This is a genomic window from Roseateles asaccharophilus, from assembly GCF_031458115.1.
GTDB lineage: Bacteria > Pseudomonadota > Gammaproteobacteria > Burkholderiales > Burkholderiaceae_C > Pelomonas > Pelomonas asaccharophilus_A.
This window is the reverse complement of record NZ_JAVDXV010000010.1, coordinates 56,056-110,930: the sequence shown is the minus strand read 5'-3', so window position 1 is coordinate 110,930 and position 54,875 is coordinate 56,056. Positions and strand designations below refer to the sequence as shown.

53 protein-coding genes (2 of these 53 only partly in view) are annotated in these 54,875 nt (G+C 71.0%); 23 read left to right on the top strand and 30 right to left on the bottom strand.

Translation table 11 applies throughout. The features are described 5' to 3' along the window. The 4 genes in view from J2X21_RS23240 to J2X21_RS23225 are tightly spaced (at most 14 nt apart) and all read right to left on the bottom strand, a layout consistent with a single transcriptional unit that may run on beyond the window. Positions 1-2,276, bottom strand: the 5' portion of a protein-coding gene (locus J2X21_RS23240; RefSeq protein WP_310332506.1) for an efflux RND transporter permease subunit. 808 nt of this gene lie to the left of the window's left edge; the window shows 2,276 of its 3,084 coding nt (coding positions 1-2,276); it begins with the start codon at positions 2,274-2,276; its stop codon lies off the left edge, out of view. 9 nt (positions 2,277-2,285) lie between these two features. Then, positions 2,286-3,401 (bottom strand): efflux RND transporter periplasmic adaptor subunit, encoded by a 1,116-nt coding sequence (locus J2X21_RS23235; RefSeq protein ID WP_310332505.1) that lies wholly within the window; start codon positions 3,399-3,401, stop codon positions 2,286-2,288. Positions 3,402-3,415: 14 nt separating this feature from the next. Continuing rightward, complete coding sequence (locus tag J2X21_RS23230) at positions 3,416-4,783, bottom strand: TolC family protein (RefSeq protein ID WP_310332504.1); 1,368 nt, start codon at positions 4,781-4,783, stop codon at positions 3,416-3,418. Next, the gene (locus J2X21_RS23225) at positions 4,780-5,499 is read right to left on the bottom strand and encodes a TetR/AcrR family transcriptional regulator (RefSeq protein ID WP_310332503.1); all 720 of its coding nucleotides are present in this window, start codon (positions 5,497-5,499) and stop codon (positions 4,780-4,782) included. Before J2X21_RS23225 ends, J2X21_RS23230 begins: the two co-directional genes overlap by 4 nt. A 132-nt stretch (positions 5,500-5,631) precedes the next feature. On the opposite strand from J2X21_RS23225, the gene J2X21_RS23220 reads away from it, so the two are divergent. From J2X21_RS23220 to J2X21_RS23205, 4 genes are all read left to right on the top strand, one after another. Continuing rightward, entirely contained in the window at positions 5,632-6,096 is a 465-nt protein-coding gene (locus J2X21_RS23220; protein ID WP_310332502.1) for a CreA family protein, read from the top strand. Next, positions 6,093-7,253, top strand: a complete 1,161-nt coding sequence (locus tag J2X21_RS23215) for a GGDEF domain-containing protein (protein ID WP_310332501.1) — start codon at positions 6,093-6,095, stop codon at positions 7,251-7,253. The genes J2X21_RS23220 and J2X21_RS23215 overlap by 4 nt, the downstream gene beginning before the upstream one ends. A gap of 1 nt (position 7,254) precedes the next feature. Further along, positions 7,255-8,847 carry an acyl-CoA dehydrogenase family protein gene (locus J2X21_RS23210; RefSeq protein WP_310332500.1) on the top strand — a complete coding sequence of 531 codons (1,593 nt, stop codon included), beginning with the start codon at positions 7,255-7,257 and terminating at the stop codon, positions 8,845-8,847. Between the two features lie 105 nt (positions 8,848-8,952). Next, entirely contained in the window at positions 8,953-9,144 is a 192-nt protein-coding gene (locus J2X21_RS23205; RefSeq protein WP_310332499.1) for a hypothetical protein, read from the top strand. 67 nt (positions 9,145-9,211) lie between these two features. On the opposite strand, the gene J2X21_RS23200 is transcribed toward J2X21_RS23205, so the two are convergent. Further along, positions 9,212-9,862, bottom strand: coding sequence for a response regulator (locus J2X21_RS23200; RefSeq protein WP_310332498.1), 651 nt, complete (start codon positions 9,860-9,862; stop codon positions 9,212-9,214). 190 nt (positions 9,863-10,052) lie between these two features. Between J2X21_RS23200 and J2X21_RS23195 the strand changes: the two genes are divergently transcribed. The 4 genes from J2X21_RS23195 to J2X21_RS23180 all read left to right on the top strand — a co-directional run bounded on the left by J2X21_RS23195 (position 10,053) and on the right by J2X21_RS23180 (position 12,770). Then, positions 10,053-10,376, top strand: coding sequence for a BON domain-containing protein (locus J2X21_RS23195; RefSeq protein ID WP_310332497.1), 324 nt, complete (start codon positions 10,053-10,055; stop codon positions 10,374-10,376). 117 nt (positions 10,377-10,493) lie between these two features. After that, entirely contained in the window at positions 10,494-10,904 is a 411-nt protein-coding gene (locus tag J2X21_RS23190; protein ID WP_310332496.1) for a response regulator, read from the top strand. Between the two features lie 10 nt (positions 10,905-10,914). Continuing rightward, entirely contained in the window at positions 10,915-12,330 is a 1,416-nt protein-coding gene (locus tag J2X21_RS23185; protein ID WP_310332495.1) for a CHASE3 domain-containing protein, read from the top strand. An 83-nt stretch (positions 12,331-12,413) separates the two neighbouring features. Then, a complete protein-coding gene (locus J2X21_RS23180; RefSeq protein ID WP_310332494.1) occupies positions 12,414-12,770 on the top strand; it encodes a hypothetical protein in 357 nt (118 codons plus the stop codon). On the opposite strand, the gene J2X21_RS23175 is transcribed toward J2X21_RS23180, so the two are convergent. Beyond that, positions 12,767-15,319 (bottom strand): EAL domain-containing protein, encoded by a 2,553-nt coding sequence (locus J2X21_RS23175; protein ID WP_310332493.1) that lies wholly within the window; start codon positions 15,317-15,319, stop codon positions 12,767-12,769. The two genes, J2X21_RS23180 and J2X21_RS23175, sit on opposite strands and share 4 nt — an antisense overlap. 165 nt (positions 15,320-15,484) lie before the next feature. Here J2X21_RS23175 and J2X21_RS23170 point away from each other — a divergent pair, with 165 nt between their 5' ends. Continuing rightward, positions 15,485-15,940, top strand: a complete 456-nt coding sequence (locus tag J2X21_RS23170) for a hypothetical protein (protein WP_310332492.1) — start codon at positions 15,485-15,487, stop codon at positions 15,938-15,940. Positions 15,941-15,947: 7 nt separating this feature from the next. Here the strand turns inward: J2X21_RS23170 and J2X21_RS23165 are convergent, their stop codons facing one another. Then, positions 15,948-17,141, bottom strand: a complete 1,194-nt coding sequence (locus J2X21_RS23165) for a PQQ-dependent sugar dehydrogenase (protein ID WP_310332491.1) — start codon at positions 17,139-17,141, stop codon at positions 15,948-15,950. A 73-nt stretch (positions 17,142-17,214) separates the two neighbouring features. Then, positions 17,215-18,699: a M28 family metallopeptidase gene (locus tag J2X21_RS23160; RefSeq protein ID WP_310332490.1), complete on the bottom strand. Its 1,485-nt coding sequence runs from the start codon at positions 18,697-18,699 to the stop codon at positions 17,215-17,217. 68 nt (positions 18,700-18,767) lie between these two features. Here J2X21_RS23160 and fusA point away from each other — a divergent pair, with 68 nt between their 5' ends. Continuing rightward, entirely contained in the window at positions 18,768-20,822 is a 2,055-nt protein-coding gene (gene fusA / locus J2X21_RS23155; protein ID WP_310332489.1) for an elongation factor G, read from the top strand. On the opposite strand, the gene J2X21_RS23150 is transcribed toward fusA, so the two are convergent. Next, complete coding sequence (locus J2X21_RS23150) at positions 20,816-21,259, bottom strand: nuclear transport factor 2 family protein (protein ID WP_310332488.1); 444 nt, start codon at positions 21,257-21,259, stop codon at positions 20,816-20,818. The genes fusA and J2X21_RS23150 overlap by 7 nt on opposite strands. 140 nt (positions 21,260-21,399) lie before the next feature. On the opposite strand from J2X21_RS23150, the gene J2X21_RS23145 reads away from it, so the two are divergent. The 4 genes from J2X21_RS23145 to J2X21_RS23130 all read left to right on the top strand — a co-directional run bounded on the left by J2X21_RS23145 (position 21,400) and on the right by J2X21_RS23130 (position 23,697). Next, positions 21,400-21,987 (top strand): hypothetical protein, encoded by a 588-nt coding sequence (locus J2X21_RS23145; RefSeq protein WP_310332487.1) that lies wholly within the window; start codon positions 21,400-21,402, stop codon positions 21,985-21,987. Between the two features lie 304 nt (positions 21,988-22,291). Next, positions 22,292-22,483, top strand: coding sequence for a hypothetical protein (locus tag J2X21_RS23140; protein ID WP_310332486.1), 192 nt, complete (start codon positions 22,292-22,294; stop codon positions 22,481-22,483). A gap of 75 nt (positions 22,484-22,558) precedes the next feature. Then, positions 22,559-22,798 (top strand): hypothetical protein, encoded by a 240-nt coding sequence (locus J2X21_RS23135; RefSeq protein ID WP_310332485.1) that lies wholly within the window; start codon positions 22,559-22,561, stop codon positions 22,796-22,798. A 65-nt stretch (positions 22,799-22,863) separates the two neighbouring features. Continuing rightward, positions 22,864-23,697, top strand: a complete 834-nt coding sequence (locus J2X21_RS23130; protein WP_310332484.1) for an HDOD domain-containing protein — start codon at positions 22,864-22,866, stop codon at positions 23,695-23,697. A 5-nt stretch (positions 23,698-23,702) separates the two neighbouring features. On the opposite strand, the gene J2X21_RS23125 is transcribed toward J2X21_RS23130, so the two are convergent. After that, positions 23,703-24,185: an Lrp/AsnC family transcriptional regulator gene (locus J2X21_RS23125; protein WP_310332483.1), complete on the bottom strand. Its 483-nt coding sequence runs from the start codon at positions 24,183-24,185 to the stop codon at positions 23,703-23,705. A gap of 50 nt (positions 24,186-24,235) precedes the next feature. Between J2X21_RS23125 and J2X21_RS23120 the strand changes: the two genes are divergently transcribed. Together J2X21_RS23120 and hppD are read left to right on the top strand one after the other, a co-directional pair. Then, positions 24,236-25,006: a substrate-binding periplasmic protein gene (locus tag J2X21_RS23120; RefSeq protein WP_310332482.1), complete on the top strand. Its 771-nt coding sequence runs from the start codon at positions 24,236-24,238 to the stop codon at positions 25,004-25,006. A gap of 117 nt (positions 25,007-25,123) precedes the next feature. Then, the gene (gene hppD, locus J2X21_RS23115) at positions 25,124-26,263 is read left to right on the top strand and encodes a 4-hydroxyphenylpyruvate dioxygenase (protein WP_310332481.1); all 1,140 of its coding nucleotides are present in this window, start codon (positions 25,124-25,126) and stop codon (positions 26,261-26,263) included. Here hppD and J2X21_RS23110 read toward each other — a convergent pair. Further along, positions 26,215-27,078, bottom strand: coding sequence for an esterase/lipase family protein (locus J2X21_RS23110; protein ID WP_310332480.1), 864 nt, complete (start codon positions 27,076-27,078; stop codon positions 26,215-26,217). The two genes, hppD and J2X21_RS23110, sit on opposite strands and share 49 nt — an antisense overlap. 35 nt (positions 27,079-27,113) lie before the next feature. On the opposite strand from J2X21_RS23110, the gene J2X21_RS23105 reads away from it, so the two are divergent. Next, positions 27,114-27,815, top strand: coding sequence for a DUF8198 family protein (locus J2X21_RS23105; protein WP_310332479.1), 702 nt, complete (start codon positions 27,114-27,116; stop codon positions 27,813-27,815). Positions 27,816-27,869: 54 nt separating this feature from the next. Next, complete coding sequence (locus tag J2X21_RS23100; protein ID WP_310332478.1) at positions 27,870-29,600, top strand: long-chain-fatty-acid--CoA ligase; 1,731 nt, start codon at positions 27,870-27,872, stop codon at positions 29,598-29,600. Between the two features lie 113 nt (positions 29,601-29,713). Here J2X21_RS23100 and J2X21_RS23095 read toward each other — a convergent pair whose 3' ends face one another. From J2X21_RS23095 to purE, 4 genes are read right to left on the bottom strand one after another with little or no spacing between them, the layout of a single operon-like run. Continuing rightward, complete coding sequence (locus J2X21_RS23095) at positions 29,714-30,667, bottom strand: esterase (protein WP_310332477.1); 954 nt, start codon at positions 30,665-30,667, stop codon at positions 29,714-29,716. A 28-nt stretch (positions 30,668-30,695) separates the two neighbouring features. Further along, the gene (locus tag J2X21_RS23090; RefSeq protein ID WP_310332476.1) at positions 30,696-31,682 is read right to left on the bottom strand and encodes an L-threonylcarbamoyladenylate synthase; all 987 of its coding nucleotides are present in this window, start codon (positions 31,680-31,682) and stop codon (positions 30,696-30,698) included. Next, on the bottom strand, positions 31,682-32,845 hold the full coding sequence (locus J2X21_RS23085) for a 5-(carboxyamino)imidazole ribonucleotide synthase (RefSeq protein WP_310332475.1): 1,164 nt from the start codon (positions 32,843-32,845) through the stop codon (positions 31,682-31,684). Before J2X21_RS23085 ends, J2X21_RS23090 begins: the two co-directional genes overlap by 1 nt. Next, positions 32,842-33,306 (bottom strand): 5-(carboxyamino)imidazole ribonucleotide mutase, encoded by a 465-nt coding sequence (gene purE, locus J2X21_RS23080; protein ID WP_310332621.1) that lies wholly within the window; start codon positions 33,304-33,306, stop codon positions 32,842-32,844. The genes J2X21_RS23085 and purE overlap by 4 nt, the downstream gene beginning before the upstream one ends. A 112-nt stretch (positions 33,307-33,418) precedes the next feature. Here purE and J2X21_RS23075 point away from each other — a divergent pair, with 112 nt between their 5' ends. Further along, positions 33,419-34,372, top strand: a complete 954-nt coding sequence (locus J2X21_RS23075) for a tetratricopeptide repeat protein (RefSeq protein WP_310332474.1) — start codon at positions 33,419-33,421, stop codon at positions 34,370-34,372. A gap of 228 nt (positions 34,373-34,600) precedes the next feature. Here the strand turns inward: J2X21_RS23075 and J2X21_RS23070 are convergent, their stop codons facing one another. The 7 genes from J2X21_RS23070 to fba all read right to left on the bottom strand — a co-directional run bounded on the left by J2X21_RS23070 (position 34,601) and on the right by fba (position 43,543). Continuing rightward, positions 34,601-36,319, bottom strand: a complete 1,719-nt coding sequence (locus tag J2X21_RS23070) for a serine/threonine protein kinase (RefSeq protein WP_310332473.1) — start codon at positions 36,317-36,319, stop codon at positions 34,601-34,603. A gap of 76 nt (positions 36,320-36,395) precedes the next feature. Continuing rightward, on the bottom strand, positions 36,396-37,523 hold the full coding sequence (locus J2X21_RS23065; protein ID WP_310332472.1) for a hypothetical protein: 1,128 nt from the start codon (positions 37,521-37,523) through the stop codon (positions 36,396-36,398). Positions 37,524-37,527: 4 nt separating this feature from the next. Beyond that, complete coding sequence (locus J2X21_RS23060; protein ID WP_310332471.1) at positions 37,528-38,427, bottom strand: phosphoribosylaminoimidazolesuccinocarboxamide synthase; 900 nt, start codon at positions 38,425-38,427, stop codon at positions 37,528-37,530. A gap of 30 nt (positions 38,428-38,457) precedes the next feature. Next, the gene (locus J2X21_RS23055; protein WP_310332470.1) at positions 38,458-38,829 is read right to left on the bottom strand and encodes a response regulator; all 372 of its coding nucleotides are present in this window, start codon (positions 38,827-38,829) and stop codon (positions 38,458-38,460) included. Between the two features lies 1 nt (position 38,830). Continuing rightward, on the bottom strand, positions 38,831-41,950 hold the full coding sequence (locus J2X21_RS23050; RefSeq protein ID WP_310332469.1) for a PAS domain S-box protein: 3,120 nt from the start codon (positions 41,948-41,950) through the stop codon (positions 38,831-38,833). Between the two features lie 106 nt (positions 41,951-42,056). Next, complete coding sequence (locus J2X21_RS23045; RefSeq protein ID WP_310332468.1) at positions 42,057-42,482, bottom strand: gamma-glutamylcyclotransferase family protein; 426 nt, start codon at positions 42,480-42,482, stop codon at positions 42,057-42,059. Then, complete coding sequence (fba, locus tag J2X21_RS23040) at positions 42,479-43,543, bottom strand: class II fructose-bisphosphate aldolase (RefSeq protein WP_310332467.1); 1,065 nt, start codon at positions 43,541-43,543, stop codon at positions 42,479-42,481. The genes J2X21_RS23045 and fba overlap by 4 nt, the downstream gene beginning before the upstream one ends. Positions 43,544-43,689: 146 nt before the next feature. Between fba and J2X21_RS23035 the strand changes: the two genes are divergently transcribed. Next, entirely contained in the window at positions 43,690-44,709 is a 1,020-nt protein-coding gene (locus tag J2X21_RS23035) for an STAS-like domain-containing protein (protein ID WP_310332466.1), read from the top strand. Here the strand turns inward: J2X21_RS23035 and J2X21_RS23030 are convergent. Together J2X21_RS23030 and J2X21_RS23025 are read right to left on the bottom strand one after the other, a co-directional pair. Beyond that, entirely contained in the window at positions 44,696-45,598 is a 903-nt protein-coding gene (locus J2X21_RS23030) for a pirin family protein (RefSeq protein WP_310332465.1), read from the bottom strand. The genes J2X21_RS23035 and J2X21_RS23030 overlap by 14 nt on opposite strands. Next, positions 45,595-46,152 (bottom strand): NADPH-dependent FMN reductase, encoded by a 558-nt coding sequence (locus J2X21_RS23025; RefSeq protein WP_310332464.1) that lies wholly within the window; start codon positions 46,150-46,152, stop codon positions 45,595-45,597. Before J2X21_RS23025 ends, J2X21_RS23030 begins: the two co-directional genes overlap by 4 nt. 33 nt (positions 46,153-46,185) lie before the next feature. Between J2X21_RS23025 and J2X21_RS23020 the strand changes: the two genes are divergently transcribed. Both J2X21_RS23020 and J2X21_RS23015 read left to right on the top strand, forming a co-directional pair. Continuing rightward, positions 46,186-46,395, top strand: coding sequence for a heavy-metal-associated domain-containing protein (locus J2X21_RS23020; RefSeq protein ID WP_310332463.1), 210 nt, complete (start codon positions 46,186-46,188; stop codon positions 46,393-46,395). Between the two features lie 83 nt (positions 46,396-46,478). After that, complete coding sequence (locus J2X21_RS23015; RefSeq protein WP_310332462.1) at positions 46,479-47,417, top strand: hypothetical protein; 939 nt, start codon at positions 46,479-46,481, stop codon at positions 47,415-47,417. A 62-nt stretch (positions 47,418-47,479) separates the two neighbouring features. Here the strand turns inward: J2X21_RS23015 and J2X21_RS23010 are convergent, their stop codons facing one another. From J2X21_RS23010 to J2X21_RS22995, 4 genes are all read right to left on the bottom strand, one after another. Continuing rightward, a complete protein-coding gene (locus tag J2X21_RS23010; RefSeq protein WP_310332461.1) occupies positions 47,480-49,708 on the bottom strand; it encodes a xanthine dehydrogenase family protein molybdopterin-binding subunit in 2,229 nt (742 codons plus the stop codon). A 10-nt stretch (positions 49,709-49,718) separates the two neighbouring features. After that, on the bottom strand, positions 49,719-50,177 hold the full coding sequence (locus J2X21_RS23005; protein ID WP_310332460.1) for a (2Fe-2S)-binding protein: 459 nt from the start codon (positions 50,175-50,177) through the stop codon (positions 49,719-49,721). A gap of 63 nt (positions 50,178-50,240) precedes the next feature. Beyond that, on the bottom strand, positions 50,241-50,705 hold the full coding sequence (locus tag J2X21_RS23000) for a GNAT family N-acetyltransferase (RefSeq protein WP_310332459.1): 465 nt from the start codon (positions 50,703-50,705) through the stop codon (positions 50,241-50,243). Between the two features lie 9 nt (positions 50,706-50,714). Next, a complete protein-coding gene (locus J2X21_RS22995) occupies positions 50,715-51,674 on the bottom strand; it encodes a helix-turn-helix transcriptional regulator (RefSeq protein ID WP_310332458.1) in 960 nt (319 codons plus the stop codon). 82 nt (positions 51,675-51,756) lie between these two features. Between J2X21_RS22995 and J2X21_RS22990 the strand changes: the two genes are divergently transcribed. Continuing rightward, positions 51,757-52,353: a twin-arginine translocation signal domain-containing protein gene (locus J2X21_RS22990; RefSeq protein ID WP_310332457.1), complete on the top strand. Its 597-nt coding sequence runs from the start codon at positions 51,757-51,759 to the stop codon at positions 52,351-52,353. Positions 52,354-52,513: 160 nt separating this feature from the next. Here J2X21_RS22990 and J2X21_RS22985 read toward each other — a convergent pair whose 3' ends face one another. Together J2X21_RS22985 and J2X21_RS22980 are read right to left on the bottom strand one after the other, a co-directional pair. Then, on the bottom strand, positions 52,514-53,950 hold the full coding sequence (locus J2X21_RS22985) for a C13 family peptidase (RefSeq protein ID WP_310332456.1): 1,437 nt from the start codon (positions 53,948-53,950) through the stop codon (positions 52,514-52,516). A gap of 56 nt (positions 53,951-54,006) precedes the next feature. Continuing rightward, positions 54,007-54,875, bottom strand: the 3' portion of a protein-coding gene (locus J2X21_RS22980) for a winged helix-turn-helix domain-containing protein (RefSeq protein WP_310332455.1). It continues 397 nt past the right edge of the window; 869 of the gene's 1,266 nt are visible here — the last part of the coding sequence; its start codon lies off the right edge, out of view — the gene reads right to left on this strand; it ends in the stop codon at positions 54,007-54,009.

The window sequence follows — 54,875 nt, the reverse complement described above, 5'->3', positions numbered from 1 at the left end:
GTGCGGGCGTTCTCTGGCAGCTTGACGACGATGGGCACCTGGCGCTGCGCGAGGTTGAGCTTGGGCAGCAGCTGGTCGTAGTCGCCGGCGGTCGCGATGCGCAGCGTGTCGGCGATGGCCGCGGTGCTGACGCCCAGGTCGGCGGCGCGCGCCGAGTCGGGTTTCACGATGAGCTCGGGCCGCTGCAACGCCGAGCTGCTGGTGACCTGGCCGATGCCGTTCAACGCGCGCAGCTCACGCTCCACTTTGGCCGCGTGGGCCTGCAGCGCGTCGCCGTCCTCGCCGGCCAGCACCAGCACGTACTTCTCGCTGGAGCCACCGAAGGCCACCGTGAAGCGCGCCCCCGGGATGGGCTCCACCGCCGCGCGCAGCTGGCGCTCGATGTCCTGCTTGCTGAGCCCCGAGCGCTCCTTGCGCGGCGTCAGGTTGATCGTCAGCGTGGCCTTGCGGGCCTCGGGTGCGCCGCCCATCGCGAACGGGTCGGAGCCGGCCGCGCCGCCGCCGATGGCCGTGTAGACCATCTTCACGTGCGGGTTCTTGGCCACCGCGTCGCGCGCGGCCACGGCCACCTTCAGCGTGTCGGCATAGGTGGAGCCGGGCTCCAGCTGGATGGACACCTGCGTCTGGCTGAGGTCGTCCGGCGGGATGAAGGCGCCGGCGATCTTGCCGGCGAACAGCGGCGCGCAGCTGGCCACGGCGAACGCGGCCGTGATTGCCAGCGTCTTGCCGCGGTGCTTCAGACACCAGCGCGTCAGCTGCAGGTAGCGCGCCATCCAGAACGGCTCGCCGTGGTCCTTGGCCGGCTTCTTCAGGATGTAGGCCGCCATCATGGGCGTCAGCAGCCGCGCAACGACGAGGCTGAAGAACACGGCAATGGCTGCCGTCCAGCCGAACTGCACGAAGAACTTGCCCGGCACGCCGGCCATGAAGGCGGTGGGCAGGAACACCGCGATCAGCGTGAACGTCGTCGCGATGACGGCCAGGCCGATCTCGTCGGCGGCCTCGCGCGCCGCGTCGATCGGGCTCTTGCCCGCCGTCAGGTGGCGCATGATGTTCTCGATCTCGACGATGGCGTCGTCCACCAGGATGCCGATGACCAGGGACAGCGACAGCAGCGTGACCACGTTGAGCGTGAAGCCCATCCAGTGCATGACCGCGAAGGTCGGGATCGCCGACAGCGGCAGCGCGACGGCGCTGACGAAGGTGGCGCGCCAGTCGCGCAGGAAGGCCCACACAACCAGCACCGCCAGGAAGGCGCCTTCCATCAGCAGCGACATGCTGCCGTCGAAGTTCTCCACCACCGGGTCCACGAAGTTGAAGGCTTCGGTGACCGTGATGTCGGGATGCGCGGCCTTCAGCTCCTCGACGGCGCGGCGCACGCCCTCGGCCACGTCCACCTCACCCGCGCCGCGGGTGCGCGTGATCTCGAAGCCCACGACCGGCTGGCCGTTCAGCAGCGCGCCGGAGCGCTGCTCGGCGATGGTGTCGCTGACCGTGGCGACCTGGTCCAGCCGCACGCGGCGGCCGTCGGACAGCAGGATCTCCAGCGCCGCCAGCTCCTGCGCATTGGCCACCGTCGCAATGGTGCGCACGCTCTGCTCGGCGCCGCCCAGGTTGGCGCGGCCGCCGGGGGCTTCCTGCTGCGTCTGGCGCAGCTGGCGCGACACGTCGGCCGCGCTGGCGTTCAGCGCCAGCAGGCGCGCCGGGTCCAGTTCCACGCGCACCTCGCGCGTGGCGCCGCCCACGCGCGCCACCGAACCCACGCCGCGCACGGCCAGCATGCGCTTGGTGACCTGGTTGTCGATGAACCACGACAGCGCCTCGGCATCCATGCCGCTGGATGCGACCGTGTAGGTCAGGATGGGCGCGCCGCTGAGGTTCATCTTCGTGATGACCGGGTCGCGCAGGTCGGCGGGCAGGTCCGCACGCACGCCCTGCACGGCGGAGCGCACGTCGTCCAGCGCCTCCTGCACGGGCTTCTCCAGGCGGAACTCGGCCGTGATGGTGGCCGTGCCGTCCTGCACCTTGGTGTAGAGGTTCTTCAGGCCCTGCACGGTCGCGATGGCGTTCTCGACCTTGCGTGCAACCTCGGTCTCCATCTGCGCCGGCGCGGTGCCGGGCAGGTTGGTGGTGACCATGATGGTGGGCAGCTCGATGTCGGGGAACTGCTGCACCTTCATCGCGCGGAAGCCCAGGATGCCCGCCGCCGTCAGCATGACGAACAGCAGGATGGCCGGGATGGGCTGGCGTATCGCCCAGGCGGAAAAATTGAACATGCTGTCCTCTTACTTGGCCGCGACCTTGACCGTGTCGCCGTCGGCCAGGAAGCCCACGCCCTGCTGCACGACCGCCTCGCCGGCCTTCAGGCCCGTGCGGATCTCGACGCGGTCGCCCTGACGCCGGCCGGCCTCGACCTTGGCCTGGCGCACCTTGCTGCCTTCGATGCGGAACACATAGGCAAAGCCGTCGCGCAGCAGCACGGCGCTCTGCGGCAGAGTCAGCACCGGCGCCTCGCCCAGCACGAACTCGCCGCGCGCGAACATGCCCGCGCGCGCCGCGCCGGCCGCCGGCAGGTCCACCAGCACGCGGCCCATGCGCGTGGCCGGGTCCACCGTGGGCGCCACCAGGCGCACCTTGCCGTCCACGGCCGTACCGCCGGCCGGCGTGATGCGCGCCTTCTGGCCCGGCGACAGCGTGGCCAGGTCGGCACCCGGCACGTCGGCGCGCCACTCCAGGCGGCCATCGCGGATCAGCGTGAACAGGTTCTGGCCCGGCTGCGGCAGCGCGCCTTCGACGGCCTCCTTGGTGACGACCACGCCGTCAAACGGCGCCACGACGCGCGTGTGCGACAGGCGCAGCTCGTCCGCCTTCACGCGCGCCTGCAGCGACGCGACGCGGGCTTTCGCGGCCGCATCGGCGGCCTGCGCCTGCTCCACCTGCTGCGCGCTGACAGCCTCGGTGCCGGCCAGGCTCTTCATGCGCGCGGCGGTCGCGGCGGCGTCCTGCGCGCTGGCCTGCGCTTCGAGCAGGCTGGCCTTGGTGGCGGCCAGCTCGGCGCCCAGGCTGGCGGACGCGAGCTGGGCGAGCAACTGGCCCTTCTTGACGCGCTGGCCGATGTCCACGGCCACGCTCTCGATGCGCTGGCCGGTGGCCTCGGTGCCCACCTGCACCTCGCGCCAGGCGGCCAGGCTGCCGTTGGCGGACAGCGTGCGGGGCCAAGTCTCGCTGCGCGGCTGCACGGCGGCCACGGTCAGCGCCGGCTTGGGCGAGGCAGACTTGTCAGGCGCGGCCACCGCATCTGCGGCGTCGGCGGGTTGCAGGGCCAGCAGCAGCGCGGCGGCCAGTGCCGCCAGCAGCGTGGTGCTGGCGACGACGGGGAAGGACGGCTTCTTGATCTTCATGGTGTGGTCGTTCTTCAAATCTTGTTCACAGTCCAGCCGCCGCCGAGGGCGCGGACCAATTGCAGGTAGGCGGCGGTCTGCTCGCGCGCCGCATCCAGGGCGGCGCTGCCGGCGGCCAGCGCATTGCGTTCGTCGCGGGCCAGCGCCTGGCCGCTGATCAAGCCCACGCGGGCCTGGGCGCGGCTGGCGTCGGCGATGCGCTGCCAGTGGCCGCGCGTGGTCTCGGCCTCGCGCCGGTTGGCCGTGGCGGCATGCCAGCGCAGCAGCGCCTGCTCCACCTCGGCGACGGCGCCGCGCCATTGCGCCTCCAGGCCCGCGCGCGCCTCGGCTTCTTGCGCACGGGCGCTGGCCGTCGCGGCCGCGCGGCCACCACCGTCGAAGATCGGGATGGTCAGCGTGGGCGCCAGGTTCCAGATCGTGCCGGTCACGTTGCCGCCATCGACCTCCCAGCGGCCCCGGCCCACCAGCGCACCGAAGCTGAGCTGCGGCGCGCGCTCGGCGATGGCCGTGCCATCCGCGTCCAGTGCGGCGGCCTGCCACTGGCGCAGCGCGGCGGCCAGGTCGGCGCGGCGCTCCAGCAAGGTGGCGGGCAGCTGCTGCACCCCCAGTGCGGCGGGCTGCGGCAGCGGTGCTTGCGTGAGCTGCAACGTGGCAGCGTCATCGGCCACCAGCAGCGCCAGCGTCTGCAGCCAGGCGCCGCGCTGCTCCAGCCAGGCCTGCGTGGCGCTGCGGGCACCGGCGGCCAGCGTCTGGCCCAGCGCGGCCTGCGCGGCGCTGAGCGTGCCGGCGCGCGCGGCATCGGCGTCGGCCTTGGCCAGCCGTTCGGCCAGCGCCTCGTCTCGGCGCGCCAGTTCGAGCTGCGCATCGGCATGGCGCCACGCGAACAGCGCCTGCGCCACCTCGACGGCCAGCGTCTGGCGCGCATGGGCCAGCGTCAGCTCGGCGGCCTCGGCACGCGCGCCCGCGGCATCGCGCGCGGCGCGCGCGCTGCCGAACAGGTCGACCTCCCAGCCGGCCTGCACGGTCCAGGTCGCGCTGGTGCTGGGCGACAGCGGCGGCGCCATCTGGCCGCGGTTGGGCGACACCTGGCTGAAGAAGCGCGGGCCCAAAGCGGCCTGCGCGGCACCGCGCTGCGCCTGAGCCAGCGCGAGACGGGCGCGCGCCTGGGCCAGCGTGGGGCTCTGCGCCCAGGCCTTGTCGACCAGCGCGGGCAGTGCCGGATCGGCCATGCCTTGCCACCAGTCGGCGGCCAGCTCGGCGCCGGCCTGCGGGGTCTGCCAGGCGGCAGGCAGGCGCGGGGGTGACTCGGGAGCCGGCGCGCGCGGCGTGGCGCAGGCGGCCAGCAGCAGCGCCCCGGCCAGGGGCAGTAGAGATCTCGTCATCGGGTGCTTCTCGGGGTCTTCTTCGTCAGGCCGCGGCGGCGGCGCTCGTGCTCCACCAGGGCCAGGCCCCAGTCGACGATGCGCTCGCCCACCTCCTCCAGCGCGCCGGGCGCGTCCAGCATGCCGGGCGTCATCAGGTCCATCAGCGGGCGGCTCAGGCAGTAGTCATGCGCCATGGCCTGCAGGCCGTACAGCAGCTGATGCAGCGCCGGGTCGGGTTTCTCCAGGCCCATGTGCCGGCACAGCACGGCGGCCATGGCCTGGTGCACCGGCGCGATCAGCTCGGTGAACACCTCGGCGAACACCGGGCTGGGCCGCTGCATCTCGTTCAGGTAGAGCTGCATGACGGCGCGCTCGTCGGGGTCGCCGTCGTCGTCCATGAAGGGCAGCAGCACGCGCTGCAGCACCTCGCGCAGCGACAGCGCCGGGTCGTCGAAGCCGGCCAGCTCGGCATTCAGCGCCTCGATGGGCGTCGTCAGCACGGCACGGTACAGGCCGTCCTTGTCGCCGAAGTGGTAGTGGATGGCGCCGGGGTTCAGCCCCGCCGCGCCGCAGATCTCGCGCGTGGTGGTGCGGGCCACGCCCTGCTCGGCGAACAGCCGCGCCGCCGCGCTGAGCAGCATGGCGCGGGCATCGACGGCGTCTTCCTTGGCGCGGCGGCCGGCGCGCGACGGCGGCGGAGCGACGGGCTCGACGGGGTGCTTCCTGGGTGACATGGGCGCGGACTGTAAACGACAATCAAGCGCTTGATTGATTTCGTTTGATGTCGTTTTGTTTCACAAGCCGCATGGCCTGACCCCGGAATCCACCCGGCGCACCATCCATCGAACAAGCCCTAGACTGGCCCGATGAAGCCCGCTGCCCTCTTCCTCGTGCTGCTTGCCGCAACGGCCCGCGCCGAACCCGTCGGTTCCGTGGACACCGCGTTCAAGCTCATAGGCCCCGACCACAAGATCGTCGTGGACGCCTACGACGACCCCAAGGTGCAGGGCGTGGCCTGCTATGTGTCGCGCGCCAAGACCGGCGGCATCAAGGGCGCCATCGGCCTGGCCGAGGACAAGGCCGAGGCGTCCATCGCCTGCCGGCAGGTCGGGCCCATCAGCATCAAGCAGCCGCTGCCGCAGCAGGAAGAGGTGTTCAACGAACGCATCTCGCTGGTGTTCAAGAAGCTGCGCATCGTCCGCATGGTGGATGCCACGCGCAACACGCTGGTCTACCTGACCTACTCCGACCGCCTCATCGACGGCTCGCCGCAGAACAGCGTGACCGCCGTGCCGGTGGCCCGTGACACGCCCATTCCGCTGAAGAAATGACCTTCACCGACGCTCTTTTTGCGCTGATGCCGCTGCAGGCCATGGCGGCCGCGCTGGTGCTCATCGTCTTCATCGGCTGGCGCGGCGCCAACGCCGGCGGCCGCTGGGCGCAGGTGGCGCTGCTGGTGCTGGGCCTGGGCCTGGTGCTGCTGAGCCCGGCATTCGGTGGGCCGGACGAAGCCCCCATGGGCGTGCAGCTGGCGGGCTTCGCGGCCATCAGCACCGGGCTGTCATCGCTGTGGTGGGCGCTGGGCCTGTGGCTGGCGCCGCAGCGCGGCCGGCGCGCGATGGCAGCGGCGCCCGTCGTCATCGCGCTGCTGCACGCACTGCTGTGGCGGCAGCGCATGCTGGCACTGGCGCTGTCCGACCTGGTGCTGGCCGCGCAGCTCATCTGGCTGGGCGTGCTGCTGGCCCGCCCCGGCCGGGCCAGCGTCTTGCAGGGACTGAACAGCCGCCGCTGGCGCATGCTGGGCCTGGCCGCCGTGGTGCCACTGATGTTGATGCTGAGCTGGCGCGCGGCCATCGTGGCGCGGGGCCACGGCGACACCGCGCTGCCCGACCTGCTGCTTGGCCTGACCGGCCAGCTGGCGCTGCTGCTGGCGCTGCCCATGGTGCTGCTGGCCTGGCGCAGCCAGGTCGAGTCCGAGCTGGCGCGGCTGACACAGACCGATGGCCTGACCGGCCTGACCGACAGCGCCGCCTTCACGCAGCGCTCGGTGGAGCTGATCTCGATGGCGCGCCGCTACGACGAACCGCTGGCGCTGGTCGTCGTGCGGCTGGACGGCCTGGATGCGCTGCGCGACGAGCACGGCCCCGATTTCGCCGACCGCGCGCTGGCACTGTTCGCCAGCTGCGTGCAGGCGCAGATGCGGCTGGGGGACCTCGCCGGCCGGCTGGGCGACGACCGCTTCGGCGTGCTGATGGCCCGCTGCCTGCCCGAAGGCCCGCAAGCGCTGGACCGCCGGCTGCGCGCCGCGCTGGCAGGGCGAGCACAGATGGAGCTGGGCATGCAGCCCACGTTCAGCGCCGGCTGGGCCAAGCTGCGCCCCGGCGACCGCGGCCTGCCCGACCTGCAGCGCCGCGCCGAGACCGCGCTGTACGAGGCGACACGCGCCGGCAGCGGCCAGCTGATGGCGGAGCCTGGTGTGACCGACTGACATGAGCGCGTCCGACAACCTCGTTGACGAGTGGGTCGGCCACAACCTGCTGGCCACCGACCCGGCGCTGCTGGCCGCGCTGCGCGCCGCCGCGCCCCAGGCCGTGGAGCCGCTGACGCGCTACGGCGCCGAGCTGGGCAGCGCCGAGACCGCGCAGCTGGCGCGCGAAGCCAACCGCCATGGCCCGCAGCTGCGCCAGCTGGACGCGCGCGGCCGGCGCATCGACGCGGTGGACTTCCACCCGGCCTGGCACCAGTTGCTGGCGATGTACCGGCGGCAAGGCCTGGTGGCCGACGTGTTCGCCACCGACACGCCCGGTCGCTGGGCGGCGTTCGCGGCCGGCTGCTATCTGCACGGTCAAGTGGAGGCCGGCAGCCTGTGCCCGGCCACGATGACGCAGGCGGCCATCCCGGTGCTGGCCAAGCAGCCCGAGCTGTTCGGCCCGCTGCGCGACAAGTTCTTCAGCCGCGCGCACGATGGGCGCGATGTGCCGCTGGCCGACAAGCCCTCGATCTGGGTCGGCATGGGCATGACCGAAAAGCAGGGCGGCTCGGACCTGCGCCGCGTGGCGACCACGGCCGTCGAGCAGGGCGACGGCAGCCACCTCATCACCGGCCACAAGTGGTTCTTCTCGGCGCCCACCAGCGACGCGCACCTGGTGCTGGCTCGCACCGAGGCCGGCCCCACCTGCTTCTGGCTGCCACGCTACACGCCCGACGGCGCGCGCAACGCGGTGCACGTGATGCGGCTGAAAGACAAGCTGGGCAACCGCAGCAACGCCAGCAGCGAGGTCGAGTTCCACGGCGCCTGGGCGCAACGGCTGGGCGACGAGGGCCGGGGCATCCCGACGCTGATCGAGATGGCCGGCTACACGCGGCTGAACTGCGTCATCGGCAGCGCCGCGCTGCTGCGCGCCGGGCTGACCCAGGCGCTGCACAACGCGCGCGAGCGCCACGCCTTCGGCCGCGCGCTGGCCGAACAGCCGCTGATGCAGACCGTGCTGGCCGACCTCGCGCTGGAGAGCGAAGCGGCGATGCGGCTGATGCTGCGGCTTGCGCAGGGCTTCGAGCATGGTGAACCGGCCTGGCAGCGGCTGATGACGCCGGCCGCCAAGCTGTGGGTCTGCAAGCGCGCCATCGAATTCAGCGCCGAGGCGATGGAACTGCTGGGCGGCAACGGCTATGTGGAAGATGGCGTGCTGGCGCGGCTGTACCGCGAGGCGCCGGTCAACTCCATCTGGGAAGGCTCGGGCAATGTGATGGCGCTGGACGTGCTGCGCGCCGTGGCCCGCGAACCCGATGTCGCGCTGGCACTGCTGGACGGGTTCGCCACCAGCCCCGACGCACCGGTGCAGGCCGAGGCCGCGGCGCTGAAACGCTTGCTGACCGGCGATCCCGCCGCACTGGAAGCCCAGGCCCGCCGCGTCGCGCAAGGTCTGGTGCTGTGCGCGCAGGCCGTGCTGATGCGCCAGCAGTCGGCCACCGCGGCGGCGGACGCGTTCATCGCGACGCGCTTCGGCGGCGATGGCCGGCTGCTGGGCACGCAGGCCGTGCCGCAGGCGGCGCAGATCCTGGCAGCGGCGCTGGCCGGCTGAGCCTTGTCGGCTTTGTCCGACAAGGCGACACGCCGCGCACCGATGCGTGCGCCCGCCAAGCTCGGAGATGCTGGCGTCAACGTCAGCAAGCCTCAGGAGCCCCTCATGGCAGACCACAGCAGCCCCTTCGAGACCGCCGTCCAAGCCGCCCCCAGCCGCCCACTGCTGTCTGCACTGACTCGCTGGTGGCCCGGCGCGGCCGATGCGTCTGCGGCCGACCCGGTGCTGGGCTACGAGTCCGCCCAGCCCTGGACGCTGGACGATGTGCCGGGCGACGACATCCACGGCCCCTACTGATGCCGCCTCAAACACAAAGCCCCCGCGGCCTGCGCCGCGGGGGCTTTGTCTTTGATGGCCCCGCCGCTTACTGGATCAGGCCGTTCTTCAGCGCGTAATACGTCAGGTCGCTGTTGGTCGCGAGCTTGAGCTTCTCCAGCACGCGGGTGCGGTAGGTGCTGACGGTCTTCACGCTGAGGAACAGCGCCTCGGCGATGTGGCCCACGGTCTCGCCCTGGGCCAGGCGCAGGAAGACCTGGAACTCGCGCTCCGACAGCGCCTCGTGCAGCGGCTTGTCGGGTGCGGCGCCGGCGGTACCGCCTCCCACCACGCTGTCAGCCAGCTGCTCGGCCACGGCCGGGCTGATGTAGCGGCGGCCGCGCGCGACCAGCCGGATCGCATTGGCGATCTCGTCGGGATCGCACTCCTTGTTCAGGTAGCCGCTGGCGCCCTGGCGCAGCAGCGTCGTCGCGTAGTGCGCCTCGGGAAAGCCGCTGAGGATGAGCACGGGCAGCTCCGGGAAGCGCGCCTTGATGGCCGCCAGCGCGTCCACGCCGCTCTGGTCGGGCATGGAGATGTCCAGCAGCAACACATCCACGTCGCCCTTGCGGGCCATGTCCAGTGCCTCGTGACCGCTGCTGCCCTCGCCGGTGACGCGGAGGTCCACGTGGTCGGACAGGAACTGGCGCAGTCCGGTGCGCACGATGGCGTGGTCGTCAACGATGCCGATGCGGATCATGGTGTCGTCTTTTGTAGAGGTGATGCATTCAGCGTAACAGCCGCATGGCACCGCCTCCAGCGGCGGGCGTCCTACAAATGCGCCGGACATGTCTGACAGAGGCCCTAGCCGCGGGACTATTCCGACGCCCTGGGCCAACTCCGATAGTTCGCTCCAGCGGCCCCGGAGCCGCCCAACAAGGAGAAACCTCATGAACAAGCCTGTCCTGTCCCTCGCCCTCGCCACCGCCCTGATTGCCACGCTGGGCACCACCGGCTGCGCCGTCTCGAGCAAGCAGCAGACCGTCGGCTCGTACATCGACGACGCGACGCTGACCACCCGCGTCAAGTCCAAGTTCGCCGCCGACCCGGTCGTCAGCGCCATGGCCATCAGCGTCGAAACGCTGAAGGGCACGGTGCAGCTGTCGGGCTTTGCCAAGAGCGGCGACGAGCGCGCCACGGCCGAGAAGCTGGCGCGCGAGACCTCGGGCGTTGTTGCGGTGCGCAACGACATCCTGGTCCGCCAACCCCAGTGAATTAGTAACCGTCCTAGGACTATTCCTACAACGTGACGCGTTGCCCATGCTGCCGGCCCGACGCAGAAGCGGTCCATACTTGATCCCCATCACGCCATACCGCCGAACCGTCGGGCCATGCCAGCACTCAAAGCGTTCATCGTCGAAGACAGCCCGGTGATCCTGGAGAACCTGGTCGCCACGCTGGAAGAGCTGGCCCAGGTCGAGGTGGTGGGCTCGGTGCCCGACGAGGCCGGCGCGGTGCGCTGGATGAGCCGGGACCCCGAGGCCAACGCCGACCTGTTCATCGTTGACGTGTTTCTGCGCTCCGGCACCGGCCTGGGCGTCCTGCAGGCCGCCCAGCAGCTGGGCGTGCGGGCCCGGCGCGTGGTGCTGACCAACTACGCGACCGACGAGATGCGCCGCCGCTGCGCCAGCCTAGGTGCCGAACGCGTGTTCGACAAGAGCCGCGAACTGGACGACCTCATCAGCTACTGCGCCGAACTGGCGGACGTTGGCTCTGCCGGTCCCTCTGCAGCCGTTGGCTGAACGGCACGCGGTGCTGCGTCATCTCGACCCCTGGCTGGAGGGCGCGGCTCGCAACCGCGGCCTGGCCGTGGGCTTTGCCGCGCTGGCCGCGGCGGCCGTCATGGGCGTCAGCGAGGCCGCCTTCTGGGGCGCCGACCAGGCCCTCAAGCAATCCCAGGCCCGCCACCTCGCACGCGACGACAGCCTGCGCCTGCGCGAGCTGCTGACCAATGCGGAGACCGCCCAGCGCGGCTTCCTGCTGACCGGTCGGGACGACTACCTCGCGCCGGTACACCAGGCCGAGCGCGAGCTGCCCGACGTGCTGAAGCGCCTGCGCGGCCAGTACGAGAGCTCCGAGTGGGCCGCCCTCATCAACGACGCCAGCGTGCGCGCCAACGAGAAACTCTCGGAGCTGCAGCTGGTCGTCAAGCTCTACCGCGATGGCAACACGCCGGCCTGGCAGGGCCTGGTGGAGTCCGACATCGGCCGCGAGAAGATGCAGGCGGTGCGCGACGCCGTGGTGCAGCTGGACCGCCACGAACTGACGCAGATCGCCCGCGAGCGCGAGGCCGTCTTCAAGTCGCTGACCTACGGCCGCCTGGGCGTGCACGGCCTGACGCTGCTGAGCCTGTTCGGCCTGGCCATCTTCCTGCGCCGCAACGAGGCCTTGCACAAGGCGCGTCGCGAGCACGCCTCCGAGCTGGCCAGCGAGCGCGACCGGCTGGACCGCGAGGTGGCCCGGCGCACGGCCGAGCTGACCGAACTGGCCCAGCATTTGCAGACCGTGCGCGAGGACGAGCGTGCCCGCCTGGCCCGCGAGCTGCACGACGAGCTGGGCGCGCTGCTGACCGCTGCCAAGCTGGACGTGGCCCGCATCCGCCGCATGACCAAGACGGCGGCGCCCGAGATCGACGAGCGGCTCAAGCACATGAGCGAGCTGCTGGACCAGGGCATCGCGCTGAAGCGCCGCATCATCGAAGACCTGCGCCCGTCGGCGCTGTCCAACCTGGGCCTGATCCCCGCGCTGGAGATCCTGACCACAGAGTTCGCGCAGCGCTCCGGCCTGCAACTGAGCCTGGAGCTGACCGAGAACCCCACCGACGACGCCGACCGCCTGGCCCTGTACCGGCTGGTGCAGGAGGCGCTGACCAATGTGCTGCGCCACGCCAAGGCCAAGCATGTGCGGGTGTCGCTGGGCGAGGCCGACGGCTGGCTGCAACTGCACATCCGCGACGACGGCCAGGGCTTCAACCCCGAGGCCGTGGGCTCGGGCCACCACGGGCTGCTGGGCATGCGCTACCGCATCGAGAGCCTGGGCGGCACGCTGCAGCTGCTGTCCGCGCCGGGCCGCGGCACGCTGGTGCTGGCGCGGCTGCCACGCCGCTCGGCGCCGCCGTCCGCGCCGATGCCGCTGCCGGCCGCGCCCGACGCCGCCGCAGCGTCCTGAAGTCCTACAACGCCTGCCTGCGGGCACCGACACGAGCGCCCCGGCGCGGCCGCCACACTGGCCGCAAGCTGCCGGAGAGCCTCATGCCTGCCCACCATCCTTCCGCACCGCCCGTTGCCGGCGCCCACATCGTGTCGCACGATTACTCGCCCGCGCCGAGTTCGCGTCGCCGCGTGCACGCCGTTGCTGCCGTCATGTTGGGCGGCGCTTTGCTGGCCACGGCAGCGCTGCAGCTGGCGGATGAGCGACCGCTGAGCCAGCAGCTGGGCAGCGCGCTGCGCCAGACCGGCGACACGCTGCAGCAATGGCAGCACCAGCTCGCGCGCGGCTTGCAGGTCTCGCTGCGCGCCGTGGCCGATGGCCGCGACACGCCGGACAAGCCCGCCGGAACCGACGACCGCGCCGTCAGCGCGCAGGCGCCGCTGCCACAGCGACGCTAGTAGACGGACACCGGCGCCTCCTCGGCCGCCACCGTCAGCACGCCGGCCACCGGCTCCGGCCGGTGCAGCAGGAAGCCCTGCACCTCGCCCACGCCCAGTCGCACCAACTCCAGCAGCACCTCGGGCGTCTCCACGCACTCGGCCACCGTGGTCAGCCCCAGCGTGCGCGCCACGTCCACGAAGCTGCGCACGGCGACCTGGTCCAGCGGATCGGTCATCAGCGCACGCACGAACTGGCCGTCGATCTTCAGCACATCCACCGGCAGCGCCTTCAGGTAGCTGTACGACGACGCACCCGCGCCGAAGTCGTCCAGCGCGATGCGCACACCCAGGGCTCGCATCTGCATGATGAAGCGGGCCGCCTCGGTCAGTCGCGTGATGACCGCCGTCTCGGTGATCTCCAGGCACAGCGCGGACGCGCGCTGCGGCCCCAGCTGCAGCAGCAGGCTGCGCGCCTCCTGGTGGAAGGCGGCGTCCTGCAGCGTCAGCGCCGACACATTGACCGCCAGCGACGCAATCTCCGGCCCGCCCTCGCGCTGCAGCATCCCCACGGCCTGGCGCAGCACCCAGCGGTCCAGCCGCGGCGCGATGTGGAAGCGCTCGGCCGCCGGCATGAAGGCGCCGGGCAGCACGCGGCTGCCGTCGCGCTCGCGCAGCCGCAGCAGCAGCTCGCCGCGGATGCGGCCGTCATCTTGCGCGCCCTGGGCCGGCAGCACGCGCTGCAGGTCCAGCTCGAAGCGCTCCTCGTCCAGCGCCTGCTGCAACCGCGTGGCCCAGCGGTGCTCGCTCTGGTGGGCGCGCAGCGTCGCGTCGTTCGGCGCCCAGACCTGCACGCGATTGCGGCCCTGCTCCTTGGCGATCATGCAGCAGGCATCGGCCTCGCGCAGCGCGGCCTCGGCATCGGGCCAGCGGCCATCCAGCGGCGCCACGCCGATGCTGACGCCGATGCGAAAGCTCTGCTCGCCTTCCACGTGCCGGTACTGATCCAGCGCGTCGCACAGCTTTTGCGCGACGTGCAGGGCCTCGTCCAGCGAGCAGTTCTCCAGGATGGCCGCGAACTCGTCGCCGCCCAGCCGCGCCACCGTGTCGCGCGCGCGCACGCCCGCCTCCAGCCGGCGTGCGACCTCGCGCAACACCTCGTCGCCGGCGGCGTGGCCGCAGTGGTCGTTGACGAGCTTGAAGCGGTCCAGGTCGAAGGCCAGGATGGCGTGCTCACTGCCGTCGCGGCGCGCGCGCTCGAAGCTGCGCGCCAGCCGCTGGCTGAACTCGGTGCGGTTGACCAGGCCGGTCAGCCCGTCGTGGCAGGCGCGCCAGCGGATCTCGTCGAACTGGCGGCGCTGCTGCGTCACGTCGCGGAACACCAGCACGGCACCCAGCACGCGGCCCGACGCATCGCGTATCGGCGCGACCGAATCGTCCACCGCGCACATGCGGCCGTCGCGGCCCATCAACATGGCGCCAGACGGCATCTGCGCCGGCTCGCCGCTGTCCAGGCACTGGCGAACAGGGTCGGTCAGCGGCTGCGAGCCATCCTCCCGCCAGGCCTGGAACACCTCGCCCGACGGCTGGCCCATGGCTTCCAGCGCCGACCAGCCGGTCAGGCGCTGCGCGACCGGGTTCAGCCAGCTGACGCGGCCCAGCGCGTCGGTGGTCAGCACCGCGTCGCCGATGGACTGAAGCGTCACCTCCAGCAGCTCGCGCTGCTCCTCCAGCTGCTGGCGCAACCGGCGCTGTTCGCTGATGTCCCAGCACACGCCGGACAGCCGCAACGCGCGCCCAGCGCCGTCGCGCAGCACGCGGCCCGACACGCGCAGCACATGCTCGCTGCCGTCGGGCCAGGCGATGCGCCATTCGCCCTCCAGTTGCGCGCCGCCCTTCAGCGCATCGCGCAACGCGCGGCCGGCCGTGCGTCGCTCGCGCGGCAGCAGGCGGCGGCGCCACAGCGCCATGTTCATCGGCTGGCCGTGGCCAGGCTCGCCGTGCAGCCGCCACATGACCTCGTCCCAGGCCAGCGTGCCGGCGCGCAGGTCCAGGTCCCACACGCCCACGCCGCCGCCATGCGTGGCCAGCGCCAGCCGGTCCAGCGTGCGCTCCAGCTCGGCGCGCACGGCGGCGGTGTCGGTGACGTCCTGCATGACGACGCCCACCCGGTCGCCATCCTCGCCGGTATCGCGCCCGCCCACCAGGCGCAGCATGCGTGATCCGCGCGAGCCCGCATCGCAGCGCAGCTCCACGTCCCAGCCTTCGCCATCCTGCGCCGCACGGCGCAGCGCCGCGTCCAGCATCGCAGCGCCATCGGGGCCGAAGCGCGCCAGCAACGCCTCCAGCGTCGGCACCTTGCCCGCCGGCAAACCCAGCAGCTCACAGGCGGAGTCGGACAAGACCAGCGCACCGCTGTGCGCCTCCCATTCCCAGGCGCCCACGCCGGCCAGGCGGCTGCAGCGCTCCAGGAAGCGCGCGTTCTGCGCCAAGGCTTGGGCGAGCACCGTCCCACCCAAAGGGGTGTGGCCGGACGCGAAGGCATCCGCGGGCAAGGGCGCGCTCGTCAAGTCAGGGGCTCCAGGTTGCGAAAGCATCCAGCTTGCCGGTCGCCAAAGAGGGCCCTTGTAGGACAAGGCCGGTACTGCCGTTTGTTACAGCGCCGCAGCCAACCGAGGTCGGTGCCGTCGCGTTCAATGGGCGCCAAGCGGCAACCGCCGCAACAGGAGTTTGAAATGACCTCACTGCGCCACTCCCTCACCCGCTGGCTCGCCCCCATGCTGCTGGGCCTGGCCGGCCTGACTGCCAGCTCGGCCCAGGCCGCGGACGTTGGTGTATCCATCGGTTTCAGCCAGCCGGGCGTATACGGCCGCGTGGACATCGGCCGCTACCCGCACCCGGTGCTGATCGCGCCGCAGCCGGTCTACGTGGGCCGGCCCAGCCACCGTGAGCCGGTCTACCTGTGGGTGCCGCCCGACCATCGCCGCCACTGGAACCGCCATTGCGGCCGCTACGGCGCCTGCGGTGCGCCCGTGTACTTCGTGGAAGACCGCTGGTATCGCGGGCATGTGGTGCAACACCATCACCATCGCGACCGCCATCACCACGACCATCGCCGCCACGACAGGCATGATCGCCACGATCACCGTGACCACCACGACCGGGATCGCGGCCACGGCCACCGCCACTGACGCGTGATCAGCGCGCCACTCGCAGCAGCTTGCCGCTGTCGGTGAGCAGCAGCAGCGCGCCGTCGGCCGCCGGCTTGACGGCGCGTATGCGTTCGCCGAGGTTGTCGAACAGGCGCTCGCGGCTGGCGACGGTGTCGCCGGCCAGCGTCAGCCGCCACAGCGCCTGGCCGGCCAGCGCGCCGACGAACAGATTGCCCTGCCACTCGGGGAACATCGCGCCGTTGTAGAACGCGATGCCGGCCGGCGCGATGGACGTAGGCACCCACCAGGTCAGCGGCTCGACGAAGCGCGGCGCATGTGTGCCGCCGCCGATGGCGCAGGCGGTGCCCACCGGGTCGCCATAGTTGCAGCCGTAGCTGACCGTGGGCCAGCCGTAGTTGGCACCGGCGCGGGCGATGTTGATCTCGTCGCCGCCCTGCGAGCCATGCTCGCTGACCCACAGCTCGCCGGTGACCGGATGCAGCGCCGCCCCCTGCGGGTTGCGGTGGCCCATGCTCCACAAGCCCGGCCGCGCGCCGTTGCCGAAGGACGGGTTGTCGGCCGGGATGCTGCCGTCGCGGTTCACGCGCACCACCTTGCCCAGCGTCTGCGCGACGTCCTGCGCCGGGCTGCCCTGCTGGCGTTCGCCCAGCGTGATGAACAGCGTCTTGTCGCGCGCGAACACCAGCCGCGAGCCGTAGTGGCCGCCACCGCTGACCTTGGGCGCCTGGCGGAAGATGACGGTCAGGCCCGACAAGGCATTGCCCGACAGCTGCGCCCGCGCGACCGCGGTGCCGGACCGCCCCGCCTCGGCGCCGCTGCCGGGCTCGGCGTAGCTCAGGTAGACGAAGCCGTTGGTGTCGAAGTCCGGGTCCAGCGCCACATCCAGCAGCCCGCCCTGGCCAGCGCTGTCGACCGTGGGCGTGCCGCTGATGGTCTGGCGGTTGGCGAGGTCGGCCGCCACGCGCGCCAGGCTGCCGCGCCGCTGCGTGACCAGCCAGCTGCCGTCGGGCAGCACAGCCATGCCCCAGGGGCTGTCCAGCTGCACCGGCTGGGCCGTGACGCGTGGCGCCGTCGCGGGTGGTGGCGCCGGAGCCGGCGTGGGAGCGGGTGCAGGAGCCGGCGACGGCGTGCTGCCGTCACCGCCGCCGCCACAGGCCGCCAGCAAGGCCAGACCCAGGCACCAGGCGAGTCGCGGGGAAGGGGGCGGAGGCATGCGCATGCAGGGCTTCCTGACGTGAGGGCCCCTGCAATATCGCGCAATGCCGCCGCGGCGGCGTAAGCAAATCTTGCCGTCAGCGCTTGGGCAGCGGGTAGCTGGCCAGGCTGGCATAGCCCTTGGCCGACAGCGCCTGCACGCCGAACACCACGTTGTCCTTGCTGACCGGCAGCGTCACGCGCGTGGTCTTGCCCACGTCCTTGGCCTGCTGCCAGGTGGCCGAATCGGTGTCGCGCCAGACGACGCGGTAGCCGGCCACCTCCGGGTCGTCGCTGGCGGCCCACTCCAGCGTGGAGTCGTTGGTCAGGCCGCTGGCATCCAGCCGCACGCCCTTCGGAGCCGCCGGCGCCCAGGCCAGCGTGGCCAGGCCGGCCAGGTTGGCGCGGCTGACGTCGGCCACGTAGTTGAAGTCGACGAACTCGGGCAGGTCGCCATAGACGACGCCGTTCTCGCAAGGCAGCGACGAGCCGCCTCTAGCTGCCTTGCCCCCCTCGGGGGGCGGCTGACGGGAACCGTCAGCCTGGGGGCATTCGACCCTCGGGTTCTGGTGCTGGTAGGCGAAGTTCTCGAACGGCTCCGTGAAGCGCACGGCCGCGTAGCCACGCTCCAGGAAGGGAATGTGGTCGCCGCCGCGCAGGTAGCGGTCGCGCCGCTGGATCAGCTGCACGGTGAAGCCGGGCATGGCCTTTTCGGCGGCGGCCTTCAGGTGGCGACCCAGCTGGTGCGTGGGCAGGTCCTCGTTGGCGCCGGCCTGCAGCAGCGGCAGCAGCTCGGCCTGCATCGCAGCGAAGGCCTTCTGGTCGGCCGGCGTCGCGGGGCGGTTGGCCTGGGCCTGCAGCAGCAGGCGCACCAACGGGTCCAGCCCGTCGGCGAACAGCCGCATGCGCTTGGGATCATGCTGGCCGGCGTCGCCGCGCGAGCTGCCGACGATGTCGTTGGTGATCATGGCCTCCACGTTCAGGCCCTCCGCGCGCGCATCGCGCGCCCACTGCGCGGCGCCCAGCAGGCCTTGCTCCTCGCCGGGCACGGCCATGAACACCAGCGTCGCGTCGAACTGGCGGCTGGCCATCACGCAGGCCAGCTCCATCACGGCGGCGGTGCCAGACGCGTCGTCATTGGCGCCCGGCGCCTCGCCCAGCGAGTCCATCACATCGCTGTTGCGCGAGTCGTAGTGGCCACTGACGACCAGATAGCGTCCCTTGCTGGCGCCACGCCCCGGCAGCGTCGCGACGATGTTGACCAGCTCGGTCGGCTGCGGCACACGCGCGCCGGCGGGCTCGATGAAGCTCTGCTCCTCGACCTTCAACCGCCCGCCCGAGGCCTTGGCGCAGGCCTGCAGTTCGGCCGTGATCCAGCGCCGGGCGGCGCCGATGCCGCGCGTGTCCGACGCGATGTCGGACAGCGTGTGCCGCGTGCCGAAGGACACCAGCTTGCGGATGCGCGCCTCGATGCGCGAGGCGCTGACGTCGGCCAGCATGGCCTTCAGGTCGTCGGCGGGCGTTTGGGCCTGGGCCGAGGTGGCCAGCAGGGCGAAGGCGAGAGCGCTGAGTCGGGCGTGCATGAAAAAGATTCTGCCCTTGCCGTGCCGCCCCGGTTCTTCTACGCTGAGTCACCACCGAGGAGAGTCCGATGAGCGAAAGCCTGGATCCACGAGTGAGCGCGATCCGCACGGTCGCGCTGGTCGGCCCGGCCGCGGCCGGCAAGACGCTGCTGCTGGACGCGCTGCTGGCGCATGCCGGCGCCATCCCGCAGGCCGGCAGCATCGAGCGCGGCAGCACGGTGAGCGACCACGACCCGCTGGAGAAACGGCTGGGGCATTCGCTGCAGTCCAGCCTCGCGCACTTCACCCATGGCGGCATTCGCGTGCATGCCATCGACACGCCCGGCGCGCCCGACTTCGTCGGCCAGGCGCTGCCGGCGCTGGAGGCGACCGACACGGCCATCGTCGTCATCAACGCGCAGAACGGCATCGAGCTGATGGCGCAGCGCATGCTGGCCGCCGCGGGCGAGCGCGGGCTGGCGCGGCTCATCGTCGTCAACAAGATCGACGCGCCGGAGCTGGACCTGCCGGCGTTGCTGGCGCAGATCCGCGATGTGTTCGGCAAGGAATGCCTGCCCTTGAACCTGCCCGCCGACGGCAGCAAGCGCGTGGCGGACTGCTTCTTCGCGGCCTCGGGAGAGGCCGATTTTTCGTCCGTTGCCGATGCGCACCGCGCGCTCGTGGAGCAGGTGGTGGAGGTGGACGCCGCCTTCGTGGATCGCTACCTGACCGACGGCGACGTGGACCCGAAGGAATTGCACGCGCCGCTGGAGCAGGCGCTGCGCGAGGGCCATCTGATCCCGGTCTGCTTCTGCTCGGCCAAGACCGGCGCCGGCGTCAGCGAGCTGTTGGCCGCCATCGAGGCGCTGATGCCCAACCCGGCCGAGGGCAACCCGCCGCCCTTCCTCGAAGGCAAGGGCGCCGAACCCGCGCCCTACCCCGCCACCCCCGACCCGGCGGCGCATGTGCTGGCCCATGTGTTCAAGATCGTCGCCGACCCCTACCTCGGCAAGATGGGCGTCATGCGCGTGCATCAGGGCCGGGTCGCCAAGGGCGGCATGTTGTTCGTGGGCCATGCGCGCAAGCCCATTCGCGTGGGCCATTTGTTCATGATGCAGGGGGCCAGGCACGTGGACATCGAAGAGGCGCTGCCAGGTGACCTGTGCGCCGTCGCCAAGGTGGAGGACATCGCCTTCGATGCCGTGCTGCACGACGCGCAGGAGGACGAGCACATCTTTCTGAAGCCGCTGGACTTCCCGACGCCGGTGCACGGCCTGGCCATCAGCCCGGCGCGGCGCGGCGACGAGCAGAAGCTGTGGGAGGTGCTGGCCCGGCTTGTGGACGAAGACCCGTGCCTGCGCATCGAGCAGGCCGGCGAGACGCACCAGACGCTGGTCTACGGCCTGGGCGAACTGCACCTGCGCCTGCTGCTGGACCGCGTGCGCGAGCTGTACAAGGGCGAGGTCGTCACGCAGCCGCCGCGCATCGCCTACCGCGAGACCATCTCGGCGCCGGCCGAGGGCCACTACCGCCACAAGAAGCAGAGCGGCGGCGCGGGCCAATTCGGCGAGGTCTACCTGCGCATCGAGCCGCTGGCGCGCGGCGCCGGCTTCGAGTTCGTCGACGCGGTCAAGGGCGGCACCATCCCGGGCCAGTTCATGCCGGCCGTCGAGAAGGGCGTGCGCTCGGCGCTGGCCAGCGGCGTCATCGCCGGCTACCCGCTGGTGGACCTGCGCGTGGTGGTCTACGACGGCAAGCACCACTCGGTGGACAGCAAGGAAATTGCCTTCGTCACGGCCGGCCGGCGTGCGCTGATGGAGGCCGTGCGCGAGGCCCGTCCGCTGGTGCTGGAGCCCATCGTGCAGGTCGAGATCACGGCGCCGGATGCCAGCATCGGCGACATCACCGGCGACCTGGCCTCGCGCCGCGGCCAGGTCAACGGCACGCGTGCCGCCGTGCCGGGCAGCCTCGTCGTGCAGGGGCTGGCGCCGCTGGCCGAACTGGCCAGCTACCAGACGCGGCTGAACGCGATGACGGCCGGCCAGGGGCGCTACACGCTGTTGCTGTCGCACTACGAGGCCGTGCCGCCCAACACGCAGACGACGCTGGTCGGCGCCTACAAGGCGGGCGACGAGGATCAGTGAGCCGGCCTGGCCTTGGCTGAGGCCTTCTTCGCGGCGGGCTTCTTATTGCCGGCGTCGTCGATCTCGGTCTCGGTGTGCATCACGCAGCGCCATTCGCCGTCCTTGCGCACCCAGACGGTGGAATCGGCCATCTCCTGCTCGATTTCGCCCGACTTGCCCCGCATCGCGATGGCCTGCTTGACGCGGTAGGTCAGCACGGCGGTGTCGTCGTTGGGGTACATGACCTGCATGTCGCTGAGCTCGAAGGACTTGATGACCATGCTGCCGTTCTCGGCCATCTCGCGGTACTGGTCGTGGCTGAACTGCATGGCGCCATGCGAACTGACCATCAGCGAAGGCTCGTCCAGCATGGCCAGCGCGGTGTCGGTGTCTTCGTCCACCATCGACTGCCAGAACTTCTTCTCCAGCGCGATGAGGGTGCTGTCGGTGGAAGGCATTGAGATCTCCTTGATCGGGTGAGAACCCTCTCAATATGGGTGGCGTGAGGCGCCGCTTCGATAGGCGTTGCCACCGCCGGCCGGTCGGCGCTCTCCTACGGCGAAATCTCGGAGATGAACGCTCATTTATCATCCGCCCCATGCCTGCCGCCCCCCGCGACGTCGCGCAGATCCGCTTGGACAACGCGATGCGGCTGTTCGAAGAGTTCGTCAGCGCCACCGTCAAACACCCCGATGCGGCCACCTTGCGTGGCCTGGAGCGGCGCTTTGCCGAACGGCTGCAGATCCAGCCCAGCTACTGGAGCCAGATCAAGGGCCGCTCGCGTCAGATCGGTGAACGGCTGGCGCGCCAGTTCGAGCAGCTGTGTCACAAGCCACCCGGCTGGATGGACCTGGAGCATGGCGCCGTCGTCGCCGGCCCGGTGCCCATCACCTCGATGGCGGCCGCCCTTGGCCACGTCGCTCCGCCACCACCGGAGCCCTCGCCCAGTACGCCCCAGGACGACGACGAGCGCTTCATCATCGGCCTGGTGCTGACCTACTACCGCCGCCATCCGCAGCGCGCCCGCACGCGGCTGCTGGACCTGCTGGGCGAGGTGCTGACGCCCGAGCCCGCCGCCGCGCCGCGCCCGGCCGCCAAGTCCGCCGCTCCCAGCCCGCAGGCCGAGTTGGATGAGTGGCGCAAGCTGCAGTCCGGCGTCGCACCGCTGAAGCCCAAGAAGCGCTGACGGCAGCACGGCGCGCAGATCGTTCTGCGCATCCGTCATTGGACGTCGACCTCCCCGCACGTTAGGGATGTTGGATAAAAACCGCTTGCGCAAGAGCAACGTTTGTTTATCATTTGCGCAAGTCGCGCCGCTGAAGTCCCCAGGCGCCACGGCGAGGTCGCACCCCAAGCCCCTGACCTGCCCGGCCCGCTTGCCTCGAGCGCAAGCCCCGGGCGCCCCTTTCTTCATTGCAAAAGCCAGGCCCAACCGGGTCCAGCCGCTGCATGGCCCGTCGCGCCTCGCGCGGCATCAACCGGAGCACTCCATGCCCCAGTTCACCTCCCCCCGTCCGATGCAACTGAACCTGCGCAAACCGCGCAATCCGTTCGTCGCGCCGGCACTCAAACGCCAGGCCGGCCGACATCAGAGCCCGGACGACGCCCGCGCCCAGCGCCAGCAGGCCCGCCTGGACCTGCGACGCCTGCTGCGCGAACGCTTCCCCGACGACAGCCCCTGACAAGCCAGCACCGCCCGCCCCTCGTCCATGACCGATCCATGTCATGAGGGCCGGCCCGGTGCCAAGGAGACCCTCATGAGATTGATCGAGTTGCGCGGCCCCGACGCCGCCGAAACCCACGACGCCTGGGCCCGCCGCTGGGTCCGCATCAAGCGCGCGGCCCGCGCGATCCGGCTGGTGTTCTCGCCCGCCTACCGCCGGCGCCGCCGCGCCCGCAACCAGTTGGAGTTCTATGCCGAAGCCGGGGCGCCCGAAGGGGCGCTCTATGTCGACGGCCAACTGGTGGCGCAGCTGGATGGCGTCAAGCGCCTGTGAACTGACGCGCAAATAGGGGTCGCATGGACAGACCATGCGACCCCGACCCGTCCTAGCATCGGGTCATGTCCCAACGCTTGCGCCTCACCACGCCGCTGCCCACGCTGGACGCCTGGGTCCAGGCGTTCGCGCGCGCAGAGATCCCGGTGCTGGCCGAGACGGCCGAGGCACTGGAGCTGATGCGTGCCACCGAAGACGACGTGGACGCCCATGGCCTGGGCGAGCTGATCGCCACCGACCCGCTGATGACGCTGAAGGTGATGGCCCACGCCAGCGAACTGCGGCGCGGCCGGTTGATGGCCGACCCGGAGACGGTGACCGCCGCGCTGGTGCTGATGGGCATCACCCCCTTCTTCCGCACCTTCGGTCCGCAGCCGACGCTGGACGCCGTGCTGGCCGACCATGACGAGGCGCTGCTGGGCCTGTCGCGCGTGATGCAGCGCGCCGAGCGGGCCTCGCGCTATGCGCTGGGCTTTGCCGCGCACCGCGCCGACCCCGACGCCGCCGTCATCCACAGCGCGGCACTGCTGCACGACTTCGCCGAGATGCTGCTGTGGGTGCACGCGCCCGCGCTGGCGCTGCAGATCGCGGCGCTGCAGGACGCCGACCGCCACCTGCGCAGCGCCGCCGCGCAGCGCCAGGTGCTGGGCATAGAACTGGCCGACCTGGAACAGGCGCTGATGAAGCACTGGCACCTGCCGGAGCTGCTGACGCGCATCACCAACGACAAGCACGAGCACGACCCGCAGGTGCGCTGCGTGCAGCTGGCCGTGCGCGTGGCCCGCCACACCGCGCGCGGCTGGGACGACGCCGGCGTGCCCGACGACCTGCACGACATCGCCGAACTGCTGAACCTCAGCGAAGCGCACACGCTGAAGCTCCTTCACGAATTCGACTGACCGCCCTACACCGGCACGGCCGTCGTGTTCTTCAGGCGCTCCAGCACGAAGCTGGTCTTGCAGTCCTGCACGCTGGGGTGCATCAGCAGCGTGTCGCTGATGAAGCGGGCGTAGTGCTGCATGTCCTGCACCAGCACGCGCAGCAGGTAGTCCATCTCGCCGGTCAGAGCGGCGCATTCCACCACCTCGGGCCAGGTCTGGACGGCGGCGCGGAACAGATCGCGCGGGTTGCGCAGCGGGCTCTCGGTCTGCTTCTCCAGCCTCACGTTGATGTAGGCCGTCAGGCCCAGGCCCACACGCTCGGGCGGCACCAGCGCCACGTAGCTGCCAATGACGCCGGTCTCCTCCAGCCGGCGCACGCGGCGCAGCACGGCTGACGAAGACAGGCCGGCCTCGGCGGCCAGTGCGTCGTAGGTCAGGCGGCCATCCAGCTGCAGCGCGCGCAGGATGCGGCGGTCGATGGCGTCAAGCTCAAGAGGGGCGTCCATGCGGGAAATTGTGCAGCTTTCATGTGCCGTCCGGCGCCTACAGTGAAACCATGTCCAACCGTCGCCTGGCGGCCTCTTTGCTGACGATGCTGCTCGCGGCCGCCGCACCGGCACGGGCGGACGAGATCGTGCTGGCGTCGCCCAGCTACTGGTGCCCGTTCAGCTGCAGGGCCGGCGCGGCGCAGGAGGGTTTCACGGTGGACATCGTGCGCGAGATCTTCGGCGCCGCCGGCCATCGCGTGCGCCTGGTCAACCAGAACTACAGCCGCGCGCTGCTCGACGTGCGCGCCGGCACCTACACGGCCACGCCGTCCACCTTCCGCAGCGAGGCGCCGGACTTCGTCTTCCCCGAGCAGCCGATCTCGCGCAACCGCTATTGCGTGTTCACGCGGCGAGACAGCGCCTGGCGTTACCGCGGCCCGGCCAGCCTGGACGAGCTAGACCTGGTGGGCGTCATCCGCGACTACTCCTACGGCGCGGCGCTGGACACCGCCATCAAGGCCACCCCGCGGCGCTTCGAGGTCCACACCGGCGACAGCCTGACGGAGCGCATGCTGCGCCGGCTGAAGCTGGGCCGCATGGCGGCCTTCATCGAGGAGGAGAGCCTGGTCGCCTACACGGTCAAGCTGCACCCCGAGCTGGCCGCCCGCAGCGCCGGCTGCGAAGCGCCCAGCTACGCCTATCTGGCCTTGTCGCCCCGCCATCCCCAGGCCCAGGACTACGCGCGCACCTTCAGCGAAGGCATGCTCAAGCTGCGCCGGAGCGGACGCCTGAAAGCCATCCTGGCCGGCTACGGACTGACCGAATGGCCGGCGCCATAGCCAGCACCAGCGCATGATTCCTGCGCTGTTTCAAAAATTGGCGCCATAGTTTGCATGAATTCTGCGAGCCCGGCGCCGCAGAATTTTCAGCTTCTAGAGACAGCTCACGAGGCAACCATGGCCAAGTTCACTCCCTGGGACAACCCCATGGGCACCGACGGTTTCGAGTTCATCGAGTTCGCTGCGCCCGATCCGGCAGCCCTGGGCGAGCTGTTCCGCACGATGGGTTTCGCCGCCGTCGCCAAGCACCGCCACAAGAACGTGACGCTGTACCGCCAGGGCGGCGTCAACTTCATCATCAACGCCGAGACGGATTCGTTCGCACAGCGCTTCGCGCGGCTGCACGGCCCATCCATCTGCGCCATCGCCTTCCGCGTCGACAACGCCGCCCACGCCTACCAGCGCGCGCTGGAGCTGGGCGCCTGGGGCTTCGACAACAAGGCCGGCCCGATGGAGCTGAACATCCCGGCCATCAAGGGCATCGGCGACTCGCTGATCTATTTCGTCGACCGTTGGCAGGGCAAGGGCGGCGCTGCAGCCGGCGCCATCGGCAACATCAGCATCTATGACGTGGACTTCGTGCCGCTGCTGGACGCGCAAGGCCAGCCGGTGGACCCGAATCCGGTGGGCAACGGCCTGACCGAGATCGACCACCTGACGCACAACGTGTTCCGCGGCCGCATGAAGGAGTGGTCGGAGTTCTACGAGCGCTTCTTCAACTTCCGCGAGGTGCGCTACTTCGACATCGAGGGCAAGCTGACCGGCCTGAAGAGCAAGGCCATGACCAGCCCCTGCGGCAAGATCCGCATCCCGATCAACGAGAGCAGCGACGACAAGAGCCAGATCGCCGAGTACCTGGACCTGTACCACGGCGAGGGCATCCAGCACGTGGCGCTGGGCACGACCGATATCTACGGCACGGTGGAAGGCATGAAGACGGGTGGCGTGGTGTTCCAGGACACCATCGAGACCTACTTCGACCTCATCGACAAGCGCTTGCCGGGCCACGGCGAGAACGTTGACGAACTGCGCCGGCTGCGCATCCTCATCGACGGCGCCGCCCACCTGGGCGCCGAGAAGGAGTTGCTGCTGCAGATCTTCACGAAGGAAGTCATCGGCCCGATCTTCTTCGAGCTGATCCAGCGCAAGGGCAACGAGGGCTTCGGCGAAGGCAACTTCAAGGCGCTGTTCGAGAGCATCGAGCTGGATCAGATCCGCCGCGGCGTTTTGAAGGACGAACCCGCCAAGGCCGTCTGAACCAGTTGCCAGGCTTCGTCCGAATGGACGAGGCCCATGTGGCCCACGCCGTCCAGCCGGTGCGCCCGCGCGCCGGCCAGGATGGCGCGCTCGGCCGGGTTGACGATCTGGTCGCAGGGCGTCCAGAAGCAGTCCACGTCCGGCAGGCCGGGCAGCTCCGCCAGCCAGCGGCTGCCCAGGCGCATCTGCTGCGTGTTCACGCCGAAGCCTAAAGCGGCCATGCGCGTGCCCTGGTGGGGTGATCCCAGCGTGACGACATGCGGCGCCTCGTGGCCCGCGCCGTAGCGGCGCCACCAGGCCCGCAAGGCCAGGCCGCCCATGCTGTGGGCGCACAGGATGGGCATGCGGCCCGTCAGCGCCATCAGCTTCTGCACGCCGGCCTCGATGTCGTCGGCATAGGCGTCGATGGACCCGAAGGCCGGCTCCAGCGTCGGCGCGACGAAAGCCACGCCCTGCTCGCGCAGCCGCTGCATCCAGCCGTTCCAGCGCGCCCGGTTGCAGGAAAAGCCGTGCACCAGCAGCACGCCCTGCGTCGCGCCCGCCGGCAGGTGGTCGGGCTGGGCCCACTCGCGCCAGGGCTGCCGCCACGAGAACGCCAGCTCGCTGGCCACCACCTCCCGAGCCCAGGCGCGCAAGAGCTGACCCCAGCCCGGCGCCGGCCGGTTGACCCAGCGCAGTTGCACGAAGCCGCCGGCCAGGATGGCCGCATGCAGGCCCAGCGTCAGCACGCCCCAGCCCCAGCCGAAGCGCCAGCCGACGAGCACCGCCACCGACAGCCGCAGCAGCACCCAGATCCTCTGCAATCGTCCGTTCATCGTCGCAGTGTAGGAAGGCAGAATCGGCGCGAGCCATGCAAGCACCCAGCGCCGAATCCCTGCTGAACGAGCTGCGTGCCGTCGACGCCGAGCGCGCCCGGCGCGCCGCCGATCCCGAGCTGGACGAGCGCGTGCAGGCGCTGAAGACCTGGCAGCAGCGCCGCTTCGCGCACACCTACGCCGACCTGCTGGCCACGCCGCGCTACGAGGCGGCCACGCGCTTCTTCCTGCACGAGCTGTACGGCCCCGGCGACTACCGCCAGCGTGACGCGCAGTTCGCCCGTGTGATCCCCGCGCTGACGCGGCTGTTTCCCGCCGAGGTGGTGGACACGGTCGCCAAGCTGGCGCAGCTGCACGCGCTGTCCGAGCGGCTGGACACGCGCATGGGCGAGCACCTGCTGTCGCCCGACATCACCGCCAAGGAATACGCCATCGCCTGGCGCGCCTGCGGCGAGCCCGAGGCCCGCCAGCGGCAGATCGAGTTGACGATGGCCGTGGGCGAGTCGCTGGACAAGCTCACGCGCAAGCCGCTGCTGCGCCAGTCGCTGAAGCTGATGCGCGGCCCGGCCACGCTGGCCGGCCTGGGCGCGCTGCAGACCTTTCTCGAAACCGGCTTCGACACCTTCCGCGACATGCGCGGCGCGGGCGAGTTCCTGTCCACTGTGCGACACCGTGAAAGCACACTTGCTCGCGATTTGTTTCAGGCAAATCCCTTGGTCCTAGGGCAACTCCCCTAGTCCGTACCGCGCCCGGCCCCGACCATCTTTGCCTCCCCGCGAAGAGGCCCGCCGATGACTGCCGTCCTTGCTGAAGTCCCCCAGGTGACAACCGCAGCCAAGCCCTGGCTGGCCAGCTACCCGGCCGGCGTGCCGGCCCAGGTGGACACCAGCGTCTACCGCTCGCTGGTGGACCTGCTGAACGAGGCCTTCCGCACGCATGCGCAGCGCGACGCCGCCATCTGCATGGGCCAGCGCATGCGCTTCTCGCAGATCGACGAGCTGTCGCAGAGCCTGGGCGCCTGGCTGCAGGCGCAGGGGCTGCGCCAGGGCGACCGCGTCGCCATCATGATGCCCAACCTGCTGCAGTACGGCGTGGCCATCTCGGCCATCCTGCGCGCGGGCTTCGTCGTCGTGAACGTGAACCCGCTGTACACGCCGCGCGAACTGGAGCATCAGCTGAAGGACTCGGGGGCGCGGGCCATCATCGTGCTGGAGAACTTCGCGCACACGCTGTCCGAGGTCATCGCCGCCACCGACGTGAAGCACGTCGTGCTGGCCTCCATGGGCGATCTGCTGAACTGGTGGAAGGGCCCGCTGATCAACTTCGCCGTGCGCCACCTGAAGAAGATGGTGCCGGAGTTCCGCCTGCCGGTCGGCGATGGCTGCACCGTCGTGCGCTTCAACGAGGCGCTGGCCCACGGCGAGCGGCTGCACCTGAAGAAGCCCGAGCTGGGCCCTGACGACGTCGCCTTCCTGCAGTACACCGGCGGCACCACCGGCCTGTCCAAGGGCGCAACGCTGCTGCACCGCAACATCGTTGCCAACATCCTGCAGGTGGAGGCCTGGTTCCAGCCCATGCTGGCGCGGCTGCCGCAGGACATGCAGTTCACCAACGTCTGCGCGCTGCCGCTGTATCACATCTTCGCGCTGACGGCCTGCTTCATGCTGGGCGCGCGCATGGGTCATCTCAACATCCTGGTGCCCAATCCGCGCGACATCCCCGGCTTCATCGACACGCTGCGCGGCCACAAGGTGCACATCTTCCCGGCCGTCAACACGCTGTTCAACGCACTGGCCAACGAGCCCGGCTTCTCGCGGCTGGACTTCTCCGAGCTGGTCATCTCCAACGGCGGCGGCATGGCGGTGCAGCAGGCCACGGCCGAGAAGTGGCTGAAGGTCACCGGCTGCCCGGTCGTGGAGGGTTATGGCCTGTCCGAGACCTCGCCGGCCGCCACCATCAACCCGCTGGACCAGCGCGCCTTCAGCGGCAGCATCGGCCTGCCCATCTCGTCCACCGAGATCGCCATCCGCGACGACGACGGCCGCGACCTCGCCATCGGCGAGCGGGGCGAGATCTGCATCCGCGGCCCGCAGGTCATGGCCGGCTACTGGAAGCGCCCCGACGAGACCGCCAACGTCATGTACGCCGACGGCTTCTTCAAGAGCGGCGACATCGGCATCATGGACGAGCGCGGCTATGTGCGCATCGTCGACCGCAAGAAGGACATGATCCTGGTCAGCGGCTTCAACGTGTACCCGACCGAGATCGAGCAGGTCGTCAACATGCACCCGGGCGTGCTGGAGTGCGCCGCGGTGGGCGTGCCGGACACCAAGTCCGGCGAGGCCGTGAAGCTGTTCGTCGTCAAGAGCGACCCGGCGTTGGCCGAGGAAGACCTGGCCAGCTACTGCGCCACGCAGATGACGGCCTACAAGCGGCCCAAGTTCATCGAGTTCCGCGACGAACTGCCCAAAAGCAACGTGGGCAAGATCCTGCGCCGCGAGCTCAGAACCAGCACCGCCTGAATTCCCAGGCCGCCGCAGGCCGGCCGCCACTCAAGCAGCAACCGTGGAACTGGCTTTGCCAGGCCACTGGCTGCGTCCCCTTGAGGGGGAGGCGCGTGAGCGCCTCGGGGGTCTTAGAACGGGTTGTTCTGCGCGCGCGACAGGAACATCGCGCCGATGCGCTGCTGCGCCGTCGGCCCCAGCAGCAGGTCACCGGCCCACAGCCACTGCGACACGCTGGCGTCGGCGCGCAGCGTGTTGGTCGTGCAGTCCTGCGCCGCGATCTCGGTGCGGCAGGCGGCCTGCGTCACGTCCGAGAAGCCGAAGGCGCCGGGGAAGCGCGCGATCTGCTGGACGGTTTCGTCCACGAGCACCAGGCCGATCAGGCGGCCGTCGTTCAGCAGGTTCAGCCGCATCGAGATGTTGAACGCGTTGCTCAACTCGTCGAGGAAGGCCGCGCGGTCGATGTCGGTCTGCTGCTCGCGTTCCTTCTGGCCGAAAGGCGTCAGGCCCACGTCGAAGATCGTGGAGATGACGACGCGGCCGTTGGCGTTGGCGATGCGGTTGGCCTGCTCGGCCAGCAGCTTGCCGCGTGCGCGCGCTTCGTTGATCAGCGAATCCCTGCTGATGGCCGGGAACTGGCGGTACAGCTCCACGATGTCGTTGACACCCACCATGATGGCGACGATGTCCTTGGGGCCGAAGCGGTTGTTGGACAGGTGCTGGTCGATCTGGTTGCGCACGTCCGCCACCTTGATGCCGGCGGCCGCGTACATGATGCCCTGCGGCAGCGCGACGAAGTCGCTGTTGCACTGCGGGAACACGAAGCCGAAGCCGCTGGCCAGCAGCTGCGTCCAGACCGGGTTGATCCGGCAGTCGATCTGCAGCGTGCTGCTGTCCAGACCGTTGATGCCATAGCGCTTGCCGCTTTGCAGGATCACGCCGCTCTCGTCGCCGAAGGCAATGATGCGGTTGGGCGAGAAGGGCTCGATCTGCGAGGTGCCCCCGCCGCCACAGCCGGCCATCAGCGCTGCAGCCGCCAGTGCGGCCAGTCCGCGCTTCAGATTCTTGGAGACAACACGTTGCATGAAGATCAACTCAGGAACAGGGACAAATTCAGTCGGTGAAGGCGGCAGCGGCCCGGCTGAGCCGGTCCCGCACACCGTCCCAGGCCGGATCGCGCGGTGGCGCTTCGACCCAGATCTCGCGCGCGCCGGTCGAATCCAGCTGACGGAGCACCGCGAACAACTCGTGGGCCGCCGCCGCCGGGTCGCCCGGCTGGGCTTGCCAGCGCCAAGCCGGCAACTGGGCGCGTGAATATACCGCCACCCCTTCCAGCCCTCCGCTGGCGGCCGCTGTCGCCAAACGTAAAGCCAGCGCGTCGGCGTCCAGCAGCCGCACGCGGGCGCTGGGCGCGTAGTGGGCGGCCAGCGTGCCCGAGGCCTTGGGCGCCGCGGCGTCGGCTTCGGCCAGCGGCTGGCCCAGCGCGGCCTCGATGCGGGCGCGGCTCAGCAGGCCGGGGCGCAGCAGCGCGGGTCGATCCCGGCTGCAGTCCACGATGCTGGACTCGATGCCCACCTCGCAGGCGCCGCCGTCCAGCACCATCAGGCCGGCGCCGAATTCCTCCACGACATGCCGCGCCAGCGTGGGGCTGACGCGGCCGAAGCGGTTGGCGCTGGGCGCGGCCACGCCCTGAACGCCCAATTCGCGCGCGGCGGCAAGTACCTCGCGGGCCACCGGATGGGCCGGGGAGCGCAGCGCCACCGTCGCGTGGCCGCCGGCCGCGGCCTCGGCCATGCCGGGCGCGCGCGGCACGATGACGGTCAGCGGGCCGGGCCAGAAGGCTTCCATCAGCCGGCGCGCCGTGTCGGGCAGGTGGTCGGCAAAAGGCTCGGCGCCGGCCGCATCCAGCACGTGGACGATCAGCGGGTGGTCGCTGGGGCGGCCCTTGGCGGCAAAGATCTTGGCGACGGCGTCGTCCCGGTCCGCCCGCGCGGCCAGGCCGTAGACGGTCTCGGTGGGCAGGCCCAGCAGTTCGCCATCGGCCAGGCGCTGCGCGGCGGCCTGGACGGCGGCAGGATCGTTGCCGGGCAGCGCTGACATCAGAAGTCGGTCGGCAGACCCAGCATGGCGGCGGCCTGCTGCGCGACCGCGTGCGCGGCCTCAGGGCTGTCCGCCGTGATGTTCAGGTGGCCCATCTTGCGGCCATGGCGGGCATCGGACTTGCCGTACAGGTGCAGGTGCGTGCCCGGCAGCGCCAGCACGCGATCCCAGGCCGGCGGCGTGGGGCCGCCCGCCTCGCTGAACCACAGGTCGCCCAGCAGGTTCAGCATCACCGACGCCGAATGCTGGCGCGGCTCGGGCAGCGGCAGGCCGGCCAGCGCGCGCACCTGCAGCTCGAACTGCGACACGTTGCAGCCGTTCATCGTCCAGTGGCCGGAGTTGTGCGGCCGCGGCGCCATCTCGTTGACGACCAGGCGGCCGTCAGTGAGCCAGAAGAACTCGATGCACAGCACGCCGACATAGTTCAGCGCGTCGGCCACCTGGCGGGCGGCCGCCACGGCCAGGCGGTCGACCTCGGCGGGCACGTCCGGCGCCGGCACCTCGGTGACGGCCAGGATGCCGCCGCGGTGCAGGTTCTGCTGCACCGGCCAGTTGACGACCTGGCCGTCGGCACCGCGCGCCACCAGCACGCTCAGCTCGCGTCGAAGCGGCAGCAGTTGCTCCAGCACGCAGGGCACGCGCTTCAGGTCGGCCCAGGCCGCGGCCAGCTCGGCCGGCGTGGACACGCGCACCTGGCCCTTGCCGTCATAGCCCATGCGGCTGGTCTTCAGGATGCCCGGCAGCAGCGACGGGTCCACGGCCGCCAGCTCGATGTCGTTGGTGATGACGGCATGCGGCGCGCAGGGCACGCCGGCGGCCTCGAAATGCGCCTTCTCGACCGCCCGGTCCTGGCAGACCGCCACGGCCGCGCCGGACGGCGCCACCACGCGCATGTTGGCCAGCGTCTCCAGCGCCACGGCGGGCACGTTCTCGAACTCGGTCGTGATCGCGTCGCAGTCGCGCGCCAACTGGGCCAGGCCCAGCGAATCGAGGTAGTCGGCCTTGATGTGCTTCTCGGCCACCGCGCCGGCAGGGCTGTCGGCGTCCGGGTCCAGCACGATGCAGCGGTAGCCCATGGCCTGGGCGGCATGCACGAACATGCGGCCCAGCTGGCCGCCGCCGAGCACCCCAAGGGTGGCCGTGCCGGGAAGGAGCGCGCTCAACGCAGATCCTCGGTCATCGCCACGGCCACCGCGGTCTGGCGGGCGCGGAAGGCGTCCAGCTTCGCCAGCAGTGCCGCGTCGCCCGTGGCCAGCATGGCCACCGCGAACAGCGCGGCATTAGCCGCGCCGGCGTTGCCGATGGCAAAGGTCGCGACCGGAATGCCCTTGGGCATCTGCACGATGGAGTGCAACGAATCCACGCCCTGCAGGTGGCGGCTGGCCACCGGCACGCCCAGCACCGGCACCGTGGTCTTGGCGGCCAGCATGCCCGGCAAGTGGGCGGCGCCGCCGGCGCCGGCGATGATGGCCTTCAGGCCCCGGCCGGACGCGGCCTCGGCATAGGCGAACATCTGGTCGGGCATGCGGTGGGCCGACACGACCTGCGCCTCGAAGGCGACACCGAACTCGGTCAGAATCTCGGCGGCCTGCTTCATCGTTTCCCAGTCGCTGCTGGAGCCCATGACGATGCCGATGACGGCGTCGGGGTTCGTAGGGACTGACGTGGACAAAGCGCGCTCCAAGGCTCAGGAAAGCCTTGAATTGTAGGTGGCGCCCCTCACTCTCCTTTCCGCCATGATCGACATCACCCTCCAGAACTTCGAAGCCGAACTCATCACCGCCTCGCAGCAGCAGCCCGTGCTGCTGGACATCTGGGCGCCGTGGTGCGGCCCTTGCCGCACGCTGGGGCCCATCCTGGAGAAGCTGGAGACCGCCTACGCCGGCCGCTTCACGCTGGCCAAGCTGAACAGCGACGAGGTGCCGGAAATCGCCACGCAGCTGAGCCAGATGTTCGGCGTGCGCTCCATCCCCTTCTGCGTGATGTTCGTGGACGGCCAGCCGGTGGACGGCTTCGTCGGCGCGCTGCCCGAGGCGCAGATCCGCGAGTTCCTGGACAAGCATGTGCCGGCCGGCGAGGAGCTGGAGGCCGAGGCCGACGTGGCCGAGGCGCAGGACCTGATGGCCGACGGCGACCTGGAAGCCGCTTTAGGCAAGCTGGCGCACGCGGTGCAGACCGACCCGGCCAATGACGCGGCGCGCTTCGACTACATCAAGGCGCTGCTGGAGCTGGGCCTGGTGACCGAGGCCCGCGAGGCCTTCGCCCCGGTTGCGCCTAAGGCGGCCGACACGATCACGCCGCATGCCCGATTCGCGGCGCTGGCCGTCTGGCTGACGGCTGTCGAAACCTCCGCCGGCATCGACCCGACCACCTTGCAGGCCGCCATCGCGGCCAACAAGCGCGACTTCGAGGCGCGCTTCCAGTTGGCGCAGAACCACCTCAGCAACCAGCGCTTCACCGAAGCCATGGACGAGCTGCTGGAAATCATCATGCGTGACAAGGCCTGGAACGGCGAAGCCGCGCGCAAGGCCTATGTGGCCGTCCTGGAGCTGCTGACCAAGCCGGCCCCCAAGCCCGCAGCCGACGCGCAGGCCGGCGGCAAGCTGGAGATCGCCGGCAAGGCCGCCGTCGTGCACAGCGACCCGTTGATCGACCAGTACCGCCGCAAGCTGTCGATGGCGCTGTTCTGAAGCGCACGCCCCTGGGCCGAGCGCCGGGCCGCCCCAAGCCGGCCCGCTCTGGCGATGCGCGCGCGGCTCAATGCCGCGTGCATCGCCGTCCCCTCGGGGGCTGAGGCCGGTCACAGGGGCCCAGTGGGCGGCCTGTGCCTGCCGAAGGGCTGGGGCGTGAGCCGAAGCGCGGTCTGCAAGACCGACCAGACTCGCCCGCCTTCAGCGTGGCGAGCCTGGACGAGGGGCTCAAGGAACTCTGCCGTGGCTGTTGCGGATCTCGCGCAGCTTCACGCACTCGGCGTGGTTCTGGAACAGCGGCCGTTCGCATTGACGGTCTATGCACCAGGCGCGCGCCAGCAGCACGCGCTTGCCGCAGGCCTCGCTGGGGCTGGCCGCCTCACCGGCGGGCGCGGTGGGCGGCGTTGACGCTGCGGCCGACTTGACCGCCGCGCTGCCGGCCGGCGTGGACGCGGCCGGCTCGGGCGCGGCGAACACCGGGCTGCGCGGCACGGGGCGGAAGTCGCCCGCCTTCTCGGTGACCATGGGCTTGGCCGCCGTGTCGCGGCGCGGCGTGGGCGCCGACGCGGGCCGCGTGGCGGCCGTGGCCACCGCCGGTGCCGGCTGGGTCTTGAGCGGGGGCGCCACGACCGCGGGTGCAGAGGCCACGACCGCCGGCGGCTGGCTGGCAGCCTGGACTATTGGTTCGGGCGCCGAAGCCGCGGACGCGACGACGGGCATGGACGCGGCGGCCACCGGCGGCGTCGCCGTCTGCGGTGGCGGCTTGCCGATGTTGTCGCGCACCAGCAGCACGAAGAAACCCAACAGCAGCACCGCGGCCACCGCGCCGCCCACGAGGAGAGCACGGCGGGGCTTGCCCTGCGCTGCGGCGGGTGCAGGCGCCGCGACAGGCGGTTCCTGCCCCTTGGGCGGCGCCCGCTTGCTGAGCGGCACGACGATGGTGGCCGAGGCCTCGTCGTCGATCGGCGCCTGCACGGTGTCGGCGAACTCCAGGTCCAGCGGCGCGGGCGGCGCGATTGGCTGGGGCGCCACCGTGCGCGGCGGCGCTGCGACCGGCTCGGGCACCGGCGCGCGGCCGTCCAGCACCTCGCGCCACGCGGCAGCGTTCTGCGGCCGCTGGTGCGGCGGCACGCGCAAGGCCCAGTCCAGGCCGGCCAGGAAGGCGGGTGAATAGCCCTCGACGGCCAGCGGCGCCAGTTCGTCGCCCATGGCCCGCGCGGTGCAGGGCGGCGGCGGGCGGCCGGTCAGCAGGTCGTGCATGGCCGCGGCCAGCGCGTAGAAATCGGTCCAGGGCCCTTGCTTCAGGCTGGTGGCCTCGGCGTACTGCTCGATGGGCGCGTAGCTGGGCTTCAGGATGGCGGTGAACACCTGCGTGCGGTCGCCGATGGCCTGGCGCGCGGCGCCGAAGTCCAGCAGGATGGGCGGACTGCCGTCGGCCGGCATGAAGATGTTGTCGGGCGCGACGTCGCGGTGCCAGACGTTCTGCGCATGCAGCACGGCCAGGCCGCCCAGCACGGCGTCGAAGATGCGCCGCAGCCAGGCCTCGGGCGGCGGCGTGGGCTGGGCCTTGCGCGCCTCGCGCAGGTTCTGGCCGATGAGGCGCGGCATGGCCATGTAGGCCGTGCCGTTGGCCTCCCAGAAGCGGTAGACCTTCAGCAGCGACGGGTGGTCGAAGCGCGCCAGCAGCTTGGCCTCGTTGACGAAGCTGCGCCGGCCCAGGTCGAAGGTCTCCTTCATGGAGATGGAGCGCACCGACACCTGCGAGCGCCCGTCGCGCTGCGCGAACTGGCTGGGCATGTATTCCTTGATCGCCACCTCGCGCTCCAGCGAGTGGTCGCGCGCGAGGTAGACGATGCCGAAGCCGCCGACGCCCAAGGTGCCCAGGATCTCCAGCTCGCCGAAACGCGTGCCGGCGGGCAGGGCATTGAGGCTGTCTTCGTCGCGCACGTCAGCGGTCATAGGCGGGCGAGAGTAACCCAGCGCCCCCCAGCGCCAACCCTCGCAACCCCTTACCGGAAGGCGCTCAGCGTGGCGGAGTTCCCAGTCCGGCCGCAGTCAGGCGCCCGGCCCAGTCCTGCCGCAGCGCAGCGTCGCGCGCGCGGGCGTCGGCGGCGGCCTCGGCCTGCCGGGCGGCGAGTGCGTCTTCGCCCAGCCGCGCGTAGACCTGGGCCAGCCGTGCGTGCAACGCCGCGCATTCGTCCAGGTCGCAACGGGACAGGTCTTCGGCCTGCACTTCGATGGCCACCTGGTCTGCCAGCGCGCGGGCGCGCAGCGATTGGCCGGTGTGGGTCCAGCACCAGGCCAGGTCGGCCAGCAGGCTGGTGCCGATGCGCGCCAGGCCCGCGGCCACGGCCTCGGGCAGGTTGGCCTCCAGCAGCGCGGCGGCGGCGGCGTGGTCGCCCTGCACCGTCAGCAGCTGCGCGCGCAGCAGCGGGGTCAGATCGGCACGGGCCGAGCCGCCCACGGCATCGTCGTAGCGGTCTATGGATTCCACGCCCAGCAGCACGGCCGGCGCCTCGTGGGGCTCGCCGGCCAGCGCGGCATGGCGCAGCCGCAGCGCGCGCATCAGCGTCTGGTTGTAGAGCAGGCCCGCCAGGCCGGCATCGTCGCCCTCAGCAATGGCGTGCTGGCGCGCCCACGCGTACCACGGCATGGCGGCGGCCTCGCCGGCGGCCAGGCTCCAGGCCGAGGCCAGCGCCGTGGCGACGCGGTAGGTGGCGCCATGGTCGCCGGGCTGCAGCGCCGCCAACGCAGCCTGGGCATGCTCGACCAGCTTGTCGATGTCGCGGCCGACGAAGTCCATCTGCGCGAGCCAGGCATCGGCCAGCGCCTGCAGCGGCCGCAGGCCGGCGGCTGCGGCCATCGCGCGGGCGCGCCGCATGCGGTCGCGGCCATCGCCGCCAAACGCGCCGAAGTAGGTCCACAGGCCCTCGGCCAGATGCAGCCAGGCCGCCAGCTCGATGCGGGGATGGGCCAGCGCCGTCTCGTGCAGCCGGTCCAGCTCCTCGCGGGCCTCGACCTCGCGGCCATGGCGCAGCCACAGGATGGCGCGCTGCACCCGCAGCACCGCGCAGCGCGCCGGCATGGAGGCGACGGCGGCGATCTCGCCGTCGAGCTTCTGGGCCAGCCGGCTGCGCAGCTTGACGTTCATGGGTTCAGGCCGTCAGGCGCTGCAAGGCCTCTTCGTACTTCTGCACCGTGTTCGCGACGACCTCGGGCGGCAGCGCCGGCGCCGGCGCGGTCTTGCCCCAGGGCTTGCCGTCCACCGTGGCCTGCTCCAGCCAGTCGCGCACGAACTGCTTGTCGTAGCTGGGCGGGTTGCTGCCCGGCGCATAGCTCTCGACGGGCCAGTAGCGCGAGGAGTCGGGTGTCAGCACCTCGTCCATCAGCGTCAGCGTGCCGTCGGCGTCCAGGCCGAATTCGAACTTGGTGTCGGCAATGATGATGCCCTTGGTCAGCGCGAAATCGGCGGCGCGCTGGTAGAGCTGGATGGAGATGTCGCGCACGCGGGCGGCGAGGTCGGCGCCGATGATGTCGGCGGCCTTCTCGAACGAGATGTTCTCGTCATGGTCGCCCATCTCGGCCTTGGTGGCCGGCGTGAAGATGGGCGCGGGCAGCTTGTCGGCGTTGCGCAGGCCCGCGGGCAGCGGCACGCCGCAGACACTCTGCGTCTTCTGGTATTCGGCCCAGCCGCTGCCGGCGAGGTAACCGCGCACGACGGCCTCGATGGGCAGCGGCTTCAGTCGCTTGACCAGCATCGCGCGGTCGCGGATCTGCGCGCGCTCGGCCTCGGTGGACACGACGCCCAGCGGGTCGTCGCCGGTCAGGTGGTTGGGGACGATGCCGTCCAGCTTGTCGAACCAGAACAGCGCCATCCTGGTCAGCAGCGCGCCCTTGCCCGGGATGGGTTCGCCCATGATGACGTCGAAAGCCGACAGGCGGTCGCTGGCGATCATCAGGATGCGGTCTTCGCCCACGGCGTAGTTCTCGCGCACCTTGCCGCGGCCGAGCAGGGGCAGGGAGGTCAGGCTGGATTCGTACAGGGCTTGAGGCATGGCGGCAGGCTCGGGAACAAGCGGCGGATTTTAGGTGCCCAGGTAGAACCTGACGGCGGCCGCGAAGCGGTGCACGTCAATCGGCTTGCTGAGGTAGCCATCGCAGCCCGCGGTGCGAAAGCGCAGCTCGTCGCCCTGCATCGCATAGGCGGTGAAGGCGATGCAGGGCAGGTCATCCAATCCCGGCGTGGCCTTGACGGCGCGCACCAGCGTCAAGCCGTCGGTGCCCGGCAGCTGGATGTCGACCAGCAGCAGGTCGGGCCGCTGCGCGCGCAGCCGCGCCCAGGCCTCGTCGACATGCTGGGCCTCGTCCACGATGAAGCCGTCGGCCTCCAGCACATAGCGCGCGAGGTCCAGGTTCAGGCGGTTGTCGTCGACGACGAGGATGCGCGGGCTGGCCATGTCAGCTCCCCGGCGGTCGGCGGCCGCGCCGGCCCTGACGGGCGGCGCCCAGCAGCGCGTCGCGCACCTGGCGCAGCGGACGGTCCTCGCCGGCGCTGGCGATGGCGCTGGCCGTGCGCGCCAGCGTCTCGATGTCTTCGGCAGACAGCGTCAGCGCGGTCCAGACGATGACGGGCAGCTCCGCCCAGCGCGGGTCGCTGCGCAGCTCGTGCAGCACCTGGAAGCCGTCCAGGCCCGGCATCATCAGATCCAGCACCAGCGCAGCGGGCTGCAGCCGCGGCAGCGCCTGCAAGGCCTCGGCGCCGCCCGGCAGCGCGACCGCCGCGATTCCGTTGGCCGCCAGCGCGGCGCACATCAGCTCGCGCGCGCCGGCCTCGTCGTCGACGACCAGCACCGGCCGGTCGGGCGCGAAGCGCTCGCGCAGCGGCACCAGTGCCCGCGCCAGCGCCGCGCGGCGCAGCGGCTTGGCCAGCACGTCGGAGACCGGGAACGCCACGCCGGCGCCGCTGGCCGGCGTCAGCGCCAGCGCCTTCACGGCGGCGTGCATGGACGGGCCGCCCCCGCCGCGCAGCGCCGCCAGCATGGACAGCCCCGGCGAGTCGGGCAGCGCCAGGTCCAGCGCCAGTTCGGTGTAGCGGCGCGTGCGCGCCAGGCGCAGCACATCGGCGGCCGTGGCCGCGGTGTCGGCCGCCACGCCCGCCAGCGCCAGCTCGCGCGCCACGCCATCGCGCAGCGGGTGATCGCGCAGCGCCACCAGCTGCTGGTGCACCTCGCGCCGCACATCGCCGTCGGCCGGCTCGGGCTGGCGCGGCAGCACCGCGTAGAAGCGGCTGCCCTGCCCCGCCCGGCTGTAGACGCCGACGCGGCCGCCCTGGGCCTCGACGAGGCGGCGCGTCAGCGCCAGCCCCAGGCCCGTGCCCTGGTGGTGCTTGGTCAGGCCGTCGTCCAGCTGCTGGAACTCGACGAACAGCTGCCCCTGCCGCTCCGGCGCGATGCCGATGCCGTCGTCCTGCACCTCCAGCCGCCACTGCCGTGGGCCCTCGCCCACCATGCGCAGCTCGACATGGCCCCCGCGCGGCGTGAACTTGATCGCGTTGGACAGGTAGTTCAGCAGCACCTGCTTGAGCCGCGCCGCGTCCAGCACCAGGTCGTCCAGGTCCGCGTCGACATGGGCCTGCAGGCTCAGCCCGGCCTGCTCGGCCAGCACGGCCACCGTCGCGATGACGTCGTCGACGACGGCGCGCGGGTCCAGCGGCTCGGCGTGGAAGTCCATGCGGCCGGCCTCGATCTTGGACAGGTCCAGCACGTCGTTGATCATGGCCAGCAGATGCCGTCCGCTGCTGGAGATGTGCTGCAGCCACTCGCGGTGGCGCGGCGTGTCCAGCGGCTGCGGGGACATGTTGAGCAGGTCGGCGAAGCCGATGACGGCGTTCAGCGGCGTGCGCAGCTCGTGCGACATGTTGGCCAGGAACAGGCTCTTGAGCCGGCTGCTCTCCTGCACGCGGCGGTTCTCGGCGGCCAGCCAGATGGACTGCTGGCGCGCCTGCTCGGCGGTGCGCATGGCGGTCACGTCGGCCACGATGCCCACCAGCCGCGGCGCGCCGGCGTCGTCGCGCGTGACGCGGGCGTCCAGCCGCAGCCAGTGCGCGCTGCCGTCGGCCCACAGCACGCGGAACTCGGCATGCCAGGGCGGCTGGTCTTCGTGCAGGCCGTCCAGGCCGGCCTGCACCATCGCGCGGTCGTCCCCATGGACGGCGGCCAGCATGCGCTCGCGGTTCCAGGCGCCCGTTGCCTCGCCTCCGCCCAGGCATTGGTCGAAGCGACGCGACGGGTGGATCTGGCCGCTCTCCAGCTCCATCTCCCAGTCGCCGATGGCGGCTGACTCCAGCGCGAAGCGCAGCCGCGCCTCGCTGTGGCGCAGCGCGGCCTCGATCTGGCGCTGGTGCGTCAGGTCGCGCGCGGACTTCACGCCGCCGATGATGCGGCCCGCCGCGTCACGCAGCGGCGAGACCTGGGCCGAGATCTCGATGCGCCGGCCGTCCTTGGCGATGTGCACGGTGCGGAACGGCGGCACCTGCTGGCCCTGCGCCAGGCTGGCCAGCACGCGCATCTCCTCGGCCTCGCGCTCGGGCGGGATCAGCAGCTGCACGGGCCGGCCCACGACCTCGTCGGCCGCGTAGCCGAACATGCGCTCGGCCGCCGCGTTCCAGTTCGTGATGCGGCCGTCCAGCGTCTTCACGACGATGGCGTCCGCCGACGACTCGACCACCGCAGCCAGCCGCCGCACCTCGGCCTCGGCCTGCGTCAGGCGCCCGATGTCGCGGAACACCAGGCTCATGCCGCGCACGCGGCCGTCGCGATGGTGGGTCAGGTCGGCCTGCAGGTCCACCGGCGTGTGCACGCCGCCGCGGGCGATGCAGACGACGGTCATGCGCATCACGCCATCGCGGCGGTGCTCGGCGACGACGTCCACCGGGTTGCGCGCCAGCATCTCGGCCGGGCGGTCCAGCCGGTCGAACACCTGCCACACCGACACGCCGAGCGCCTCGGCCGCGGGCCAGCCGGTGATGGCCTCGGCCACCGCGTTGATGCGCGTGACGCGGCCCTCGGCATCGGTGGTGATGAAGCCGGCGTCGATGGCGGCCAGCGTGGCCGCCAGCGTCTGCTCGGTCTCCAGCAGGTTGTCTTCGGCGCTGTGGCGGCGGTCCACTTCCTCGCGCAGCGCCGCATTGGCCACGCGCATCTCCTCGACGGACGGCAGAGCCAGCGCCATGGGCATCAGCCGCCACGCGACGATGGCCGTCAGCACCGACGCGACGGCCGTGAAGACCTTGCCGGCCGTCTGCAACTCGTAGTCAGGGCGCCAGATGGTCCAGACGTCCAGCAGGTGGGTGACGCCGCAGGCGGCGATGAAGATGACGAACAGCGTCGCCAGGCTGCCCAGGTTCACCTGCGGGCGCTTGCGCGCATAGCTCGCGATGACCAGCGGGATGGAGAAATAGGCCAGCGCGATGGCGAGGTCGGCGCTCACCATGGTCCACAGCAGGCCCGGAGACCATTGGAAGCAATAGCCGTGCGGCAGGAAACCCGCCCGCGCGACGATGCCGGTCAGTTCGTCCATGGACGCGCTCCGCCCCCAACAACAGCGGGGTTATGGCGGCCATTCTGTCCCCTCCAAACAGGGGGGCAAGAGGCTTGAACTGTGGCTTATTGCCGGGTCTTGGGGCTCATGTGAGGGTGTCGAACCCGACGTAGCGAGCGACGAAGCGCTGCCGCCCCTCGCGGCCAAAGGCCTGCACGTCCCAGTCGCCGGGCAGCAGCCGGTCGGCGACCTCGGGCCGGAAGCGGTAGACCTGCGCGGCCAGCGTCGTGCCGTCGGCCAGCGCCACGAGCACCGGCACGCGCTCGTACTCCGGGCCCTCGAAGGCGTCCAGCCGCGCCCAGGCGGCGGCGTCCACGTCGCGGTACAGCCGCCCTTGCACCACGCCGCCGGGTGCGGCCTGCAGGCCGGGATAGTCCTGGCCGCGCACCGGGTGGCGGCGGTGGTCCGCCAGCGAGGCGGGCTCGCTGGGGAACTCGCGCCCGCAGACGCGGGCCATGATGTCGGCCCACATCAGCGAGCCGTAGGTGAAGCAGTGCGCCGGGGCGCTCACTGCACCTGCTGCGCCAGCTCGCCGCGCGCGTAGGCGGCGGCCGTGTCGACCAGCGTGCGCGGCTTGATCTTGCCGGCCTGGCCTTCGCAGCCGAACTGCTGGTAGCGCTCCTTGGCGATCAGCTTGGCGGCCTCGCGGGCCGGCTTCAGCCATTCGCGGGCGTCGAACTTGTCGGGGTTCTCGGCCATGAACTTGCGCACCGCGCCGGTCATCGCGAGGCGGATGTCGGTGTCGATGTTGATCTTGCGCACGCCGTACTTGATGGCTTCCTGGATCTCCTCGACGGGCACGCCGAAGGTCTCCTTCATCTTGCCGCCGTACTGGTTGATGATGGCCAGCAGGTCCTGCGGCACGCTGGACGAACCGTGCATGACCAGGTGGGTGTTGGGAATGCGCGCGTGGATCTCCTTCACGCGGCCAATCGCCAGGATGTCGCCGGTGGGCTTGCGGCTGAATTTGTAGGCGCCATGGCTGGTGCCGATGGCGATGGCCAGCGCGTCCAGCTGCGTGGCCTTGACGAACTGCGCGGCCTCCTCGGGGTCGGTCAGCATCTGGTCGTGGCTGAGCTTGCCTTCGGCGCCGATGCCGTCTTCCTCGCCGGCGTCGCCGGTCTCGAGATTGCCCAGGCAGCCCAGTTCGCCCTCGACGGTGACGCCGACCTTGTGCGCCATCTCGACGACGGTGCGGGTCACGTCCACGTTGTAGTCGAACGAGGCGGGCGTCTTGCCGTCGTCACGCAGCGAGCCGTCCATCATCACGGAGCCGAAGCCCAGGTCGATGGCGCCGGCGCAGACCTTGGGGCTGGTGCCGTGGTCCTGGTGCATGACCAGCGGGATGTGCGGGTACATCTCGGCCGCGGCCTGGATCAGGTGCTTGATGAAGGGCTCGCCGGCGTACTTGCGGGCGCCGGCGCTGGCCTGCAGGATGACCGGCGCGCCGGTCTCGTCGGCAGCGGCCATGATGGCTTGCACCTGCTCCAGGTTGTTGACGTTGAAGGCTGGGATGCCGTAGCCGTTTTCGGCGGCGTGGTCCAGCAGCTGACGCATGGAGACGAGAGGCATGGGAATTTCCCCGGTGGAGTTGAGAAATCTGGGCCGACTGCGGCTTCCAACGTACTTGGTAACCGCGTCGTAACTGGTTGGGGATTCTATGGAGTCGGTATGACCCCCACCCCCCGCAATTGAAGTAGTCATCACAATGCGCGCTCATGACGAGATTGGTGTTTGACCACCTGACGACCTGGATCACCGCTGCGGCCAGCGAGCATTCGCACGACCTGGCGGCGCATGTCGAGGAGCGCACCGGCGCCAGCCACCGCGCGGTGCTGGCGGCCCTGAAGCGGCTGGTGGAGTCCGGCTGGTTGACGCGCGCCGGCACCAGCCGCCGGCCGGTGTTCGCGCCGGGCAGCCTGCGCCAGGTGGTGCGCAGCTACACGCTGTACGGGCTGCAGGAGGACCTGCCCTGGCAGCGCGACTTCGCGCCGCATTTCGCGCTGCCGCGCCATGTGGAACGCATGATCCAGCACGGCTTCACGGAGCTGGTGAACAACGCGGCCGACCATTCCGGCGGCAGCAGCGTCACCGTGTCGCTGCGCCAGACGCCCACGCATGTGCAGCTGCTGGTCAGCGACGATGGCGTGGGCGTGTTCGACAAGATCTGCACCGCCTTCCAGCTGGAAGACCCGCAGCACGCGATGCTGGAGCTGAGCAAGGGGCGGCTGACCAGCGCACCCGACGCGCACACGGGCCGCGGCCTGTTCTTCAGCAGCCAGCTGGCCGACGTGTTCGACATCCACGCCAACAACACCGCCTACCAGCGCCGCGCCTGGGAAAGCGCCGGCTGGCGCAAGGGCCGGGCGCTGCCGCGCCAGGGCAGTTCCATCTACATGGCCATCGCGCTGAACACGACGCGCACGCTGGACGGCGTGATGGAGGCCTGGAGCATCGCCGGCGACGGCATCGAGTTCGACCAAACCCGCGTGCAGCTGCGCCTGCTGACCACCGAGGGCCAGGCGCTGGACTCGCGCGCGGCGGCCCGCCGCGTGGGGTCGCGGCTGGCCACGTTCAAACGCGCCGAGATCGACTTCGACGGCGTGACCGACGTCGGTCACGGTTTCACGGACGAGCTGTTCCGCGTGTTCGCCAAGGCCAACCCGCAGATCGAGCTGGTGGCGACCAACACGACGCCGCGCATCGCGGCTTTGGTGCAGAGCGCTAGGGCTTCCTGAGCGCCGGCACCGGCGGCACCGCGATGCGCGGGCCCACATAGCCCCGCACCTCGCCAAAGCGCCCGCCATCGGCGCGCGCCCAGTCGGCCGCCCAGAGGCTCATCTCGGCCGGCTCGCGGCCGACGAAGTTCCACCACAGCAGCGGCGGCGCGGCCCAGGGCTCGCCGCCCAGCAGCAGCAGCCGCGACGCGGCCGCGCAGCGCAGTTCGACCGAGGTGCAGCCCGGGCCGATGTAGAGCAGCGTGCCCGGCGCGACCGTCTCGACCGCGTCGTGCCCGGCCGGGCTGACTTCGACCTCGCCCTCCAGCAGCATCACGCCATGCTCGAAGCCGGCCTGCAGCGGCAGCACCGCGTCGGACGGGCCGTCGGCGACCAGGTCCAGGCCCAGCAACGGCGTGAAGCTGGGAACCGGCGAGCGCTGGCCCTCCAGTTCACCCACCAGCAGCGTGCCGTCGAAGCCGCCCACCGCGCAGCGCGGCAGCTCGGGGAAATGCTGGAAGCTGGGCGCGCGCTCGCGCTCGGCGTCGGGTAGCGCGATCCACAACTGCGCCAGGTGGATGCGGTCGGACAGCGACTCCTCGCTGTGCGAGATGCCGTGGCCGGCCGTCATCAGATTGACCTGACCCGGCCGCAGCACCTGCTCGGAGCCCAGGCTGTCGCGGTGCAGGATCTCGCCCTCGATCATCCAGCTGAAGGTGGACAGCCCCGTGTGCGGATGGGGCCCGACGTTCATGCGCCGCTCCGGCGGCAGCGTGGCCGGACCGGCGTGGTCGGCAAAACACCAGGCGCCCACGGTGCGGCGGCCCTTGTTGGGCAGCGAACGCTGGATGGGCAGGCCGCCCACGTCGCCCACGTGGCTGGTGATGCGCTCGATGTGGACGCCGCTCATGGCTGTTTCCTCCGCGCGATGTGGGCCGCAAAGCCGGCCACGAAACTGCGCAACTGGTTCAGCACCTTCTCCTCGGTGAGCTTGCCGTCGGCATCGAAAGCGGCGCTGGCGTGCGAAAGCATCAGCCGCCCGCCGAACCAGCAGTCGCAGCCGAAGGTGCGCAGCACGCTGAGCATCGCGTCCTGCGCCTGCACCGTGCCGAAGCCGCCCGGCGTCGCGCCGATCAGCGCAGTGGGCCTGGCCCCGAACAGCTTGGCGCCTTCGCCGCTGGGGCGGGACAGCCAGTCCAGGCCGTTCTTCAACACGCCGGGGATGGAGTTGTTGTACTCGGGCGTGCTGATGAGCAGGCCGTCGGCGGCGCGTATCGCCTCGCGCAGCGTCGTCACCGCCTCGGGAACGCCTTGCGCCTCGACGTCGCCGTCGTACAGCGGGATGCCGTGCAGCGTGCGCAGCTCCAGCGTGACGCCGTCCGGCGCCAGCTCGGCCGCGGCGCGCAGCAGCGCCGTGTTGTAGGAGGCGCGGCGCAGCGCCCCACTGAGGGCAATGATCTTCATGGGGCGATGATGCCAGCCTCACCGGAGCCCGAAATGCATCAGTTCCACTTGCCCGACATGAGCTGCGGCCATTGCGTGGCCGCCATCACCCGGGCCTTGCAGGCCGCCGACGCGCAGGCCCGCGTGGAGGTCGACCTGGACAGCAAGACCGCACGCGTCGACAGCGCGCTGCCCCGCGCGCCGCTGGCCGCCGCGCTGACCGAGGCAGGCTTCACGCCGGAGCCCGACAACTCCCGCATTTGAGGGGGTTAGCCGGAAACCGGGGACACGGCCGGGAGAGGCGTCCCCCTTAGCATGCCGGTCAACACCCTCCTCGAGGAAACCGCATGAACGCCATGAAGAAGCTGTGCCTGGCCGCGGCGCTGACGACCCTGACCGTCCCCGCCTGGGCCGCCCTGACTTATGTGGGCACCGGCTCCTACAACCTGGGCAGTTCCAGCGGCCCCGGCGGCACGGCGGCGCCCACCAGCGCCTGCGGCACCGTCAACGGGCAGGACGCACTGGAATTCACCGGCGCGGGCACCAGCAACATCGGCATCCACGCCTATGCCTGCGACGACAGCGTCAGCAACTTCGGCAGCCGCGCTTCCGGCGACGGTACCTACTACTCGCAAGGCATCGCCCGCATCAGCGGCACGCTGTTCACCGGCGAGGACGACAACTTCGCATTCGCCATCAACCCGGGCGAGGTCGGCGCCTTCGGCAGCACGGCCTTCGGCGCCAGCGAGTTCCAGAAGGCCAAGCTGACCATCAGGCTGGTCATCGACGGCACGACCTACTTCGACGAAGCCTGGAGCGCCGAGGTCGTTGCCGGCGGCGTCAGCACCGGTTCTTCCTATGACTCCAACGGCAGCATGGCCGTCGGCTTCAGCGTGCTGAGCGGCTCGGGCTACTACAGCTTCGGCATCAACGGCGGCAGCTACGAGCTGGACCTTGGCGAAGGCGAGCACGACATCTTCTACGAGATGGTCTCGGAAGCCTGGGGCCAGGTTTCGTCCACCGGCGTCTGCACGGCCGTGCTGCAGGACGGCGGCCGCGTGGAGGCCGCCCGGTTTGCCGCCGCGGCGGCCGAAGGCCCGGTCTTCAACGAGCCCTTCACGTCCTACTGCGGCGCCGGTGCACGCTCGGGCGACCCGTTCGCGCTGGCCGACGAGCCCATCGCCCGCGCGCTGGCGCTGGAGCTGCCCGAGCCCATGAGCGCCGGCCTGACGCTGACGGCCCTGCTGGCCGCCTTCGGCGTGCGCCGCCGCAGCGCCAAGCGCTGATCAGCGCAGACCCCAAAAGCAAGGCGGGCCCGAGGGCCCGCCTTTTTCATGCCGCCTCGTCCTCAGGCGAACTTGAACGGCAGCTCGCGCTGGCGCTGGCCGGTCAAGCGCGCCACCGCGTTGGCGAACGCCGGCGCCAGCGGCGGCACGCCCGGCTCGCCCATGCCCTTGGGCGGGTCGTTGCTGGGCACGATGCTGACGGTGATGACCTGCGGCGCATCGGTGATGCGCGGCATGGCCATGTCGTAGAAGTTGTTCTGCTCGACGACACCGTCCTTCAGCGTGATGCGGTGCGTGGGCATCGTTGTGGCCAGCGCCATGATGGCCGAGCCCTGCACCTGCGCCTCGACCGAGCGCGGGTTCACGCACAGGTTGCAGTGCACGCCGGCATGTACCTCCTGCAGCACCGCCTGGCGGTCCTTGCCCTTGCCCTTCATGCTGGCAACGACCACATAGGCCACGACGGACTCGAAGCTCTCGTGCACCGCCACGCCCCAGGCCTGGCCGGCCTTGAGCTTGCGCTTGCCGTAGCCGCTCTTGTCCACCGCCGCCTGCAGCGCGGCCGTGTGGCGGGCCGCCTTGGGGTTGCCGGCCATCAGCTTCTGCCGGTAGGCGACCGGATCCTGCTTGGTGGCGAACGCGATCTCGTCGACCAGCGTCTCCATCACGTAGGCCGTGTGCGTGGAGCCCACCGAGCGCCACCACAGCACCGGCACGTTGACGTCCGGGTGGTGCACGCTGAGGTTCATCGGAAACTCGTAGGGCTCGCGCATGCCTTCGGTCGCGGTGCCGTCCACGCCCTTCTGCACGCCCCAGGCCTCGAAGGCCGTGCCCTTCATGATGCCCTGGCTGACGATGCGGTGCTGCCAGCCGGCGATGTTGCCCTTGGCGTCGAAGCCGATCTCGGCGCGGTGCACGGTCATGGGCCGGTAGTAGCCGGCCTTGACGTCGTCCTCACGGCTCCAGATCACCTTGACCGGCGCGCGCTGGCCGGCCTGGGCCAGCGCCACGGCCACGGCCGCGGCCTCGCGCGGCCATTCGGTCGCCGGCGTCGCGCGGCGGCCGAAACCGCCGCCGGCCATCTGCACGTGGATCTGCACCTGTTCGGGCTTCAGCTTCACGGCCTGGGCCAGGTTCATCGCATCGATGCCGGGCATCTGCGCCGCGTAATAGACGTCGCAGCGGTCGGCCTTCAGGTCCACCGTGCAGGCCAGCGGCTCCATCTGCGCGTGGTTCAGATAGGGGAAGACGAAGTCCGCCGTGATCTTTTTCGGCGCCTTGCTCCAGCCGCTGACATCGGCCTGGAACTCGGGCTTGGGCGCGGGCAGGCCCGGTGTCTTCGCGAGTGCCAGGTATTGCTGGGTCAGCGCGGCCGTGTCGGGCTTGGCGACGCCGGAGACGTCCCAGTCCACCTTCAGCGCATCGCGCCCCTTCTTGGCGGCCCAGTAGCCGCTGGCCACGACGGCCACGCCCTGGCCGCCGCGGTCCAGGGTGACCGGCAGCACGGCCTTCACGCCCTTGACCTTCAGCGCCTCGGCCGAATCCAGCTTGCCCACTTTGCCGTTAAACACCGGCGGGCGCTGGATGACGGCCACCACCATGCCGGGCAGGTCGATGTCCATGCCATAGGCCTGGCCGCCCGTGCTCTTGGCCTGGGCGACGACCAAGCCGGTGGGCTTGCCGATCAGCTGGAAGGTCTTGGGATCCTTCAGCGTGACGGCCTCGGGCACCGGCTGCTTCATCGCGGCCTCGAAGAACTCGCCGTAGCCGGCGCTCCTGCCGCCGCCCGAGATGACGCCCTTCTCGGCCTTCAGCGACGCGGCCGGCACGCCCCAGCTCTGGGCCGCGGCCGCGATCAGCATGGCCTTGGTGCGGGCGCCCAGCTCGCGGTACTGCTGGTAGCTGTTCTTCACCGAGTTGGAGCCGCCGGTCAGGTGGATGCCCATGGCCGGGTCCACATAGCCCGGCTTCTGGTCGCCGAAGCCGGTGCGGACCTTGGCCCAGTCGGCCTCCAGCTCCTCGGCGCAGATCATGGCCAGGCCGGTTTCAATGCCCTGGCCCATGTCCATGCGGTTGCACAGGATGGTGGTGGTGCCGTCCTTGGCGATGCTGACGAAGGCGATGGGCTGCTCGGTGGGCTTGCTGCCCGGTTTGGCGTTGGCCTGTTGCTGGGCGGTGCTCAGGCCCGGTAGCAGGGCCAGGCCCACGGCGCCACCCACGGTGGTGGTGACGAAGGCGCGGCGGGACAGGCTGCCAGTCAGGGCGGCGTCGAGTCGGCGTGGATTCAGCATGGCGTCCTCCTCAAGCCAATTGACCCGCGGCCGCATGGATGGCGGCGCGGATGCGGGTGTAGGTGCCACAGCGGCAGATGTTGCCGGCCATGGCTTCGTCAATCTGCGCGTCGCTGGGCTTCTTGTTGCTCTTGAGCAGGGCCACGGCGCTCATGATCTGCCCGCTCTGACAGTAGCCGCACTGCGCCACGTCATGCGCCACCCAGGCGGCCTGCACGGCCTGGCCCACCTTGTCGCCGGCCAGGCCTTCGATGGTGGTCACCGGGCTGCCGGCGACGGACGAGATCGGCGTCAGGCAGCTGCGCACCGGCGCGCCGGCCACATGCATGGTGCAGGCGCCGCATTGCGCCGCGCCGCAGCCGAATTTGCTGCCGGTCAGCTTCAGCTCCTCGCGCACGGCCCACAGCAGGGGCATGTCCGGTTCGGCGTCCAGCGCGACGGCGCGACCGTTGACGGTCAGGTTGATCATGGGGGGTCTCCGGGTGTGAGATGCGCGACGACTCTAGCCAGAAGCGGCACCCGAGGAAACAAGTCAGGCTTTGTGTTCGCCAAGAGCCTTCTGCATGAACACGCTGAGCGGATCGTCCGCATAGTCGCCGAACGGCCCGCGGCGCTCGAAACCGCAGCGCGCGTACAGGCCCAGCGCTTCGGGCTGGTAGGGCCCGGTCTCCAGCTGCAGCAGCAGGCAGCCGCGCTTGGCCGCCTGCGCCTCCAGCAGCGCCAGCAACCGCTGCGCCACGCGCTGGCCCCGCGCGCGCGGGCTGACGAACATGCGCTTCAGCTCGCCCGCCTGCGCGTCCAGCACGACGGCGCCGCAGCCCACCGCCTGCCGCTGCGCATCGCGCGCCACGGCGAACAGCACATGCGGCTGCACCAGCACGCTGAGGTCCAGCGCATGGCGGCTCTCCGGCGGGTACAGCGAGTCCTGGTAGGCGTCCAGCTCGTTGATGAGGGCGATGACGTCGGGCTGGTCCGGCGATTCGAGGGCGATGCGCATGGCGCGCGACTATGCCTTGTGCTGGCGCGCCAGCTGCCCGGCCCAGGTCGCCACCTGACGACGCAGTTCGGCGGGCTCCAGCGCCTGGGCCTCGGGCGCCAGCGACAGCACCAGCCGCGCCGCCTGCTCAACGCTTTCTATCGGCAGGCGCACGCGCGCCAGGCCCCGCTTGTCCACGGTGGCCGCGGCGATCGCCTGCGCCGCATAGCTGCCCTTCTCAACCAGCCGCCGCCGACCCTCGGCGGTGAGCCGCAGCACCGCCATGCCGGGCCGCAGCTCGCGCTCGAAGCGCTGCAGCGACGCCTGCCACCAGGCCGCCAGCTCGAAGTCGTCGGGCCGGTCGAAGGTCTCGTCGCTCACCGCCAGCGTCAGCACGTTGGACACCTTCAGCGTCATCGTGCGCGCACCGGCCCGCATGACGGCATACCAGCTGCCGCCCTTCAGCACCAGGCCCAGCGGCTCGGCGCGCCAGTGGCGCTCGCCCTTCCAGCTCAGATAGTCCAGCTCGACGACGCGGCACTCCAGCACCGCCTGGGCCAGCGCCGGCAGATGGGCGGCCGGCTCGCCGCCCTGATACCAGTCCAGCGGGTCCACGTGCAGCCGCGCCTGCAGCCGGCCGGCCAGCGCGGCCGTGTCGCCGGGCAGCGCCGACTGCAGCTTGACCCGCAGCCGCTGCGACGCGCCACCCAGGCCCAGCTCGCTGGCCGCGCCGGGCAGGCCCAGCAGCGGCAGCGCCTGCGCCTCGTCGCCCAGCAGGCCGTTGAGCCGCGTCGCAAAACCCTCGCGCAGCCGGAAGCCGCCGCCGCGGCCGCGCTCGGCATAGACCGGCACGCCGGCCGCCGACAGCTCGTCGATGTCGCGCAGGATGGTGCGCACCGACACCTCGAACTCGCGCGCCAGCGCCGGCGCCGTGATCTGCGGGCGCAGCTGCAGCAGGATCAGGATGGACAACAGGCGGCTGGCACGCATGAAGGGCAGTGTGGCGCAAAAACATGACGCCGCCTGTCAGCTTTGAAGTCGCAGCATGCGGGCCTCAACCACTGGAGACCCCATGAATACCCCCGACATCGAGCGCCGCCAGCTGCTGCAGGCCGCCGCCGCACTGGGCCTGGCCGGCGCGACCGCCGCGGAAGCGGCCGAAACCGCCGTGCCGCAGCCCGGCCCCGCAATGACCGGCACGCTGTCCGCCACGCGCTCGCCCGGCAAGCCCGGCGACTTCGACTTCCTGACCGGCCGCTGGAAGATCGTCAACCGCCGCTACCGCGACGGCCGCTGGGATGTCTTCGACGGCGAGGCCACCGTGCACGCCATCCTGGCCGGCATCTGTAGCGTGGAGGAGCTGCGCATCCCGGCGCGCCAGTTCAGCGGCATGGGCCTGCGGCTGCTGGACGTGAAGAAGGCGCAGTGGAGCGACTTCTGGGTCAACGGCGCGGCTGGCGAGCTGGGCGCGCAAGGCCTCAAGGGCAGCTTCGAGAACGGCGCCGGCATCTTCGAAGAGGCCTCGGAGGTGGACGGCAAACCGCAGCTCTACCGCAGCGTGTGGGACCGCATCACGCCCACGTCCTGCCGCTGGCAGCAGGCCGTGTCGCGCGACGGTGGCAAGACCTGGACACTGGACTGGGACATGGCCTGGACGCTCGTGGCTTGACGAGCCCCTCGCCCGGTCTTGCCGCGCTGAACGCGGGCAAGCCCAGTCGGTCCCCCGAGGGAACGGCGATGCTTGCGGCGTTGAGCCGCAAGCACATCGCCCAAGTGGGCCGGCTTGGGAGCGGCCCGGCGCTCGGCCCGAACACCGGGCGTCGCGCTCGTCAGCCGCCCAACTCGCGCTCCAGACGCTGCAGCACGGGCCGTATCGCCTCACCCATGCGCAGTTGCGGGTTTGAATAGCCGTCGCTCTTGCCGGCCTCCTGCTCGCGCACTTCGATGGCGTTGCGCGCCGCGGCGTGCGCGTCGGTGAACGACAGCGTCCGGCGCAACTCCTCCGCGTACATCGCGCGGCCGAAGAAGGTCAGTTCCGACTTGCGGCCGCAGCCGTAGGAGGTATGGTCGGCGTCCGCTGCGGTCATGACCAGCGTGCCGTCGCCGGCCAGCGGTTCCACCCAGCTGCCCGAATAGCAGGCCGACACGGACACCACGCGCCAGCGCACGCCGGCCTCGTCCAGCCAGCGCTTCAGCAGCTGCGGCGTCATGGGTTCGGTCTGCAGCGGCCAGGTCTCGGTGGCCAGGCGGCCGTCGGCGCCGCCGTGCGATGTCAGGTGCAGGATCAGCACGTCGCGCTCGCGGTCCATCCGCGCGGCGATGCGCGCGATGCTGTGGCGCAGGTTCAGCGGCGTGGCCCAGGGCAGCGATGCTGCCGTGGCGGGGTTGACCACCAGCTCCACCATGCCGGCACCGAAGCGCTCGCGCATCGTCTTGGCAACCGTGGCGCTCTCGCGCATGAACACGTCCTCGGACGCGTAGGGCGCGTAGGTCAGGCCGTAAACATTGATGCGCCCGGGCTGCGGCGCCGGCAGCTGGGCCAGCGCCTCGTCCAGCAGCTCCGACTGGGCGGCCACGATCTCGTCGGTCAGCGGCAGTCCGGCAAAGCTGGCCTCAGCATCGGCGGGCGGCTCGCTCCACCAGAAGCTCACCGGCGCCAGCCAGCCGCCGACCAGCCAGGGGATGGGCAACACCATCAGCAGCACCGCACGCGCGGCCCGCGTTCCGGCCTCGCGCCACAGCAGCACGGCCTGCATCAGCGCGGCCCAGGACAGCGGCGTCAGCCAGACGGCCCAGGACAGCGCGGCGGGCCAGTCATCGCCCGGGCCCCAGGCTGCCCGCAACGCCAGCACCGCCACGCCGCCGATGGCGTTGAGGACCAGCCCCGCCGCCGCGGAGACTGCCAGCAGCGTCGCCGGGCCCACGGCCGCCGTGCGCGAGCGCACCACCACCCAGCACAGCCAGGCCCACGCCGCCGTGCCCACCCAGCCGGCGAGGATGCCGTTCCACAGGAAGCGCGGCTCGCCATCCATCAGCGCGCGCTGCATGACCAGCGCGATCGGATAGCTGGCCAGCACCAGCACGGCCAGCGTCAGCGGCCGCGCCTGCAAGCCGTCCCAGCGCGGCGGCCGGAATGCCAGCACGCGCGCGCCCTCGCGCAACCAGGCCAGGCCGCCACGCCGCGCCGGCGGCGTCACGCCAGCCGGTGCCTGCGGCATGTCGGCTGCGGCCTCGGGCGCGTCTGGCAGCCCTTGCTCTTCGTCCATCCCCTCGCCCTCCCGGCCTGCACTATGAAGCAGTTCCGCGGGAGATCGGCGAAGCCTCAGTCCGCCACGGGCGCCTGCCGCCACTTGAACTGACCCTGCAGGCGCTGCACGTCGGGGTGCGCCGCCAGCAGCTTCAGCGGCGCATTCAGCACCAGCGGCAGCAGGCCGCAGCGCGCGCGAAAGGCCGCGTCGACCAGCGCCGCCGCCCGGTCCACCTGGCCCAGCACCGCCAGCGCCGGCGCGAACAGCACGTTGCTCGCCGCGTTGTAGTGGTCGTCGGCCAGCGCCGCGTCGATCAGCGCCAGCGCCCGGGCGGACTCGCCGCAGCGCGCCAGCACGATGGTCTGCGTGGCGCGCACATAGGACGGCGCATCGGTGCGCGCATGCAGGCGCAGCGCGGGCTCGACCAGCGCCGGGCCCGGGTTCAGGTAGGCGCGCCACAACAGGTGCTGGCTGATGGCCAGCACGTTGTCGGGATGGTCCAGTTCGGCGCGCTGGGCTTCGCGCAACGCGGCCTCGGGCTGGCCGTCATAGCCCAGCGCCCGCGCCAGCATCACGCGCGGATAGACCGCGAAGGGCCGCTGCGCGACGGCGCGGCGCAGCACGCCCACCGCCTCGCCGCTGCGGCCCGTGGCCAGCAGGTGCCAGCCGAACAGGGGCAGCAGTTCGGCGTCATCCGGCTGCTCGCGGTAGGCCGCGCGGAACAGCGCCTCCGCGTCGTCGAAGCGCCAGTCCATGTCGGCCAGCCACGCGCGGGCGACGCGCACGCCGGCCTCGTGCGGTCCGGCGGCATCGAGCTGGGCTTGCGCGTCGGCCACGCTGACGCCCAGTTCCGCCGCCATGCCCCAGCCCACGGCGGCACCCATGGTGGCGGCCAGCGACACGCGGGCCGGTGCGTAGTCGGGGTACTCGGCCACGATGGCGC

Bases quoted from the DNA above. Each gene is read 5' to 3' on its own strand.
- J2X21_RS23205 (WP_310332499.1), top strand. From the start codon at position 8,953: ATGGCAGACCACAGCAGCCCCTTCGAGACCGCCGTCCAAGCCGCCCCC.
- J2X21_RS23230 (WP_310332504.1), bottom strand. From the start codon at position 4,783: ATGACGAGATCTCTACTGCCCCTGGCCGGGGCGCTGCTGCTGGCCGCC.
- J2X21_RS23075 (WP_310332474.1), top strand. From the start codon at position 33,419: ATGATCGACATCACCCTCCAGAACTTCGAAGCCGAACTCATCACCGCC.
- J2X21_RS23095 (WP_310332477.1), bottom strand. From the start codon at position 30,667: ATGCAACGTGTTGTCTCCAAGAATCTGAAGCGCGGACTGGCCGCACTG.
- J2X21_RS23010 (WP_310332461.1), bottom strand. From the start codon at position 49,708: ATGCTGAATCCACGCCGACTCGACGCCGCCCTGACTGGCAGCCTGTCC.
- J2X21_RS23180 (WP_310332494.1), top strand. From the start codon at position 12,414: ATGCCTGCCCACCATCCTTCCGCACCGCCCGTTGCCGGCGCCCACATC.
- J2X21_RS23200 (WP_310332498.1), bottom strand. From the start codon at position 9,862: ATGATCCGCATCGGCATCGTTGACGACCACGCCATCGTGCGCACCGGA.
- J2X21_RS23210 (WP_310332500.1), top strand. From the start codon at position 7,255: ATGAGCGCGTCCGACAACCTCGTTGACGAGTGGGTCGGCCACAACCTG.
- J2X21_RS23005 (WP_310332460.1), bottom strand. From the start codon at position 50,177: ATGATCAACCTGACCGTCAACGGTCGCGCCGTCGCGCTGGACGCCGAA.
- J2X21_RS23110 (WP_310332480.1), bottom strand. From the start codon at position 27,078: ATGAACGGACGATTGCAGAGGATCTGGGTGCTGCTGCGGCTGTCGGTG.
- J2X21_RS23100 (WP_310332478.1), top strand. From the start codon at position 27,870: ATGACTGCCGTCCTTGCTGAAGTCCCCCAGGTGACAACCGCAGCCAAG.
- J2X21_RS23025 (WP_310332464.1), bottom strand. From the start codon at position 46,152: ATGAAGATCATTGCCCTCAGTGGGGCGCTGCGCCGCGCCTCCTACAAC.
- J2X21_RS23020 (WP_310332463.1), top strand. From the start codon at position 46,186: ATGCATCAGTTCCACTTGCCCGACATGAGCTGCGGCCATTGCGTGGCC.
- J2X21_RS23225 (WP_310332503.1), bottom strand. From the start codon at position 5,499: ATGTCACCCAGGAAGCACCCCGTCGAGCCCGTCGCTCCGCCGCCGTCG.
- J2X21_RS22990 (WP_310332457.1), top strand. From the start codon at position 51,757: ATGAATACCCCCGACATCGAGCGCCGCCAGCTGCTGCAGGCCGCCGCC.
- J2X21_RS22995 (WP_310332458.1), bottom strand. From the start codon at position 51,674: ATGCGTGCCAGCCGCCTGTTGTCCATCCTGATCCTGCTGCAGCTGCGC.
- J2X21_RS23000 (WP_310332459.1), bottom strand. From the start codon at position 50,705: ATGCGCATCGCCCTCGAATCGCCGGACCAGCCCGACGTCATCGCCCTC.
- J2X21_RS23105 (WP_310332479.1), top strand. From the start codon at position 27,114: ATGCAAGCACCCAGCGCCGAATCCCTGCTGAACGAGCTGCGTGCCGTC.
- J2X21_RS23035 (WP_310332466.1), top strand. From the start codon at position 43,690: ATGACGAGATTGGTGTTTGACCACCTGACGACCTGGATCACCGCTGCG.
- J2X21_RS23170 (WP_310332492.1), top strand. From the start codon at position 15,485: ATGACCTCACTGCGCCACTCCCTCACCCGCTGGCTCGCCCCCATGCTG.
- J2X21_RS23235 (WP_310332505.1), bottom strand. From the start codon at position 3,401: ATGAAGATCAAGAAGCCGTCCTTCCCCGTCGTCGCCAGCACCACGCTG.
- J2X21_RS23140 (WP_310332486.1), top strand. From the start codon at position 22,292: ATGCCCCAGTTCACCTCCCCCCGTCCGATGCAACTGAACCTGCGCAAA.
- J2X21_RS23120 (WP_310332482.1), top strand. From the start codon at position 24,236: ATGTCCAACCGTCGCCTGGCGGCCTCTTTGCTGACGATGCTGCTCGCG.
- J2X21_RS23065 (WP_310332472.1), bottom strand. From the start codon at position 37,523: ATGAACGTCAAGCTGCGCAGCCGGCTGGCCCAGAAGCTCGACGGCGAG.
- J2X21_RS22985 (WP_310332456.1), bottom strand. From the start codon at position 53,950: ATGGACGAAGAGCAAGGGCTGCCAGACGCGCCCGAGGCCGCAGCCGAC.
- J2X21_RS23135 (WP_310332485.1), top strand. From the start codon at position 22,559: ATGAGATTGATCGAGTTGCGCGGCCCCGACGCCGCCGAAACCCACGAC.
- purE (WP_310332621.1), bottom strand. From the start codon at position 33,306: ATGGGCTCCAGCAGCGACTGGGAAACGATGAAGCAGGCCGCCGAGATT.
- J2X21_RS23165 (WP_310332491.1), bottom strand. From the start codon at position 17,141: ATGCGCATGCCTCCGCCCCCTTCCCCGCGACTCGCCTGGTGCCTGGGT.
- J2X21_RS23030 (WP_310332465.1), bottom strand. From the start codon at position 45,598: ATGAGCGGCGTCCACATCGAGCGCATCACCAGCCACGTGGGCGACGTG.
- J2X21_RS23125 (WP_310332483.1), bottom strand. From the start codon at position 24,185: ATGGACGCCCCTCTTGAGCTTGACGCCATCGACCGCCGCATCCTGCGC.
- J2X21_RS23130 (WP_310332484.1), top strand. From the start codon at position 22,864: ATGTCCCAACGCTTGCGCCTCACCACGCCGCTGCCCACGCTGGACGCC.
- J2X21_RS23220 (WP_310332502.1), top strand. From the start codon at position 5,632: ATGAAGCCCGCTGCCCTCTTCCTCGTGCTGCTTGCCGCAACGGCCCGC.
- fusA (WP_310332489.1), top strand. From the start codon at position 18,768: ATGAGCGAAAGCCTGGATCCACGAGTGAGCGCGATCCGCACGGTCGCG.
- J2X21_RS23150 (WP_310332488.1), bottom strand. From the start codon at position 21,259: ATGCCTTCCACCGACAGCACCCTCATCGCGCTGGAGAAGAAGTTCTGG.
- fba (WP_310332467.1), bottom strand. From the start codon at position 43,543: ATGCCTCTCGTCTCCATGCGTCAGCTGCTGGACCACGCCGCCGAAAAC.
- J2X21_RS23190 (WP_310332496.1), top strand. From the start codon at position 10,494: ATGCCAGCACTCAAAGCGTTCATCGTCGAAGACAGCCCGGTGATCCTG.
- J2X21_RS23055 (WP_310332470.1), bottom strand. From the start codon at position 38,829: ATGGCCAGCCCGCGCATCCTCGTCGTCGACGACAACCGCCTGAACCTG.
- J2X21_RS23090 (WP_310332476.1), bottom strand. From the start codon at position 31,682: ATGTCAGCGCTGCCCGGCAACGATCCTGCCGCCGTCCAGGCCGCCGCG.
- J2X21_RS23050 (WP_310332469.1), bottom strand. From the start codon at position 41,950: ATGGACGAACTGACCGGCATCGTCGCGCGGGCGGGTTTCCTGCCGCAC.
- hppD (WP_310332481.1), top strand. From the start codon at position 25,124: ATGGCCAAGTTCACTCCCTGGGACAACCCCATGGGCACCGACGGTTTC.
- J2X21_RS23145 (WP_310332487.1), top strand. From the start codon at position 21,400: ATGCCTGCCGCCCCCCGCGACGTCGCGCAGATCCGCTTGGACAACGCG.
- J2X21_RS23215 (WP_310332501.1), top strand. From the start codon at position 6,093: ATGACCTTCACCGACGCTCTTTTTGCGCTGATGCCGCTGCAGGCCATG.
- J2X21_RS23195 (WP_310332497.1), top strand. From the start codon at position 10,053: ATGAACAAGCCTGTCCTGTCCCTCGCCCTCGCCACCGCCCTGATTGCC.
- J2X21_RS23015 (WP_310332462.1), top strand. From the start codon at position 46,479: ATGAACGCCATGAAGAAGCTGTGCCTGGCCGCGGCGCTGACGACCCTG.
- J2X21_RS23160 (WP_310332490.1), bottom strand. From the start codon at position 18,699: ATGCACGCCCGACTCAGCGCTCTCGCCTTCGCCCTGCTGGCCACCTCG.
- J2X21_RS23060 (WP_310332471.1), bottom strand. From the start codon at position 38,427: ATGCCTCAAGCCCTGTACGAATCCAGCCTGACCTCCCTGCCCCTGCTC.